Origin of the sequence: Streptomyces sp. cmx-18-6, assembly GCF_046548915.1 — a bacterium.
Taxonomy (GTDB): Bacteria; Actinomycetota; Actinomycetes; order Streptomycetales; family Streptomycetaceae; genus Streptomyces.
This window is the reverse complement of sequence record NZ_JAEBEP010000014.1, coordinates 56,548-112,145: the sequence shown is the minus strand read 5'-3', so window position 1 is coordinate 112,145 and position 55,598 is coordinate 56,548. Positions and strand designations below refer to the sequence as shown.

The following is a 55,598-nucleotide window of genomic DNA, read 5'->3' as shown; positions in this document are numbered from 1 at the left end:
GGAGATCGACACGAGGTCGGTGGAGGAGTTCAGCGGTCCGAGCTGACTGCTCGTGACGTCTCCGGTACGGGCTCCGGAGCAGGCGGTGAAGGCGAACGAGGAGGGGGAGTTGGCGGCGGCCCAGAGCCTGGGGTAGGCACGGGTGCTGCGCTTGCAGTCGCCGCTGGAGCTGTCGTAGCTGCCGGCTCCGACGCCGGAGGAGTACGAGTCACCGAGGGCGACGTAGTCGACGGCCTGGGCGGAGGAGTCGGCGTTCGCGGTCCCCGCGCCGGTCAGGGCGAGGGCGGCGCCGAGCAGGAGAGAGGACGAGAACGCCACGAGTCTGGACATTTTCATGGGACCTCCTTGAGCAGGGGGTATCTGCCTACTCCGTAGTAGCAGCGCCCTCGCCGAACCGGAAGTGTTCATGCCAAAAATAGGCGCCGAGTGCTTCCACCCGCCCCCTGGAGTTCAACGGCGGTTCCTTGACCCACCGGTGGCGGTACGTCACCCCGGCGCGCTCCGGCGCAGTGGCCCCCCACACCGTCGTCCGCCCCTTCGTCCGCCCCTTGAGGGGGCGTGAGCACCGTCGTACGCCCCGGGACAGAGGGCACGAGCTGGTGAAACCTGGGTGCGCGGGGTGCCCCCGTGCCGGATCATGGGCGCCATGTCTGCCTCCCCCGAATCCGCTCTGCCGATCCGGCTCACCGTGGACGACAGCGACTCACCCTCCGACGTCGTCGACGCGCTCTTCCTCGGCCGCTTCGCGACGGGCGAGCAGCCGTACTCCCACAGCTCCTCCCTCGACCGGGTCAGGGCCGGCGCGACCCTGCTGCCCCCGCACGCCACGGTGTTGCGGGCCGCCCGGGACGACGACCGCAGCGCCACGCTCGCCGAGGGGGAGGGCTGGACGCTGCTGGTCTCCCGCTGGAACCGGGGCGCGGACGTCACGGTCACCGCGACCAGCGCCGAGCTGGCGGAGAAGGTCCTCGGGCAGGCGACGGACGGGGCCCAGGACGAACCCGAACCGCAGCCCGACAACGTGACCATGGGCTTCTGGTACGTCTCCCCGCGCCGCGGCCCGTACCGCACCACCCGGCGGATCGCCGCCGGGAGCTGGGACGAGGTCCGCCCCAACTACACCGCACCGGTGGCCGATGCCATGGACCGGCTGATGAAGGTCACCCCGGACGACATCGCGGGCCGGCTGCTCCTGCTGCACGGGCCGCCCGGCACCGGCAAGACGTCCGCGCTGCGCACCCTGGCCCGGTCCTGGCGCGACTGGTGCCAGGTCGACTGCGTACTGGATCCGGAGCGGCTCTTCAACGACGTCGGCTATCTGATGGACATCGCGATCGGTGAGGACGACGGCACGGCCAAGGGCCGGTGGCGGCTGCTGCTCCTGGAGGACTGCGACGAGCTGATCCGCGGCGAGGCCAGGCACACCGCGGGCCAGGCCCTGTCCCGGCTGCTGAACCTGACGGACGGTCTGCTCGGCCAGGGCCGGAACGTGCTGGTGGGGGTCACCACCAACGAGGACCTGGAGCGGCTGCATCCGGCGGTCGTCCGGCCGGGCCGCTGCCTGGCCCGCATCGAGGTCGGCCCGCTGACCCGCCAGGAGTCGGTGGCGTGGCTGGGCACGGAGGAGGGCGTGAGCCGGGACGGCAGCTCGCTCGCCGAGCTGTACGCGCTGCGCCGGGGCATCGGCCCCGCGTCGGTGCCGAAGCAGGACGCGGGGGCGGACGCGGGGCTGTACTTGTAGTCGGTACGGGGGTGGGTGCGGGGTCCGGGGAGCTCGGCGCACGGGGGCGCGCGAGGCGGCGGGTCAGCTCAGCGCGCGTACGCGGCGTACGTCAAGGGGGTGGGTGGTCCGGCGGGGCCAACGGTCTGCGTTCGTCAGCGGGCGTACGCCGCCCGTACCGCGTCCTGTACGAGCGACAGCGCCCGGTCCCGGGGCAGTCCGAGCCGCTGGGCGGTCTCGGCGTACTGCTGTGCGGCGGCCGCGGCCCGCTGCTCGGCCGCTCCCCCGGCGGCCGCGACGAAGGTCCCGTTGCGCCCCCGGGTCTCGATCACACCGTCCGCCTCCAGCGCGCGGTACGCCTTGGCCACGGTGTTGGCGGCGAGGCCCAGCTCCTCGGCGAAGCCGCGTACGGTCGGGAGCCGGTGGCCGACCGGGAGCGCGCCGGAACGGGCCAGCTCGGAGAGCCGGGTGCGCAGTTGCTCGTACGGGGCGATGCCGGAGTCCGGGTCCAGGACGATCTTCTCAGTCATGGGCTTCTCAGTCACGGGCCGATTGTCCCCGACCGGCGGAAAAAGGGGAGGCGATCGCGGCGGGGCCCCGCGTAACGTCCCCCGCATGACGGTGATGGTGCGTGACTTCCGACCGCTCGACGCTCACGCGTGGACGCTGGCCCGGCGGGCCTCGGTCCCCTATCTGCTCTCCACCCCCGAGCAGGTCGCGCACGATCTGGCCCATTCCCATCCGGACCGGCACTACCGGCTGCTGGTGGCCGAGCAGGACGGCGAGATCATCGGCACGGCGCAGGCGGGCATCGCGCACGACAGCTCGGAGGCGGGGCAGGGGTATGTCACCCCGCACGTCGTTCCGGGCCGCACCGGTCGCGGCGCGGGCTCACTGCTGCTGAGCACGGCGGAGGAGCACCTGGCCCAGGCCGGGGCCACGGTCGTCCACGCCTGGGTGCTGGACACGCCGCAGAACCTGGAGTTCGCCGGCAGCCGGGGCTACCGGCCCGGCCGCTCCGCCCATTTCCAGCACCTGGATCTGGCGGGCGGTTCCCTGCCGCCGCTCCAGGAGGTCCCGGCGGGCGTCGAGTTGAGGACGGCGGCCGACTTCGCCGACGACCCCCGGCCGCTGTTCGAGGCGGACGCGCAGGCGTCGTCGGACGAACCGAGCGACATCTCCACGGAGTTGGACGACTACGAGGACTGGCTGACGAACGTCTGGCGTCACCCGACCCTGGACCTCGCGCTGTCCTCGGTGGTCTTGGTGGACGGCGAGGTAGCGGCGTTCAGCGCCGCCGGCACCGACGGGAACCGCACGTACTCCAGCAACATGACCGGCACCCTGCGGACGTTCCGGGGGCGGGGCCTGGCGAAGCTGGCGAAGAACGACTCGCTGCACCGGGCGCGGGCGGCCGGTTACACGGACGCCTACACCTCGAACGACACGGGCAACGGCCCGATGCTGGCCGTCAACAAGTGGTTCGGCTACACCGTCTGCGCCACGGAGGTCCGTCATGTCCGCAGCCTCGGCTGAGCCGCGCGCGGCCCGCGCGCCCCGGTCCAAGGGCCTGGTCGTCGCCCTGACCAAGGCGGGCCGCACGAAGATCCGGTATCCGGCGGAGCTGGTCCGCGACGACGGCGCCCGCGTCACCGTACGGGCTCCGTGGGCCGCGCCGGGGGTGCGGGACTTCGGGTTCGTCCGGTTCGAGCCGGGCGACGTCTTCACCGAGCACTACTGGCGGGACCGGTGGTTCGCGGTGAAGGAGGTCCGCACCGGCGGCGGGGAACTCAAGGGGTGGTACTGCGACATCACCCGGCCCGCCGTCCTGGCGAACGGGGTGCTGAGCGTGGAGGACCTGGACCTGGACCTGTGGGTGTCGGCGGACGGGACCTTCGTACTGCGGCTGGACGAGGACGAGTTCGGGGCGAGCGGCCTGGCCGAGCGCGACCCCGAGGCGGCCGGCTCGGCGTCCCGCGCCCTGGACGAGCTGGAACGCCTGGCCCGGACCGAAGGGCTGACGGACCTGCTGGCCTGACCGTCACGACCGTCGCGCAAGGGACTTCAGGGGCGGGGCGACGACGGCGGCTCCGCGACGGCCAGCGCCACGGCCCTTCGCGCGCCGTCCGGCCGGTGGGCGATCGGGTCGCCGTCCTCGTGCCAGTGGATCATGAAGCGCTCACCCGCCCGGTAACCGTCCAGGCCCGCACGGCAGTACGCGACCATGTCGTCCGGCAGGGCGTCCAGCGGGAACCAGTCCAGCTCGGAGCACTTCTCCGGCTCCGCGTTGCGCGGCGGGTGCTCCGCGTCGTACTCCGCGACGAAGAACCAGCCCATGCGCGCCCCGCCGCCGGGCCCCCGGTGCTGCATCACGAGGGCGACGCCCAGCGCCTCGGGGTCCAGCTCGACGCCGATCTCCTCGGCGGCCTCCCGGATCATCGCCTCACGGACGTCCTCGCCGTCCTCCGCGTGGCCGGAGGGCATGTGCAGCAGGCCGTCCGCGTACCCCGTATCGGCGCGGCGGGCGAGCAGGACGTCCGGGCCGCGACGCAGGATCAGGTGGACGTCGACGACTTCGGTGTGCCGATGCGGCGGCTCCGCGCGGGCCACCAACGCGTACCGCTCGTCGTCGACCTCCTTGCCCCACAGGCGCGGGTCGCCGGCCAGGTCCTCGTGGTGGACGCGCTCGGTGTGCGGGGCGAGCAGGGCGGTGACCCGGGCCGCGGAGAGCCCGACCCCGCCCCACACCCCCTCGACCAACACCAGCCGCCCGCCCGGCTTCAGCAGACCGAACCAGTGCGCGAGGGCCGCCGCCGGGTCGGGCAGCAACCAGACGACGTGCCGGGCCACGATCACGTCGAACACCCGCTCCCCCACGGGCGGCCTGGCGGCGTCCCCGACCAGCACCTCCGCCCCGGTCCCGGCGAGCTTGGCCCGGGCCTGCTCGGCCATCCGGGGCGACCGGTCGACGGCGGTGACCCGATGCCCCTGCCCTGCGGCCAGCAGCGAGAGACTTCCGGTGCCGCACCCCAGGTCCAGCACGTCACTGCGGGTGCCGGGCAGCCAGCTCTCCAGCCGGCCGGCCCAGGCGTCGCGCACGGTGGGGTCGAGAAGCCCGTGGTCGGGCTCCCGGTCGAAGGAGTCGGCCGCCGCGTCCCAGTCGATCGTCGTCATGATCCCGATGCTCTCAGCCACCACTGACAACGCCGGTTCTCCCGGCCGCTTCCCGGTCGCCCCACCGTCGTACGACGTACAGAAACGGCCGGGCCCCGGGCAGGTGGGCAGACCGGCCCGCAAACCTTGATCACTGCCGACTCCCCTGATTGGCTGGTCGGCATGACTCACCTCGAACACGTCACCTGGCCGCCCGAGCCGATCCGGACCGGGAGGCTCGTGCTCCGTGAGTCCGAGGCCCGGGACCGTGCGACGTTCATCGAGCTGCTGGCCTCGCCGGAGGTGCACACCTACCTGGGCGGCCCCCGACGCCGTGACGATCTCGAACGCGAGATGCCCGAGGCGCCGGAGCGGTGGCCCGGCAGTTTCGTCGTCGAGCTCGACGGGGCGATGATCGGCCACATCCTCCTCAGAAGGACACCGGCGGACCGCCGCCCGGCCGCCGCCGGAAAGGCCGATCTCGGCTACCTGTTTCTGCCGCGTGCGTGGGGGTCCGGGTACGCCGCCGAGGCGTGCGCGGCGGCACTCGACTGGCTCGACGACGCCCTTCCCGGCGAACCGGTGGTGCTCACCACGCAGACCGCCAACACCGGCTCGATGCGCCTCGCGGCGAAGCTGGGGTTCACCGAGGTGGAGCGGTTCCACGCCTGGGACGCGGAACAGTGGCTCGGCCTGCGTTCCCCGGGTGAGCATCGAGACGTGCGGCGCTGAGGAACGGAGCTGCCGGCGGCCGCCCTTCGACGGCGCACTCCTGCTCCCCGTCACGACCAACAACGCAAAGAGGCCCCCACCGACTGGTGAGAACCCCTTTGCATTGCTGGATGGCTAGACCGCAGTGGTCTTGACGTACTCCACCAGACCGACCCACGCGGCGCGCGAGACCGTCAGGGATGGGCCTGCGGGGACCTTGCTGTCACGGACGGGGACGATGCCGGTCCCAGCAGCCACAGAAGGGCACCACTCCACGCAGTTGCCACCGTCCTGGTTGCTGTACGAACTCTTGACCCACTCAGTGGTCACAGTGCCTCCATGGTGCTTCTGATCATCCGGGCAGACGCGTCACGCGAGAGAGCTGATGCGGTGAGCAAATCGTAAGACCTCTCCAGCGCGCGAACTTCCCCCGGCTCTTCAATGATTGAGCCTGATCGGATGCCCTCTGTGTAGGCAACCACCAGCCGATCATGGGTTGTCACGACGGACAGAGAGCCATCCATGAGGCGGTGGGGGTACTCCGCGCCCAGAGACAGAACTTGGAGGATCGTCGTCCGCCGCGATGCGATGTTCAACAGAGCCTTCAACTGGCCACGCATAACCTCCGGCCCGCCGACCATGCGCCGAACCACGGACTCACAGATCACGACGGACAGATCCGGGGGCGTGGGTCCCCTGAGTAATTCCTGTCGACTCAAACGCTGCTGAACCTTGCGTTGCACCTCTGCCTCGGTTGCCCTTGGCATGCCCTCTTGAAGCAACGCATGGGCGTACCCCGCAGTCTGGAGCAGCCCCGGAACGACAGTGGGCGACCACTCGACGATGGCGGATGCCTTGGGCTCCAACTCAATCCGCTTGCGTGAGTAGGCGGAGAAGCCCTCTGCCTCGATCTGCTCGTAGAGACGTTGAAATGTTCCGTCAGTAGCAAAAACTTGATCGAGGAGGGCTGGAATCTCCGGCGGGATCCGCCCCGCCGTAGCCTCCAGGCGGCTGATAGTACTTTTTGAAGTCTTGCACCTTATGGCCAACTCTGTCTGAGTCATCCCCTTTTCACCGTACAGCTCACGATGACTCTTCAGCTCCGCCCCGAACTGCCGCCGGGCGTCAACATCGTCAGACATTCCAACCTCCTCTGACCCACACCCCTGAAAAGGCAGATGACCTGCCGCATTCCTCCTGGTCAACGGGTCGGGCATATGCCTTGCTGACCAACATGCAGGTTGGGCACCTGAGAACTTCACAGCGTAGTCAGGCAAGTGCACTCTGGAAGCAGATCGAGCGGAGATCCCCCACCAGGAGTACTCACATGACGAGCTTCCCGCTGCCCTATGTGCCACCAGACCCCAATGAGCCCACGGAGAAAGAGGCATCCGCTACAGCTGTTCGCCTTGTCCGTGCGTTGCGCGGTTATGGCGTCTTCCTGGAGCAGGTTGCTCCCGAAGCCGTGAGCGGGCGGCTCGTGGTAACCGTCCGCGGACGCATGAGCGTGAGAACGGCCGAACGCCTTGCGGCTGGGCTGGAGAGCCTGGCGTATCGGCCGGCGAAGCCGCTCGAAGAGCTGCGCCCGGAAGGCACCTTGCCTCTGGAGGTAAGGCCCGATGGGGTCAGGGTCGGTGACCACCTTCCTCTCGACGGCACCTGCTACCGCATCCGCAACATGAGAGGGGCAACCGGGAGCAGCCGGATCCTGGAGTTGGAGGGCCGACGACTGCCCTGGATCATGACTAGCCCTCGTACGGTCTTCCGGCCGGCGGATCAGTTCCAGTTCCCCCTGCCCACGTGAAACTCAACCGGATCATGGGGCCCTGCTGGCTCGGATGCGGCCGGGAGTGCGTATCCGTCAAGTGGTTCGGGCCCATCCGCACCAGGGACGGCGACGGCGACATGTTCGCTTGCGACGACTGTCTGGCGAGGGTCGAGCGGATGGTCTTTGAGCAACTGGCCCGCCGAGACGCGGACGACCTGCGGGCTCGCAGCACCACACACCGGGCGTACCTGTAACCGATCTGGTGACGCGGCGATACCCACGAGCAAGACTATTCCGGTTTCGCCGCCGTCGACCGGTCTCGGATATCAGCACCACGAGGTTCGTGACGCACCTGGGTAGACCACGTTCACTATCCCTGGCCAACGCCTGCCGCTGGTTTTGCATGAAGTCACACCGAGAGGACGCGGCGAAGGGTTGCCCCCTCAGATGTGAAAACTCCTCACGCTGGAAACCCCACGACGAAAGGCTGACCATGACAGAGAATTGCTGCGAGAACAAGGGCAGGCTTTCCTTGAATGTCGGCGATGACGTCGGTCCGGAATATTTTGACGATACGGATCGCGTTGAATCCGTTTCGGCCGGAGTTCGACTGGTCAATGCCTTGCGAAGGTTCGGTGTCGACTTCGACGGCATCGGCATCTCGCAGGTCTGCCACACCTGCACTGTTGTCAAGGATCCCTACTTGGTGGTCCTGGGCAACCTGCGGCCGGCGGAGGCCGTGAACATGGCGAAGAAGATCGACGAGTACGCGGTCGAGTTCCAGCGCATGAGCAAGGAGATCAAAGCCCTCTCCCAGCCCAAGCCCAAGAAGGCGGAGGTGGGACAGCTCGATTCGACTGACTAGCTCCACCGCTTCCCCTCCCCTACCTGAAAAGGTTCTCGTGCAGCAGAAGTTTCATCCAATCGGCCCGGAATATTTCGATGACCAGGATCGCGACTATGCAATAGAGGCTGGTGTTGAACTGGTCAACGCCTTGCGGAAGCTGGGAGTTGACCTGGAAGGGATCGGAGTGTCGGCCCCGTGTGACCGGTGTTCCTCAGTGGGATACGTTCTCGATCTGGGACCGGTCGAGCCCGATCAGGCGCTGAAGATGGCCGCCACGATCAACAATTACGCCGAAGAATCCAAGCGGCTCCGCGAGCCGCCGGCGACCCCGCCCTCGCCCAAGAGGAAGCGTAAGCAAAGAGCGAAGAATCTGAACGCCACCCTGTGAACACCGCCCCCTGCCACACGACGCGCTCTGCGGCAGGGAGCGGATCCATACAGCAGTGGTGAACTGGCCCGTTGGACCCTCATCCGGCCGCTCCGCCCTCCCTCACGAAGAAGGTAGACGAGCGGCCGGACGGGTTGATCCCGCGGACACTTCCTCAGCATTTCCTGCCTCCATCTTCGATCTGCAAGCGTCTGTGTGATGCCACTCCCTTTTGCCGGTCGCGATACGCCAAAGCGTTCCTATAGTGCTGACGCGCTGGGGAAGGGGCCCCACGGTGAGCTTGCCCTCCGTGATCACGGCAGCCAGGCGTTCGGCCATGGACTGCGGTCGGCATGCTCCCCGTGCTGCACCGCTCGGCATCGCCCGCCGGGCACCAGCTCTGCGGCTCCCCGCTCTTGGAGAGCGAGAAACGCCCGTAGCGCGAAACCTCGTGATACGCCGTGGTCGTGCATGATCTCCGCCGACTGAAGTTCGGCCGTTCCGTTGTCAGCCTCGATCCGGGCCCGGAATGCCTCCGCGGTCTTCAGGTAGGCCCCGAGAGGGCTGGCCTGCGACACGCACCTCCTCCCCCTCCTCGTAGGCGTCTCACGCCTGTCATGCACCCCCCTGGCAAGGCTCCAACGTCCTCCCCCCGTCAGGGCTACACGGTATCTCTGAGCAGGTGAAGCCCTGCCCTTGCACCTGCTCAAGGGAGCAGCTTCCGACAGAGTCCTCTCAACTGTCTTAGAGGCCATCTCATTTGGATAGCTCGGTGGTCTGCCGGTCATAGTGGGGGTGTTCCAACGGGTGCACCGGAGGCGCTGTCGCGTCTTCAGGGCGGTGGGCGTTGGCGGGGTCAGGAGTTGCCGTGGGCCTTGCCGCGGTCCTCGGTGCTGTGGTGTGTCCTGTGCTCGTGTTGCTTCAGTGCCAGGTGGAAGCCCTTGCCGCCGAGGTAGGAGGCGAGGCGGGATCTGGGCTGCCAATGGGGGCTGTTGGGCAGGCTCCAGCCGCGGCGCAGCGCCACCAGGCGGAAAAGCAGGCCGACGGTGATGCCGAGCACCATGCCGGTGAAGGGCTGGTGGGCGTACGAACAGTCGACCATGATCCCAGCCGATACCGCAGCAACAGTGGCGTACATCGCGTTGCCGCCGAAGACGGCGGGTACGCGTCCCAGGACGATGTCGCGGAGAGCGCCGCCGCCGACGGCGCTGAGTGTGCCGAGCAGGAGGGCGGGCAGCCAGCCGAGTCCTGCGGCGAGGGTCTTCTGCGCCCCGGTGATCGCCCAGAACCCCAGTGCCGCCGCGTCGAGCACTACGAACGCCCGGTTCCATCCGTCCTCGCTGATCTTCACCAGGAAGGCGATGAGCGCGCCGGTGGCGGCGGTGGGGACGTAGGCGTAGTCGGTCAGCGCGACCGGCGTGCAGCGTCTTCGGATCACACCCGAGACAGGGTGGCGACCGACGTGGTCGTTGCTCCGGGCGGGAGATTGGGGGTCGGGAACCGCCTGGGTACAGGGAGTCGTCGATTATGGCGGTGAGCTTATCCGACATCGAGCAGGGCGGTGCCGTCACATGAATGACGACTCGAGCGACACCACGGACACAGGCTCCGAGCCGGAGAGTACGGACACGCCATCCGCGGCGACCGCGCCGCCACGGATGGGGAAAGGACCGGCGTTTGTCATGGTGCTCGCCCTTGCTGCACTGTTCGGCACGATCCTGTGGGTATGGCCCGGCGCGGACGTACGGGAGCTGATCGAGGGGGAACCCGCGGTTGTCACCTCTGCCGGAGGTTGCGTCGAGGGAGGCATCAACACAGGGACGGCAAGTTACTGCAGCGCCGACTGGCGGTTCGCTGACGGCAGCACAGGCTCCGGACGTATCGGTTTCTCCTCTGCCCATGCGGGCGAGAGTATCTACGCCGGTGAGGACTGGGCTGCCGGCTCGAAAGGGGGACTGATCGCGCATATCACTCTCAAGAGCCTTATCGTCCTCGCCGGAGTCATACCGTTTGCGATCGAGTGGGTGGGCAATATCCGATCCAGCCGACGGGAGCGCGGAAAGCCGCAGAGCGGTCCTGATGATTAGAAGTCATCCCATTGGGCGAGTCTGCGGTAGCAGATGAGAGTGCAGGCGATGCTGGTGAAGGCGAGGAAGTGGTCGGCTTTGCGTTCGTAGCGTCGGTGGAGGCGGCGGCAGCCAGCGAGCCAGGCCATGGTGCGTTCGATGGTCCAGCGGTGGCGGCCTAGCCGTTGCGAACAGTCGACTCCCTTGCGGGCGATGCGGTGGGTGATGCCTCTTTCGTGTAGCCATCGCCGCAGGTGGGCGTAGTCGTAGCCTTTGTCGGCGTGGAGTTTGCCGGGCCTGCGCCGCCGACGTCCACGGCGCGAGCGGATCGGCGGGATACCCTTCACGAGCGGGATCAGGGGCTGGCTGTCGTGCAGGTTCGCAGCCGAGATCCCGACGGAAATGGGCAGACCCGACCGTTCCGTGATCAGGTGGATCTTCGAGCCGTACTTGCCCCGGTCGACAGGATTCGGACCTGTCAGGTCCCCCTTTTCATCGCGCGCATGTTCACCGAGTCGATCGCGCACCGCGACCAGTCCAACTCGGCACGGGCACCGAGTTCGTCGAGGACCAGGCGGTGGAGCTTGGCCCACACCCTGGCCTTCGACCACTCCGAGAACCGCCGGTGGGCAGTTGCTCCGGACGGACCGAACGACGCCGAAGGCAGCTGCTGCCAGGTGCAACCCGACGTGGCCACGAAGACGATCGCGGCCAGCACCTCCCGGTCGCCGTGCCGACGCCGACCACCACCCTGCGGCCGCGACGGCGCCTCCGGCACCACCCGCTGGAACAACCCCCACAACTCGCCCGGCACCAACCGCTCAACGATCCCCACCATGACTCACAGAATACCGAGCTATCCAAATGAGATGGCTTCTTAGTGAGCCTCTACCGTGGCTACATGACACTGACGCACGACAACCCTGCGACCCGTCTCAGAGACGTGCTCCTAGCTGTGCACCGAGCTTTCCCGAACAGCCGAGCACAGGAGTCGATTTCCTCCTGGCAGGCTTTCGCACAGGTTCTGGAAGTTGAGCAATACACCTCTGCAGGACTCCACGCCATCGCGGGCATCGCCCACTTGCCCGATCTCGTGGTCGAGAGCATCCGCGCCCTGAACGAGGAGCCCGAGGAAGAAGCGCACCTGCTACTTCACCTAGATGGTTTGCAAGCTGCTATGGCTGGCCTGGTCGCCCGTAGGGAACTGTACAAGGTCTTCACAGCCTTCGCGCCGGGCGGAGAAGTTCCCAGGAGTGCAGCGCTGCACAGCCTGGCAAGCGCCGCGCGTGTTCTTCACAAGGCGGACCCGCTGCATGCGATGTCGAACGAGGACGTTGCTCGCCTCGAAGTGCTGATAGTCGACCTGATGGACGAGGTCAACGCAGCAAAGCTTCCCCTCAGCACAAGCCTTCTCATGCTGCGTCACCTGCATGCCCTGTTGCAGGCTGTGCACATGATGCGCGTTTCCGGGCGCGGCGGAGTGGAAGGCGCGTTCGACGCCTTTCTGGGTGCCGTTGTACGCCGACCCGAAACTGCAGAGCCCCTCCACGAGGCCAACCTTCTGGATCGGTTCAGGGAGTGGGTTTCGACAGTCAACGGAATCATCAGTGTTGGCACCGGTGCCGCCGGTCTCGGCCAACAAGTGATGAGGATGCTGGGGCCGTGAACATAGCGGGCAAGCCGATCGAGCGGCGGCCCTTCAAGTAAGCCCTTTCCGCCTCTCGTCTAACGGCGGCGACTGGTCGAGAGTGCACTCAGGTGGACGGCCATGGACAGTGAAGCGCTCTGGCATGGGCTCCCCCCTCAGCAGCCTCCCACCTGAGCGCCCTCTTAGCCCTTCCTTAAAGCGACCATAAGGATCCCCTCCACCCCGTCCCAGCAGGCTTTTTGGCCCTTCCGAGCGGCTAGCTTGCTGAGCGCCGGGAGGAACTCCGCACCGGCGCCCCACCGTTGTGCCGCTTTGAAGGAGAACCCTCCATGACCGCTCGTCGCAAGGCCGCCGGGATCGTCGCCCTCGGTTTCGCACCGTTCGCGCTGGCCGGACTCGCCGCCACCCCGGCGCTCGCCCACGGGTCGCTCACCGACCCGGTGAGCCGGGTGTCCGCGTGCTTCGCGGAGGGGCCGGAGAGCCCGGTGTCGGCGGCGTGCAAGGCGGCGGTCGCGGCGGGCGGTACGCAGGCGCTGTACGACTGGAACGGCGTCAACATCGCCAACGCGGCCGGCAAGCACCGTGAGTTGATTCCGGACGGCAAGCTGTGCAGCGCGGCCAACGACAAGTTCAAGGGGCTCGACCTGCCGCGCGCCGACTGGCCGGCCTCCCCCGTGGCGGCGGGCAAGCACACCTTCAAGTTCCGTGCCACGGCCCCGCACCGGGGCTCCTTCGAGCTGTACCTCACCAAGCCCGGCTACGACCCGACGAAGCCGCTCGCCTGGTCGGACCTGGAGGCCAAGCCCTTCGCCCAGTCCACCGACCCGGCGCTGGTGGACGGTTCGTACGTCTTCGACGGGACCATCCCCGAGCGGGCCGGGCGGCAGCTGATCTACACGGTGTGGCAGCGCTCCGACTCCCCCGAGGCGTTCTACGCCTGCTCCGACGTGGTCTTCGGCGGCGGGTCGGCGAGCACGGGCGGTGCGGGCGGCGGCGGTGCGCCGGAGGAGAAGCCTGCGGGTGAGGCGCCGAAGCCGCAGGAGAGTGCTCCCGCGCCGGCCCCCTCCGCCCCCTCCGAGGACGCGATCACCGAGGGCTCCGAGAAGTCCTCCGTCGAGCACAACGGGCACGGCGACGACGACGCGAACACCGGCGCGAAGGTCAACTCGGCCGCCCCCGCCGCCCCGGCCGCCGAGCCCGAGGCCAAGGCCGATGCCGGCGAGGGCAACGCGCCCCAGGCCAACGCGGCCGGCCAGAAGGACGTGCTGGCCGAGACCGGCGGTTCGTCCACCAGCACCTACCTCGCGATCGGCGGGGCCGCCGCGCTCGCCGCCGGCGCGGCCGTGCTGTTCTCCTCGCAGCGGCGCCGGGCCACCGCCTCCACCGGTCGCCACAGCCGCTGACCCGCGTTCCGCTTCGCCCCGCCTTCCCGGGGCGGGGCGAAGCGGGGCATGACTCGGGCCGAGGTCGCCGTCCTCCCCCCACCGGACGGCGACCTCGGCCCGTCGCACGTCGTGCGCGTCGTGCGTCGTGCGCGTCGTGCGTCGTGCGCGTCGTGCGTCGTGCGCGTCGTGCGTCGTGCGCGTCGTGCGTCAGCCGATGACCGAGGAGCAGGTGGTCGGCCTGGCGCGCGCCGGGTCCAGGGCGTTCGCCACCTCGTGGAAGGCGATCCGGTCGATGGTCCCGATCGCCACGTGCTCGGACAGGTCGAGCGGGCACAGGTCCTGGAGCAGGACGTTGCGTACGTTCGGCCCGTCCAGGTACTGCGTGCGGTACGGGGTCACCACCTGGTCGTACTTGGTCGCGATGACGGTGTAGCGCACTCCGGGGACGGTGTCGCCGCCCGCCGTGAGCTTGGTGATGAACGGGGAACCCGCGACCTGGTCGGCGAGGCCGGGGGTCTTGTCGGTGATGAACTTCTCCACGCCGGGGAAATGCGGCAGCAGCTTGGTGAGGCCGAGCAGCGTGGTGCCGTGGTTGTCCGGGGCGAGGCCGATCAGGGCGTTGACCTTGGGGGCGCCGCCGAGGAACTTCAGGTAGTAGTTCGGCATCATGCCGCCCTGGGAGTGGCCGACGATGTCGGCCTTCTGCGTTCCGGTGGCGGCGAGCACCTTGTCGACGAAGACGTCGAGCTGTTCGGCGGACTTGTCGATGGGACCGAGGCCGTGGAAGAACGGCACGTTGGGGAGCTGGCCGTAGTCGAGGGAGAAGACGCAGTAGCCCCGGTTGACCAGGTAGGGGGCGAGGACCAGCCAGTTGTCGATCGAGTTCCCGAAGGTTCCGTGGACCAGGACGACGGGACGAGGGTGGGCGGCGGAGGGTTTGCAGGAGTAGTCGTTCCAGCCACGGGAGGTGGCCGTCGCGGCGGTGGGGGCAGCCGCGGTCGCGGTCGCCGCAGGGGCGACGAGGAGGGTGACGGCGAGGATCAGGGCGGCGAATACGCTGCGCGTGCGTGGGGTGCGCGCAGCACGGAACCAGGGCAGCATCGAGTGGTCTCCTTGCGGCTCAAGGGAGGTGCGATGGCGGTGCGCCCTGTGGCCCGGACCACAAGCTTTATGTGCTCATGCCAAATTACGCACGAGTAAGGTCGGGTGGGAAGTTACGCGTCGGTAAAAAATGACGCGGCCTCACCGTAGATCGAGTAGGGGCGTCACCCCCGCCTTTCAGGCCGCGAGTCCGGCCGGCTTCACCGCTCCGGGCCCGAACCTCTCCCGCAGCCGGTCCGCCACCTCCTCGATCCGGCGCGACCGCTCGTCCGCCGGGTCGAAGGTGAGCTGGCGGGAGGCCCGGCCGGCGTCGGCCAGCCCCTCCGCGCGCAGCGCGATCCCCCGCACCCGGGCCCGCTGGAGCCCGAACGACTCGTGGATCCGGTAGGCGAGCGCGGTGAGCGCGGCCGAGTGCGCGGTGGGCTCCCCCAGCGTCCGGCTCCGGGTCAGCGTCGCGTAACCCGTCCGGTCCGCGTACCGCACCGAGACCGCCAGCGACCGGCACACCTGCCCCTCGCCCCGCAGCCGCGCCCCCAGCTCCTCGGTGAGCGAGAGGAGGGCGCGGCGGTGCTGCTCGGGGGCCAGTTCGTCGCGCGGGAAGGAGCGTTCGGCGGCGATCGAACGGGCGGCCGCGTTGGGGACGACCCGCGTACGGTCGACGCCCCGCGCCCGTTCCCACACCTCGCGCCCGGTCCGTACGCCGGTGATGCGCTGGAGCGTGGCCAGGGGTGCGGCGGCGATCCGGCCGACGGAGTCGAGCCCGTATCCGCACAGGGTGCGCGCCGTGGCGGTCCCGACGCCGTCCAGGGCGGCGGCCGGGAGCGGGGCGAGGAAGGCCGCCTCCTCGCCCCGGCCCACCACGAAGGTGGTCCCGGGCGCGGCCCGCCGGGCGGCCATCCGGGCCACCATGGGGTTGCTCCCCGCCCCGATCGCGCAGTCCACGCCGTGCAGGGCGAGCGCCCGGACCCGGATCAGCGAGGCCAGGCCCCCCACATCGCGCCCGAAGTAGCGCAGCGCGCCGCCCACATGGGCGAGCGCGGCGTCGGGCGGTGCGGCCTCGACGACCGGGGTGAACGCGCCGAGCAGGGCGAGCAGTCCGGTGTACGCGGCGCTGTCGGGCGGCCCGCCGGCGGTCCTGCGGAATCGCAGGCACAGGACTTCTCCCGGGTCTTCCGTCATCCCGCGCTCCCCTGCGACCGGTGCCACAACTTCCTTCCGGTGGGCGTCCCTTCACCGGGTGGCTGAAGGTCGGCCCAGGGGTTCATCTCGTAACCGGTCTCCATCCGTATACGACGCCCGGGCCCGGACGCCTCCTCATCCGCCCCCTCCTCCGGCTCCTCCTCCGCGAGCCGCGCCGCCACCGCGTCGAGCCCTCCGGTGCGCCGCAGTTCGGCGAGCTCCGCGAGGTTCCAGGCGGCCGCGCCCACCACGCTCAGACTGCGCGCGCCACGCCGCTGCACCACTCCGCGCACCAGCAGCAGCCAGGAGTGGAAGACGGTGTGCGCGCAGGCGGCGTGACTGTCCTCGAAGAACGCCAGGTCGACCAGGCCGCTGCCGTCGTCCAGGGTGGTGAAGACGACCCGGCGGCCGGAACGCATCGGCGGCGTCTGGGTGGCCACCTTGGCCCCCGCGACCAGCACGGTCTCGCCGTGCCGCGCCTCGCGCAGCCGCTTGGCGGAGACCACGCCGAGCTCCTCCAGGAAAGTCTGGTGATCTCCCATCAGATGGCGTGAGACATCCATGCTCAGCACTCCGAGTTCGGCGCTCAGCCGCTCCGCCTCGTTGAGGTCGGGCAGCCCGATGGAGCCCGTACGGTGTCCGTCGCCCAGCGGAAGCTGGGCCCCCCGGCCGCCGGAACCGGAGCTCCGGTGGGCGCGGTGGAGCTCGGAGAGGTGCAGCAGAAGATCGCGGCGATTGGCGCCGAAGGCGTCCAACGCGCCTACCTGGGCCAGCCGTTCGGCGACCGGGCGGCCCGGGCGGGCGCGCTGCCAGAAGTCCAGCAGCGAGGTGTACGGCTGCCCCTCCTCGATCCGGGCGGCCTCGGCCTCGCTGATCCCGTGGACGTCCGAGAGCGCGAGCCGCAGCCCCCAGACACCTTCCCCTTCCTCACCAGACACCAGTTCGATTCGGTGGGCGACCGCCGACCGGTTCACATCCAGCGGCAGCACCGGCACCCCGCGCCGCCGGGCGTCCGCGAGCAGCAGCCGTTTTGGGTACATCCCGGGGTCGTGCGTGAGCAGACCGGCGTAGAAGGCGGCCGGGTGGTGCGCCTTGAGCCAGGCCGACTGGTACGTGGGTACGGCGAACGCGACGGCGTGCGCCTTGGAGAAGCCATAGCTGCCGAACGCCTCGATGATCTTCCAGGTGCGCGCGATCACCTCCTCGTCGTACCCCATGGCCGCCGCTCGCCGGGGGAACCACTCCTTGATGAGCACCTGCGACTCGGGGTGGGAGAGTCCGCGCCGCACCCGGTCGGCCTCGCCCCGGCCGCAGCCGGTCATGATGTTGACGATCTCGATGATCTGCTCGTGGAAGACGACCACGCCGTAGGTGCCGCTCAGCGCTTCTTCCAGGTCACGGTGGGGGTAGTGGACCGGCGCGCGGCCGTGCCGGGCCTCGATGAACGGCCGCACCATGTCGGCGGCGACCGGCCCGGGCCGGAACAGCGAGATGTCGACGACCAGGTCGTGGAAGGCGGCGGGCTGGAGCCTGCCGACCAGGTCGCGCTGGCCGGGCGACTCGATCTGGAAGCAGCCCAGCGTCTCGGCGGTGCGGATCAGCCGGTACGTCTCCGGGTCGTCCGGCGGTACGGCGTCCAGGTCCACGTCCGCGCCCGAGGCGCGTTTCACCTCGGTGACGGCGTGCGCCATCGCCGACTGCATCCGTACGCCCAGCACATCGAGTTTGAGCAGCCCGAGGTCCTCCACGTCCTCCTTGTCGAACTGGGACATCGGGAAGCCCTCACCGCTGGTGGGCACCACCGGCGTGCGGTTCATCAGCCCGGCATCCGAGAGCAGCACCCCGCACGGGTGCATGGCGACGCCGCGCGGCAGCGCGTCGAGCCCCTCCACCAGCTCCCAGAGCCGCCCGTACTCGTCCTGGTTCCGCGCGACCTCCTTCAGCTCGGGCAGCTCCTCCATCGCGGCGCGGGCGTCGCGGGCCCGGATGTGCGGGAACGCCTTGGCGAGCCGGTCGGTCTCGGCCGGGTCCATGGAGAGCGCGGCCCCGACGTCCCGGATGGCGTGGCGCACCCGGTAGGTCTCGGGCATGGCGACGGTGGCGACGCGTTCAGGGCCGAAGCGTTCGATGATCCGGCGGTAGACGTCGAGCCGGCGGGCCGATTCGACGTCGATGTCGATGTCGGGCAGGACGAAGCGGCGCTTGGACAGGAAGCGCTCCATGAGCAGCCCGTGCTCGATGGGGTCGGCGTGGGCGATGCCGAGGAGATGGTTGACCAGGGAGCCCGCCCCGGAGCCGCGCGCGGTGACGCGGATGCCCATCTCCCGTACGTCTTCCACTACCTGAGCGACCGTCAGGAAGTACGAGGCGAAGCCGTGGTGGGCGATGATGTCCAGCTCCTCGTGCATCCGGTCCCAGTACGCGCGGTCGCGGTCATGGCCGCGCAGCACCATCCCGGCGGCGGCCCGGGAGGCGAGCACCCGGTGGGCGGTCCGGCGGCCGGCCCCGACCAGGTGCGGCTCCGGGAAGTGGATGCCGTTCAGGCCGAGGTCGGCGACGGGGTCCACCCGGCAGGCGTCGGCGGTGCGCCGGGTCTCCGCCAGCAGCCGGGCGGCCGCGCCCGGCCCGAGACCGGCGGCGGAGGCGATCCGCTCGGCGGTCTCCCGCATCGCGCCCTCGTCCTTGAGCCAGCGCTCACCGCTGTCCAGGGGCGAGCGGCGCGGGTCGAGGGGGACGAGCCTGCGGGCGGAGTCGAGTACGTCGGCGATGGGGCCCTGCCCCGGGTCGGCGTACCGGACGGCGTTGGTCAGCACGGCCCGTACGCCCTGTTCGGCGGCGAAGCCGAGGGTGCGGGCGGCCAGCCGCAGCGATCCGGGGCCGGTGCCCGCGCGGCCGTGGTGGACGGCTTCGAGGCGCAGGTCGTCGCCGTACATCTCCCGCCAGGGCGCGAGCAGCGCGGCGGCCCGGTCGGGGCGGCCCGAGGCGAGCGCCCGGCCCACCTCGGAGACGGGCCCGAGCAGCACGGTCAGCCCTTCGGCGGGCAGCGCGGCCCGGCCGACCAGGGGCGGTCCGGCCACGTCGGGCGGTCCGGCCACGTCGAGCGGCCGGGACCCGTCGAGCGGCCGGGACCCGTCGAGCGGCCGGGTCCCGGCGCCCCGGGTGTGGGCGGCGGTGACGAGCCGGCACAGCTCGGCCCAGCCCCGCGCGCCGTCCCGGGCGAGGAAGGTGACACGGGGTGCGGATTCATCGACGAAGGCGCCGCCTCGCGCGGGAGTGCGCGGGCGCACGGCGGCCCGGCCCGCCCCCTCCGCGAGCCCCGCCCCCTCCGCGTACGAGGCCACCGCAAGGTCCACGCCGAAGATCGGCCGGACCTCGATCCCCTTCCCTCGGCACGCCTTGGCGAACCGGACCGCCCCCGCGAGGGTGTCGCGGTCGGTCAGCGCGAGAGCGCCCATCCCCTGCTCGGCGGCACGCTCGGCGAGCCGTTCGGGGTGCGAGGCCCCGTACCGCAGGGAGAATCCCGAAACGGTGTGCAGATGCGTGAACCCGGACATCCGCACCTCCTGGACCGTTCCGATCGTTCCGTCACTCACCACCCCCTGTTCTCCACCATAGACCAGTTTCGAACATTCGTACGATATCCAGTGTGCACCCTCCTGAGTAGCTGACGCACCCGCACTGAGTACCCGGACCGGTGCGGCAGACGACGGGGTCGCCTTGGATCAAGGCATGGACACAACAGCGCCCCAGCCGGCGACTCCCCCGGCCGAGGAGCCCCCCGCCCCGGACCGCACGCGTTTCTGGTCCGGGCTGTGCGCCGGCCTCTTCGTGCCCGTCGCCCTGCTGGGGGGCCTGCTGACCCTCACCGGCGAGCGGGCGGGGCGCTGTATGACGTACGGGGAGCAGTGCGGCGACCAACTGCCCGGCCGGCTGTTCGGCTGGAGCCTCGCCCTGGCCGCCGTGGCGTGTGTCGTCGCCCTGGCCGCACCCGCCGCACGCGTGCGCCGAGTGGCGTTCGCCACGCAGCTCCTGGCGGAGTTCGTGGCGCTGACGGTGATCCTCAGCCACACCTGACCCGCGGCCGACGACAGCCCCCGCCGCTCTTGAGCCATTCGGCCCCGCCCCGCCTGCGCGAACACCGGCCCGCCCGGACGGTGGGGGCATGACTTTCGTCGACGAGGTGAAGAACGCCGTCACTCCACGGGCCGCCCTGCTCGTCATCGGCGTACTCGGACTGCAACTGCTGTTCATCGCGTCCTACGTCGGCGCGCTCCACAAGCCGAACCCGACCGATGTGGCCTTCGGGGTGGTGGCCCCGCAGCAGATGTCCCAGCAGCTCGTCACCCGACTCGACGGGCTTCCCGGCGGGCCGCTGGACCCCCGTACGGTGAGCGGCGAGGCCGAGGCGCGCAAGCAGATCATGAACCGCGACATCGACGGCGCTCTGATCGTGGCCCCTTCGGGGAGCACCGACACCCTGCTGGTCGCCTCCGGCGGCGGGACCGTCCTGTCCAGCGCCCTGGAGCGGATCCTCACCCAGGTCGAGGACTCCCAGCAGCGGACCGTACGGACCGTGGACGTGGCGCCGGCGTCGGCCGACGACTTCGACGGGCTCTCGTCCTTCTACCTGGTGGTCGGCTGGTGCGTGGGCGGCTACCTCTGCGCCTCGATCCTGGCGATCAGCGCCGGCGCCAAGCCCGTCAACCGGCAGCGCGCGGTGATCCGGACCGGGGTCATGGCGCTGTACGCGATCGCGGGCGGCATCGGCGGCGCGATCATCATCGGCCCGATCCTCGGCGCTCTGCCGGGCAGCGTCTGGGGCCTGGCCGGCCTCGGCGCCCTGGTCGTCTTCTCGGTGGGCATGATCACGCTCGCCCTGGAGGCCCTGACCGGCATCGTCGGCATCGGCCTGGCCGTCCTGATCATCGTCATCGCGGGCAACCCGAGCGCGGGCGGAGCCTTCCCGCTCCCGATGCTCCCCGACTTCTGGCGGGCGATCGGCCCGGCCCTCCCCCCGGGCGCGGGCACCTGGGCCGCCCGCTCGATCGCCTACTTCCGGGGCAACGCGATCACCGGCCCGCTGCTGGTGCTCTCGGCCTGGGCGGTCGTCGGCACGGCGCTGACCCTGCTGCTGTCGATGCGGCGCCGGCCGGGGACGGACCCGGCGGACACCAGGGCCACGGCCGCCCCGGCACCGGGCGCAGGCGGGTCGACAGCGGGTGCCGGCGGGTCGACAGCGGCCTGAGGTCCACAAGCGGGGCCGCCCCCCCCGGTTGCTCCATCCCCTTTCCTCAGCGTTGATCCGCCCGTGGGGCCGCCTTGATGGCGGCCCCGTCCGACGTCCACCCCAATTCCTGATGACAGGTCGGCGCAACGGCTAGGCATGACAGGTGCATGGCGACATCCTGGAGCGGCCTCGTACCACCCGACGAGGCGCACGGCCAGGACAACTCCTTTCACCCACAGGGAGGTTGCTGCTATGCGTCGTCGACTCACCGCCGCGCTCACCACGGTCGCCCTGTCGCTCCCGCTCTCCCTGATCACCGCCGCTTCCGCCTCGGCCGCCCCGTCCGACAAGCCCCAGGTGCTCAGCTCCTGGACCCAGACGAGCGCCTCCAGCTACAACGCCTGGAACTCCGCCCGCAACAACCAGGGCGCCTGGTCCGCGTACGGCTTCAACTGGACGACGGACTACTGCAGCAGCTCCCCGGACAACCCGTTCGGCTTCCCCTTCCAGACCGCCTGCGCCCGCCACGACTTCGGTTACCGGAACTACAAGGCCGCCGGCACGTTCACCGCCAACAAGGCCCGTATCGACTCCGCCTTCTACGAGGACCTCAAGCGCGTGTGCGCCGCCTACACCGGCGCGAAGCGGACGTCGTGCAACAGCACGGCGTGGACCTACTACCAGGCCGTGGACATCTTCGGCGTCGCCCCGGCCAAGGCCGAATCCGGCCGCTTGGCCCAGGCCGCCTGACCACGCCACGCGAGAGGCCCCCGGCGCGAAACCGGGGGCCTCTCCTTGGTGCGGTGGTGCGGTGGTGCGGTGTGATGCGGTGGTGTGATGCGGTGTTACGTCAGCCGATCTCGGCCCCGTAGGCGGCGAGCGCCTCAGGGACCGGCTGGAAGAAGGTCGTGCCGCCCGAGGAGCAGTTGCCGCTGCCGCCCGAGGTCAGGCCGAGCGCGGTGTCGCCCGCGAAGAGGGCGCCGCCGCTGTCGCCCGGTTCGGCGCAGACCGTCGTCTGGATGAGGCCGTTGACGATGTCGCCGTTGCCGTAGTTGACGGTGGCGTTCAGCGCGGTGACCTCGCCGTCGTGCACCTGGGTGGTGGAGCCGCTGCGGGTGACCGACTGGCCGACCGTGGCGTCGCCCGCCTTGCTGATCGCCTGGGTCGACCCGTTGTAGAGGTTCACCTCGCTCGGGTGCGCGATGTCCGAGGTGTACTTGACCAGCCCGTAGTCGTTCTCGGGGAAGCTGGAGCCCTCGTTCGTGCCGATCGCCGAGCCGCCCTGGGTGTCGGACCAGCTGGTGACCGACTCGGTGCAGTGACCGGCGGTGAGGAAGTACGGTTCGCCGTCCTTGACCACGTTGAAGCCGAGCGAGCACCGGGAGCCGGAGCCCCAGATCGCGTCGCCGCCCGCGATGAGTGGGGTGAACTCGCCCTCGGTCTTGTTCAGTTCGGCCTTGCCGCCGAGTCCCTGGACCACGGCGGAGAGCTTCTTCCAGGCCGCGCCGTCGACCGTGCTGTCGGCGGTGACGACCACCTTGTTGCTCACCGGGTCGACGGCCCAGGAGGTGCCCGGGATCGTCGCCTTGTCGGTGAGGGTCTGCCGGGCCGACTTCAGCTCGGCGAGGGAGTGCTCCACGACTCTGGCCTTGCCGCCCGCCTGACGGACCTGCTCGGCGGCGGCCTCGTCGACGACGTTCACGACGAGGGCCTTCGTCTTCGTGTCGTAGTACGAACCGGCCGCGTCCGCGCCCAGGTCCCGGTCCAGGGTGGCGCCGAGCTTTCCGGCCGCGTCCGCGCTGAGCGTCTTGACCGTGAACTGCGGCACGTCGTCACTGGCGTTCGCGGACTGGAACGTGAATCCCGCCGCGACCAGGGCGAGAGCGGCCGATCCGGCCACCGTCGCGCGCTTGGTGGACATACGTCGATGCTTCAACTTCGACCTCCTGTGGGGCCGTGCACGGAGCAAGTGGGGTGCTCGTACACGGAGGATGGGGCGCTCACTATTCCGAGACGGCGAAACGCACACAAGGTCGACTTCCAGACGTGCACACGACAGCAACGCTTCGCACGCGGCATGTTCACTTACTCCGGGTCACGCCACGTCGGTTCCGTTCGCGAACACCCCGTGCGACCGGAGGCGGCCCCTCGGTGAGGACTAGTCCTGTCCGGTATTAGCCCCCGCCGGTCCGGATGCTGTCCCCACCCGTCCGGATGACGCCGGAAATCGTCCGCCGCGAACACCTCGGGACCTTCACAGTTCCTGCCGCCGAGGGCCCCCCGTAACGCCTCTGATGGGTCATCATCGAATCGGCGGCACACGCCCGGGCGCACCGCGCCCGGGCCGGCCGGGGGGAACCGAGCTGAGGAGGCGCGGGTGCGCAACCGGGTGCGCGCGGCGGACGGGCGGCATCTGATGGTGGAGCGGCGGGGGGACCCCCGGGGCAGACCGGTGTTCCTGCTCCACGGGACGCCGGGCAGCCGGCTCGGTCCGGCCCCTCGCGGCATGGTCCTCTATCAGCGCCGTACACAACTGATCACCTACGACCGGCCGGGGTACGGCGGCAGCGACCGGCACGAGGGCCGCCGGATCAGCGATGTCGTCGAGGACGTCCGGGCGGTGGCCGACTCGCTGGGGCTGGAGCGGTTCGCCGTGGTCGGCCGTTCCGGCGGGGCCCCGCACGCGCTGGCGTGCGCGGCGCTGCTGCCGGAGCGGGTGACCAGGACCGCCGCCCTGGTCACCCTGGCACCCTGGGGCGCGGCCGGCCTGGACTGGTTCGACGGGATGGCCGCGTCCAACGTGCTCGCGTACTCCACGGCAGCCGCCGACCCGGACTCCCTCGCGGAGTCCTTCATCGTCCGCTCGGCGCAGATCCGGCAGGACCCGGCCCGGCTGCTGGACGATCTGCGCCGGGAGCTGACCGACTCCGACCGGATGGTGGTCAACGACGCCGGTATCCGGTCCATGCTGCTGCGCAACTACAGCGAGGGGCTGCGCACTTCGGCGTACGGGTGGATCGACGACGCCATCGCGTTCTGCAGCCCCTGGGGGTTCGATCCGGCCCGGATCACCGGCCGGGTGCTGCTCTGGCACGGGGTGAAGGACGTGTTCTCGCCCGTGGGCCATTCCCGCTGGCTCGCGGGGCAGATCCCGGGCGCCACCGCCGTACTGGAACCGGCGGCGGCGCACTTCGACGCGCTGTCCGTGCTCCCGGGCATCCTCAACTGGCTGCTGGACGAGCGGGAGGACCCGGACCGTCCGCTGCCCGCGGGGCTGCCGACGGGCTGAGCGGGCCGGGGAGCGCCGAGCGGCCGGGCCCCGTGGCGGCGGGCCCGGCCGGTCTTCTCACACCGCCAGCGGTTCCAGTTCGCGCCGGAAGCGCTCCTCGTCCCGGACCGTCCGGGTGAGCGGGTGCTCGTCGCCGAGCTGCCGGGAGAGTTCGGCCAGCAGTTCGGCCCGCAGCCGCACCGCCTCCTCCTCCCGCCCCAGCGCCCGCAGCGTCACCGCCAGGTTCGAGGTCAGCGCCAGGGTCTCGGGGTGGTGGGCCCCCAGCGCGACCCGCATCTGCGCCGTCAGCCGCTGCTCCGTCTCCAGCACCAGGGGGAGATCGCCCCGGTCCGCCGTCGCGTTGGCCAGGTTCATGACGCAGAAGAGCGTGTTCGGGTGGTCGCGGCCGAACCTCTCCCGCATCGAGGCCACCACCAGCTTCAGGATCTTCTCCGCCCGCTCCGTCTCCCCGGTCTCCGAGAGGTAGACGCCCAGGTTGTTCTGGGCGGCCAGGGTGTACGGGTGTTTCTCGCCCGGCACCTTCATGTACTGGTCGACGACCTCCTGGGCGGTGTCCCTGGCCTCGGCCACCTCCCCGGCGGCGAACAGGTCGGCCGCCAGGTTGAGGTCGCAGGCCAGCGAGTCGGGGTTGGCGGAGGTGTACTTCGCCTTGTAGCGGGCGCGGGTGGCGACCGTCAGCCGGCGGGCGTCCTCCAGCCGGCCGGCCCGCCGCAGCGACACCGCCAGGCTCTTGGCCGCGCTCAGCGTCGTCGGGTAAGTGCGGCCCAGCGTCTCCTTGAAGCTCTCGTAGGTGCGGCTGAGGAGGCCCACGGAGTCCTCGTACCGCCCGACCTCCCGCAGGTCGCGGGCCAGGTTCATGGCGGAGGACAGGGAGTAGGGGTGCTGGGCCCCGAGCACCTCGGTGCGCCGGTCGTAGACGTCCTGGTCGATCTCGCGGGCCCGCGCGTACTGGCCGATGCTGCGCAGGTTCAGGGCCAGGTTGTTGGCGGCCGCCAGGGTCCTGGGGTGCGAGTCGTGGAAGATCTGGCTGAAGCCGTCGTGCGCCTCGGTGGCCAGCTCGATCGCCCGGCCGTAGTCGCCGAGCAGGCCCAGGTCGATCGCCAGGCTGCTGGTGGTCATGTACGTGTGCGGGTGCTCGGGTCCGAGCACCTCCCGCTGCCGGCGCAGGGTGAACTCGTCGAGCTCCTTGGCCTCCACGTACCGCCCGCGGGTGCGCAGGATGTTGGAGAGGTGGAAGCAGAGGTAGAGGTACTGGAGGTCGTGTTCGCCCAGCATCTCCAGCCAGGTCAGCCGCAGTTCCTCGCCCAGGGCCCCCGCCGTCCTGACGTCCCCGCGCTTCCACAGGTAGCGCACCCGGTCGATCAGGAGCCTGCGGGTCTCCGGCTCCTTGCAGTGGCGGGCGTCGCAGGGTCCCAGGTGCGGCCAGATCGCGGCGAAGCGCGGCCAGGTCTCCGGGTTGTCTATCGGCTCGTCGTCGTCGGGCCGGGCCCCGGCCAGGATGCGGTGGACGACGTGCCGTGCCTCGCGCTGCTCCTCCTCGCTGAGCTGGGCCTTGATCACCGCCTGGACGAGGCGGTGCACCTGGATGGAGTTGGAGACCTGGTCGACCTTGGCGAGGGCGAACCGGCCGATCTCCCGGATGACCCGGCCCAGCACCAGCTTCTCCTGGAGCGAGGAGTCGTACGGCTTCAGCGCCTCGATCATCTCCTTGCTGTAGAGGAGGTTCGCGGAGATCGGCTCGGGGGCGAAGAACGCGCAGAGCTGGAGGAGGCGCACCGCGGCGGGCGAGCGCTCCTTGAGCCGGGCGATGGAGATGTTCCAGGTGGCGGCGACCGGTTCCGGGTAGCCGGCGGGCTGGTTGAGGGCGAGCACCTGGGGGGCCTGCCGGGAGAGCTGTTCGAGATAGGCGTCGATGGGGGTGGCGGTCTCCGCGATCCAGGCCGCCGCCTGCTCGACGGCGAGCGGCAGGTCGCCCACGGCGGTGGCCACCTGGTCGGCGTCCTCGTCGCTCAGCCCGGGGGCGCGGCGCTGGAGGTGCTCGACGGACTCCTCCCGCAGGAAGACGTCGACGGGCAGCGCGTCCCCGTGCTGGGACCAGCTCTGGTTGCGGGAGGTGACCAGGATGTGGCCGGAGCCGCCCTGCGGGAAGTGGCGGCGCAGCGTCTCGGGGTCGTCGGCGTTGTCGAAGACCAGCAGCCAGCGGTCCGAGGGCACGCCGCGCCGCAGCAGGTCGACGGCTTCCTGGGAGGCGGCCGCCATGTCGTCGCCGCCCTGCGCGCCGAGCCGGACGGCGAGTTCGGCGAGGGAGGCGACCACGTCGTCGCCCTGCTCGGACGATATCCACCAGACCAGGTCGTAGTCGGCCATGAAGCGGTGCACGTACTCCAGGGCGACCTGGGTCTTGCCGACGCCGCCGAGTCCGTACAGCGTCTGGGGCTGCGGCAGGACCACGGCCATGCCGCCGCCGAGCTGGTCGCGCATCCGCTCCAGGACGAGGGAGCGGCCGGTGAACCCGGGGTTGCGGGGCGGTACGTTCCAGATCCGGGGCACGGTGCCGGGGAAGCGCGGTCCGGGCGAGACCCCGTCGGCCGGCTGTACCGGGCGGTCCAGCGCGCGCATCAGGGCGGTGGTGGCGTGGACCTCGTCCAGCCGGTAGAGGTCGACCGGGTTGCGGTCGATGTACGGGGCGCTCAGGCGTACGTCCCCGACCCTCAGCGGCAGCAGCTGACGCCGGCCGCCGCCCGGGTCCTCGGCGACCGCCCGCTCCCACATCTCCACCGCGCGCGGCGACTTGAGGTAGGCGCTGGAGAGCAGCACCACGGTGCGGGCGGCGTGCTCCGGGGTGAGCGCCGCCCGTTCCTCCGGGGGCCGCTCGGCGGAGACGTCGCGCGGCACGACCCTGAACCCGGCCCGGGTCAGGGCCGATTCGACCCAGTCGGCCCACATCCGGTTCTCCGCCACATAGCTGAGGAAGAGGTCGGCGGGCAGGGCGGGCCTGCGCCGGGTGAAGGCGTCCCGGATGCGCAGCCGCACCTCTTCGCCGACCGGGGGCATCGAGGTGATCTCCCGGCCGGTGATGACGGCGGTGAGCCGTTCGAAGGCGGAGAGAAGGGAGTTGGTGAGCCCGGACTCGTCGCCGAAGGTGGCGAGCGTCTCCTCATAGGCGTAGTACGGGCGGTAGGGGATCTCCACCGCGCCCCAGTAGGCGGTGAGTTCGTCGCCGGACAGATCGCGGGGCAGCCGGTCGAACTTGAGCCGGGCCAGCGCCCGTCCGGCGTCCGCCTTCTCCTTCTCGCCCTCGTCGATGCGCATCGGGACGGGGAAGATGGAGATGGGGCGGCCGGTGTAGCGCTCGGAGATCTGGCGGGCGACGGAGGCCGCACCGTCGATGGACTGGTCGCTGAGGGTGAAGCAGTCGACGAGCACGTCCGGGAGGTGGACGGTGCAGATGTCGGCGATGTCGCTGAGACCGGTCCGGCTGTCGATGAGGACGTAGTCGTAGTTGGCCTTCATGTCCTCGCGCAGCGCGTCGAAGAAGTGCCCGCCGCCCAGCCGGTCGTAGAAGTTGTCCCAGTCGAAGGTGGAGACGGTGGCCGAGTACTCGCGGTTCTGCCGTCCGGCGGAGACGAAGTCGAGCGTGCCGCCCCGGGGGAACTCCCAGCCGAGCGATTCGGGGGTCAGCGAGACGGCGTGCGGCTGGATGCGGGCGTAGTCGCGGTGCCAGTCGTCCGCGCGCCGGGCGGGGTTGGTCGCGGCCCAGGCGTACTCGGTGATCAGGTCGATCACGCCGGTGGTGGCGCCGAGGGTGGCGGGTTCGAGGAAGGGGTGGAAGAACCGGTGGAGACCGGGCGCCTCCAGGTCCCAGTCGACGGCCAGCACCCGTTTGCCGTTGGCGGCGAGGATCCAGGCGGTGTTGGCCAGGGCCATGGTGCGCCCCGTGCCGCCCTTGTACGAGTAGAAGGTGACGATGCGCCCGTCACGACCGGCACTCATAGGTCCTCCGCTTCCGTCGCAGGGTCGTGCGGGTCGGGTGTGTAGCTGGTGTGGCCCATGGGGCCCGTCAGCCGGGTCCGTTCGCCGTATCCGCCGCCGGGGCCCGGCGGGTAGGCCGTCGCGTGCCTCAGGTACTGCTGGGCGGCCACCTCGACGACCTGGGGCAGGATCTGGCCGAACGCCTCCATGGTGGGCACTCCTCTGGCGGCGGCGCGGCAGAAGGTGCGTCCGTGGCGCATCTTGGCCGGCATGGTCGCTTCGAGTTTCTGGGTCAGCTCGGCCTCCGCCGCCCGGCTCTGGTGGTCCTCGCGGCTCCACGGCACGACCATGGTGACCCAGGGCCGGTTCTCGGCGTCGAAGGCGGCGAGCCTGCGCCTGCGGTCCTCGTCCTGGAGGGCCCAGCGGTCGACGAGGAGGATCTCGGGGGTGCTGGGCGGCGCCTTGCCCTCGTGCCGGCCCGACTCCTCGTCGAACGAGGTGATGTGGGCCTGGTAGTTGAGCGACCGCACCAGCTCCTCGGCGACATAGGCCAGGGGGCGGGCGGCGGCCGGGTGGTAGGGGTTCCAGTCCTGCGGGTGGTCGCCGTAGTAGTCGCCGTCGCGTCCTTCGGGCAGGTCGTGGCGGGTGGGGGCGGCGATGGTGATCCGCATCGGCCGGGGCGCGCCGACCCCGCTGGTCGGGGAGCCGAAGGCGCTGGGCGCGAGGCGGTAGTCGACGGGTCTGCCGGTGTCGATGCGGACGGTGTCGGCGACGCGGACGATGCGTTTGGCCAGTTCGTAGACGGCCCGTTCGTATTCCTCGGCGAAGAGTCTGAGCTTGATCAGGCCGTAGAGGCCGTCGGTGACGTACCGTTCCCCGAAGTCGCGGTGGTTGAACTGTAACCGCTCGGCGGATCCGGGTAGTTGGTCGAGCGGCACCGGGACCCAGAGGGCCGGGACGATCGCCTCGGCGGGCTGGTTGCGGCGGGCCCGGTGGTGGATGGCGCGCTGCTCGAAGGCGTGCCACTCCTTGCCGCACATCTCACTGGCGAAGTAGCGCGGCGAGAACAGCGGGACGAAGACCCGGCAGGTGGCGAGGACTTCGCCCAGCCGTTCCGACCAGCCTTCGCCGGAGCGTATCTCGCGGTCCATGAAGCCCGCGGACGCGCCCGCGGGAAGGTCGGTCATGGCCATCACATGACCGCAGAGGTCCCGGAAGAGGCGCTCGACCCACATGTCGGGGTCCGTACCGCTGGCGACCCCCGGTGTGTGGGCGTAACTCAGAAAGAAGTACGGCCGATGGTCCGCCGCTCGCTGCTGCGTCGATGCGTGCACACGACCCCCGTCCTGTGTGAGCACTCGCTCCCGGGGAGTGGGAAGGGAATGCGAGCGAATTCATCATTCCGGAGCGGATGCGCTCCACCCCCCTGCCGTTCGGTCATTGAACGCTGCTTTTCAGTCAACCGTGACCATGTTCACCGGACTGCGGCGCCATCGGCATCGGTCTTGCGACCGTTCCTCCCGGATGTCCCCTGTGTACCGTTGATCTCTTTGCGCATCCGGGCGAGCAATTGTTTTCCGTCCACGGTCACTTCGGCCGCTTCTTCGATCATGTCGAGCGCTTGCGCGATTCCCGTGAGGAACCGTGGTGCGAGGAGACCGAGTCCCACCCGTTCATAGGTCTCCGAGAACAGCCGGGAGAACGGAACGGGCTCTTCCTCCAGCCAGGGCATCCGATGTTCCCAGGAACCGTCCGAGGCGTACAGATCCGTGACCTCGGCCAGCGCCCGCAGTTTCGCCCGGCGGAACCCCCCGAGCAGCCCGAGCGCGAGCTCCCGCACACCGCCGCCGGCCGCGAGGCCGAGCGCCCCGTACCCGTGCCGCCCCACCTGGACGGGCGCACCCGCGGCGAGCGGGGTGAGCGTGGTGAGCACGGTCGCCGCCTCGGCCGCCTGCTCGGGGACGGTCTCCGCGAGCAGGGCCCGGGCCCGGGCGAGGGAGGCGGCCCAGGCGTCGACGGCGGGCCGGTCGAGCCGGTCGGCGGCGGGCGCGTCGAAGCAGGCGCGGTACGGATCGAGATCGTCGAGTACGTATACGGGTACGGGCCCGGGCCCGCCGGCCGCGTACCCGGGTTCGCGCTCACCGGCCGCCCCGAGGGCGCGTACGGGCTGCCAGTGCGGGCCCTCCACCGCGCCGAGCGCGATGTGGCGCGCGCCCCCTTCGGCGTGGACGGCGAACCCGTCGCCCTCCGCCCGCACCAGGGCCGTGCCCCGCTCCCCCGGCCCGCCGACCCGGACCACGCCGAGAGTAGGCAGGAAGAGGCGGCCGTCGCGGTGGGCCACCGGGACGGCCAGGTCGAGCCGGGCGTGCACGGCGGCGGCGGCGACCGACGCGGCGAGCCGCTCCACCGCCGGGCCCTGAACCGGCCGCCCCTCCCGCAGCGTCTCCAGCGTGTCGAGCAGCCAGGTGCGGGTGTAGGGGTGGGCGAGGACCCGGGCCAGCGCCGCCTCCCCGGCCGGGCCGCTCTCGACCTCCGCGGCCAGCGCCCACGCCGTCTCCCAAACCTCCCCGCCCCTGCCGTCGAGGCTGCCGTGGAGGACGGCGAGCAGGGTGCGGGTCAGATCCTGCTGGGCGGAGAGCAGTTCGCCGGGTTCCCGGACGGCGGGCGACTCGCAGCCGGCGGCGGTCCGGTCCTCGATGCCCCGGATCAGGGCCGCCAGGTCGGCGCAGTAGACGGACGGGTTGTCGAAGCCGCCCGGTGAGCTGTAGCGGTGCGTGTAGAGCCCGCCGCCGCACGAGCGTACGACGGGGCAGCGGCGGCAGGTCTCGCTGACACCGGCCAGGCCGAGCTGGCGCGCCCGTACGCCGGGGTGGGCGGCGACCTCGTCGAGGCTGTGGGTGAAGACGTCGAACCCGGTGGCGGCGGCGCCCTCGTAGGCGCTCTTGAGGGAGTCCACCTGCTCCAGCTGCCCGTCCGTCTCGACGACGACCAGATCCGTGGGGGCGAGCCCCAGGGACTCGGTGAGGCTGGGGCCGCCGCTCAGCGTGGAGAGCACCGAGGAGAAGAGCCGGACCGGCACCGGCCGTCCCTGCTCCTGCCAGCGGTCGAAGACCGTCAGGAGCCAGTCGGCGTAGGCGGTGGGCGACCCGGCCGGGCGCGGCGGGGGCTCGTCCCAGGTGGCGTGCGGGAGGAGGAAGTCGATGAGCGGCGGTTCGAGTGCGGTGAGCGCGTCGAGGACGGCGACCGGGTCGTTGGCGATGTCGATCGTGCACAGGAGGCCGAGATCGAGATGGCGGTAGCGCTCCTGCCGGAGCAGCTCCACGGCCTTGAGGACCAGGGGATGGCTGCTGCGCCCGTCCGCGTAACGGCGGTGCCGGTCGTTGGCGGCGCGGTCGCCGTCGAGGGAGATGCCCACCTTGACGTCGAACTCGTCGAACAGGTCGAGATAGCGGGGGCTCAGCTGGAGGCCGTTGGTGTGGATGCGGAGATCCAGTTCGGCGACGCCCGCGAGGGCCGAGCCGAACTCCTCGCAGACGCGGCGCAGTCGGGCCGGTCCGGCGAGCAGTGGCTCCCCTCCGTGCAGGATCACTGACACGGAGGGCAGGGCGTGGGTCCTGGCGTGCTCGGCCAGGCGTTGAGCCGTCCGGGAAACAACATGGTCAGAGATCGTCTTCGGCCGGGTTCGCCAGCTCTGATCAGCATGTTCGTAGACATAACAATGGTCGCAGGCAAGATCACACCTGCTGTGAACCTTCAGAACGATTTCGCGGAATGGAACCGCGGGTCCTGTCATTCCACCAGTCTAGTCCAGTGCGAAGCACCGGGAATTCGACGATGCGAAGTCCTGCGACAGGCCCTAGAGAGCCGAGTTGAAGGTGGAAATCCGTGCGGGGCGGCCGGTCGCCGTGGGGATCACTCGCCCGAGCTTCCGGGCGGCGGAGCCACCGGAAATCTCGATCTTGGCGAGCGGCACACGGCTCTTCTTCGCATCAGCGAAGACAGGGGATGATTCGTAGGTCTTCACGGCCGTCCTAGGGGGGCTCGTTCCGGTCAGGGGGGCGATACCGGCAGGTGCACCATTGCAGTGCCCGGCGGCACGACTTTACCCTCATGGCCTAGGTGTGCAACTCGTGCCGCACTCTCGTAAGCCGAGTGACATACGGGACTGCTCCAAATGGTTCGGAATATTTCATTCCGACAACAGAGCCCCGACTACATGGGATACGGGAGCGAACATGACGGCGATTCCCGAACCTCTCCAGAGCATGGTTTTCAGGAACGCCGACCTGCCCGCCCTCTTCCACCGCACGGACGTCGTCGCCGTGTCGCGGCAGCGCGAGGCCGTGAACACCACCCGGATCCAGCTGGCGCTGCTCGTGGCGGGCACGGTCCCGGCGGCGCTCCCGTGGCACGACCGGGACGGGGCCGTCACCCAACTCCTCTATGCCGCAGCCGCGTTGGCGTATCTGGGTGTCCTGTTCACGACCTACCTCGCCTCGCGGCGCAAAGCGAAGTCGCATTGGCAACTCAACCGTTCGGCAGCGGAGTTCATCAAGTCCCTCTGCTGGCGCTACGCGGTCCACGGCTCGCCCTTCGACACCTCGACGCACCACCCGGAGGCGCTGTTCGCCAACCGGCTGGAGGAGGGGCTCCAGGAACTGCGCAAGGTGGGCTGGGCCGATCCGCGCGAGTCGATGACGGACGACGACGGCACGGTCATCACGGCGTCCATGCGCGCGTTACGGGGCAAGGCGTTCACCGTACGCAAGGAGACGTATGTACGGGACCGGCTCATCGAGCAGCGGCGGTGGTACCGCGGACGGCGGCTGACCTCCCGGCGCGGTGCGCTCGTCTGGTCCGGGGCCATCGTCGCGCTGACCCTTCCGGCGCTGGCGCTGAGCGTGCTCCAGGCCCTCGGCGTGGGCCGCTCCCTCGGGCTGACCGGGGTGCTGTCCGCGGCCGGAGCGGCCTGCCTCGCCTGGAACGAGCTGCGCCGCCATCACCCGTTGATCTCCGCGCACTCCCTGGTGGAGGACGACCTGGAGTCGATGCAGGCCGCGATGGAGACCACGCTCACCGAGCGGCAGTGGCCGGTCGCGGTGTACGAGACCGAGCGGATCGTGTCGCCGGAGCACACCGACTGGCTGGTCCGACACCGTACATGACGGGCCGTCAGGCAACTGGGCGCGGGTTCCGTCAGTCGCGTTCCACCCCGTCGCGCCAGATGACGGTGACCGGCCGGCCCAGCGTCCGGGCGTAGGTCACGATGTCGCCCGTGCCGCCGAGGCCCCGCGCCGGGCGGCCGTCCCAGACGGCCAGCAGCAGGTCGCAGTGGTCGGCGATGTAGGCGCCCGCCGCGAAGTACGCCTCGTCGGTGGAGTGCGGGAAGTCCAGCCGGATCTCCTGTGCGGCACGGGACCTGAGCATCCGGTAGCGGGCCAGGTCGACGGCGTCCTCGAAGGACGCCTCGTAGTCGCCGCTGGGGATCACCGCCGTCAGCTCGGCCCCGCAGCCGAGGGCGAGGCCGGCGAAGAGCTGGTCCGCGCCGACCGCCAGGCTGGAGAGCGCCTCCGTCGCACCGCCGGCGTCGCACAGGGCCGTCCGGAGACCGGCGAGCACATGGGCCCGGGCCCGGGCGGGGATGGAGCGGTGACCGGTCACTCCGATGCGATTCACGGGCCTAAAACCCCCTGGCGTCAGCGTTTCCCGTCCACCTGGTCGTGGCAACATCCTCTCAAGAGCCACGGGGCGAGGGGGAGCCCCCGCCCGGATCCCGGACGGGGGCTCATCAGTGCGGACGGTTCCAGGGGCGGCCTTCGGGTCGTCGGGTTGTCCCGCCGTCAGGCTGCCAGGCTGTCAGGCCGTTCAGACCCTGGCCCGCCAGGCCGCCGGACCTGGCGGGCCGGTCGGCCGGCCCCTTGAGTCTCTGCGGCCCGCCGGGCCTCAGAAGACGCTGACGCCGTACGCGCTCAGGGCCTCGGTGACCGGCTGGAAGAAGGTCGTACCGCCCGAGGAGCAGTTGCCGCTGCCGCCGGAGGTGAGGCCGATCGCCCGGGTGCCGGAGTAGAGCGGGCCGCCGGAGTCGCCGGGCTCGGCGCACACGTTGGTGCGGATCATGCCGTACACGACGTCGCCGCCGCCGTAGTTGACGGTGGCGTTGAGGCCGGTCACCGAGCCGCTGCGGGTGCCGGTGGTGGAGCCCCGGCGGGTGACGGACATCCCCACGGTGGCGTTGGCGGCGCTGGTGATGTCCTGGCCGCCGACCGTGCCGTCCTTGGGGATGGTGTTGTTCGTGTACCGCACGATGCCGTAGTCGTTGTTCGGGAAGCTGGAGCCGGAGGCCGTGCCGAGCACGGTGGTGCGGGCGGAGTTCGCCCACCAGGTGCCCGTCCCGTTGGTGCAGTGGCCGGCGGTCAGGAAGTAGTAGGTGTTGCCGCTGCGGACGTTGAAGCCCAGCGAACAGCGTCCGGTGTTGGAGTAGATCGCGTCGCCGCCGGAGATCAGCTTGTTGAACGTGCCGGGCGTGCGCTCGATGGTGAGGGCGGAGGCGTTGGCGCCCGCCGCCTTCTTGATCTGCGCGATCTCCGCCCGCGTGACCGTGCTGTCCACGGTGACCAGCAGGCGGTTGGTGCTCGGGTCGATGTTCCAGGCGGTGCCCGCGATGTCGGCGCCGAGCACGGCGTCGCTCGCGGAGGTGAGCTGGGCGGCGCTGAACGTGCCGGTGGGTTCGGCACTGGCGGTGGGAACGGTGAACGCCGCGACGGCGGCGAGTCCGGCGAAGACGGCCGTGGTACGGATGCGTCTCGCGTGGGTGCGGCGGGGGTTGGTGCGCTTGATCCTCACTTCGGGTTCCTCCGAGGGGAATCGGGGGCCCGCCTGTGGGGTGGCGGACCCGTGAGGCGCAGTCGGGGGCGGACGGTCCCGGTCCTAGAGTTGCCGTGCCCCTGACAATCGCTGACGGGAGTATCGAGGGGTCCGGACAGACGGCGCAAGAATGCCTTTCGGCCACGCGCGCACCACGCACCCCGCACCACGCACCCGGCCCCCGGCGGCCGTCGAGGCTGCCGGGGGCCGGGAGGGGCCGGGGAGGCGGGAAGGGTGCGCCGGTTCAGGCGTCCAGGCGGTTCCGCTCCCCCGCCGGGACCGGCACGGTGAGGGTGTTGCCCGGGGGCGGGAAGGGGCAGATGAAGTGATCGGCGAAGGCGCACGGCGGCAGCAGCGCGCGGTTGAAGTCGACGTTCACGCTGCCGTCCTCGGCCGGCGCGCCGGGCCGCAGGAAGCGGAAGCGGTAGCTGCCGTCTCCACTGGTGGCGTCGGCGAAGACGGCCCACAGCGCACCGTCCGGCTCGACCGCGACCTGGAGCGTGTGCTCGTCGCCGTCCACCGTGAAGGCGATCTGCCCGCCGAGCCCGAGACCCCGCTCGACCCCGTCCGCGTTGGGCACCCGTACGGCCCGCTCCTCGTCGTACGGGCGGAAGGTCCCCGGCAGCGCCCAGTCCGGGTCGTACGGGGTCGCGTCGATGGTCGAGAAGGCGCGCCGCGAGGGTGCGTCCGGGTCGAAGTCCCGTACCGCCCAGAGCCCTTCGCGGCGGAGCACCACCAGCCGCCGGTCCCCCTGCGCCACCCGGGAGTCGTCGACGGGCCCGCGGTCCGCCACGAGCCGGACCTCGCCGGTCAGCGGCTTGCCGTCGACAACGATGCCGTCCTCGGCGGCGGCGGTCAGCACCACCTCGTCGCCGTCCTCGCGCCACTGCCCGGGGACGGCCGGAATTCGCCCTTCCGGGTAGTCGGAGAGCCAGTGGGTCCCGGTCAGCGAGAGCGGGCCGTAGGGGGCGGCGACCGCGAAAACGCGCTCCTCGTGCCACCGCTGCCAGTCCCTCACGGCGTCCGGCTCCCCGGTCTGCTGGTGCTGCTGTGCGTCGGTGCTCATGCGGTCAACCTTTCCACACCGGCTCCGCGAGGCCGAGGTGCGACCGCAGCGTGGAGCCGGAGTACTCGGAGCGGAACGCTCCGCTTTCCTGGAGGAGCGGGACGACCCGGTCGACGAAGTCGTCCAGGCCGCCGGGGGTGAGATGCGGTACGAGGATGAAGCCGTCCGCCGCCCGCTCGTCGACGAACGCGGTCAGCTCCGCCGCGACGGTCCGCGGAGAGCCGATGAACGACTGCCGGGTGGTCGTCTCGATGACCGTCTGCCGCAGCGAGAGCCCCTTGGCCTCGGAGATCGCGCGCCAGCGGGCGGCGACCGCGAACGGGTCCCCGTGCAGGACCCGCCCCTTGACCAGGCCCGAGTCGACGACCGGGTCGACCTCGGGGAGCGGCCCGTCCGGGTCGTACGCGGAGAGGTCGGCGCCCCAGACCTGCTCGGCGGCGAGGATCGCGTTCTGCGGGGAGACCTGCTGCCGGCGGATCTCGTACGCGTGCTCCTGCGCCTCGGCGTCGGTGTCGCCGAGCACCACGGTGACCCCGGGCATGATCCTGAGGTCGTCGGGCGCCCGCCCGTACGCCGCGAGCCGGGCCTTGACGTCGGCGTAGAAGACGCGGCCCGCGTCCAGGGTGCCGTGCCGGGTGAAGATGACGTCGGCGGCGGACGCGGCGAACTCCCGGCCCTCGTCGGAGTCCCCGGCCTGGATCACCACGGGATGGCCCTGCGGGGAGCGCGGCACGGTGAACTCGCCGGAGATCGTGAACTGCTCCCCCTCGTGCGCGAAGGGGCGGGATGTGCCGTCCGGCGTCCAGGAGTCCCACAGCTCGCGGGCGGTGGCAACGAACTCGGCGGCCCGGGTGTAGCGGTCGGCCCGGTCCAGATAGCCGCCGCGGCGGAAGTTCTCCCCGGTGAAGGCGTCGGAGGAGGTCACCACGTTCCAGGCGGCGCGGCCCTCGCTGAGGTGATCGAGGGTGGCGAGGCGGCGGGCCAGCTCGTAGGGCTCGTTGAAGGTGGCGTTCACGGTGGCGGCGAGGCCGAGCCGTTCGGTGACGGCGGCCAGCGCGTTCAGGACGGTCAGCGACTCGGGCCGGCCGACGACGTCGAGGTCGTGGATGCGGCCGTTGTGCTCCCGCAGCCGCAGCCCCTCGGCGAGGAAGAAGAAGTCGAACTTCCCGCGCTCCGCCGTCCGGGCGAGGTGTTCGAAGGAGGAGAAGTCGATCTGGCTGCGGGAGCGGGGGTCGGCCCACACGGTGGTGGCGTTGACGCCCGGGAAGTGGGCGGCCAGATGCATGGTGCGGGGCACGGTCAGACCTCCTTCGAAGAGGCGGTCGCGTAGCGACTGGCGGGGCGGACGAGTCCCAGGTGTTCGCGCAGGGTCCCGCCGGGATAGAAGGTGCGGAAGAGGCTGCGGTGCTGGAGGAGGGCCACGGTGCCGTTGACGATCCTTTCGAGGTCGCGCTCCGGGGTGATGGGCGTGAGGTGGAAGCCGTCCGCCGCGCCCGCCCGGTGCCATTGGGCGATGAGGTCGGCGAGGTCGACCGGGCCGCCCCGGAAGTAGGTGCCCCGCCCGGCGAGTCGCGGCCCGCTCTCCAGCCCGGGTTCCTGCGCCGTCTCGGCGTCCCCGAGGTCGACCGTGAGCGCCACCAGGACCCGCAGGGCGTCGGGGTCGCGCCCGTGGGCGGCGGCCCCGCGGCGCAGTTCGTCCCGGACGGCGGCCGCCTGCTCGGGTGAGGTGGCCCGGGTGTGCACGACGTCCGCGTGCCGGGCCGCCGCCTCCCTGGCCGGGGCGGTGGTGGAGTCGAAGACGGTGACGGGCCTGCCCTGGGGCGGGCGCGGCACGATGGCGGGGCCCTTCACCGTGAAGGCGGAGCCCTCGAAGTCGACGTAGTGCAGCTTGTCCCGGTCGATGAAGCGGCCGGTGGCGGTGTCGCGGATCTCGGCGTCGTCCTCCCAGCTGTCCCACAGCCGCGCGGAGACGTCGGCCGCTTCCCCGGCCTCCTGCCACAGGGCGTCCGAAGGCGCGGCGGAGCGTCTGCCGAAGAGGCGGGCCTCCGCCTCGGTGGTGGAGACGTCGGCGTGCCAGCCGGCCCGGCCCTTGCTGACCCAGTCCAGGGAGGCGACGGCCGAGGAGACGTGGAAGGGCTCGGTGTGGGTGGTGGTGACGGTCGGGACGAGGCCGATGCGGTCGGTGGCGGGCGCGACGCGGGCGAGGACCGCGAGCGCGTCGAGCCCGGGGCGGGCGAAGGAGTCGCCGAGGGTGACGTAGTCGAGGGCGCCGCCTTCCGCGAGCCGGGCGAGGCGGAGGTAGTGCCCGGCGTCGTAGTGCGGCGGGCCGCCGATCTCGGCGGCCAGGTGGAGCGGTGTTCGGGCGGACATTGCGGGACCTCTCGGGTCGACGGTCGGGCGGGGGCCTCGCCCGGGGGTGTCCGGCTGATCAGGACGGACGCCCCCGGCGGTCATCGGCGGTGCGGGCCCCGTGGAGAGGACCTGCCGGGTCCCGCGGAAGCCGTTGCCGGTTCCGCGGGGCCCCGCGCGGTCAGCTCTTGGTCTTGGGCAGGCCGGGCGGGTTGATCTCCGACTTCTCCACGGCCTCGCCCCTCAGCCCCCAGCGCTCCAGGACCTTGCCGTACGAGCCGTCCTCGATGATGTGGTCGAGTGCGGCCGCGTACGCCTTGACCAGGCCGCTGTCCTTCTTGGTGGTGGCGGCGATCTTGCCCTGGAGCTTGCCGCCGGCGCCGGAGATCTGGCCGACGATCTCGCTCTGGCCCGCCGTCTCGACGTGGTAGGCGGCGGACGGGCTCGGGCTGAGATGGGCGTCGATGCGGCCCGACTGGAGGGGCAGGAAGTAGTCGTTCTCCTTCTGGAAGTACTTGATCTCCACGGGCTTGCGTCCGGCCTTGACGTTCTCCTCGCTCCACTCGACGAGGATCTTCTCCTGGTTGGTGCCGGAGGAGACCGAGATCGTCTTCCCGGCGACGTCGGCGGGGCCGTTCACCTTCCAGCCGGAGCCCTTCTTGGCCTCGAAGGCGATGTTGTCGAGCCGGTAGGTGGCGAAGTCGTACTTCTCCTTGCGCTCCTCGGTCACGGTGACGTTGGAGAGGACGGCGTCGAACTTGGAGCTGTCCAGGCCGACGAAGAGGTTCTCCCAGGAGACCTGCTCGAACTTCGGCTCCAGGCCGAGGGTGTCGGCGAGGAGGGTGGCGATGTCGATCTCGGAGCCGATCCGGGTCTTGTCGTCGGTGGCGTAGAAGCCCAGCGGCGGCACGGTGTCCGCGCTGGCGCCGATCCTCAGCGTGCCGCGCTCGCGGATCGCCTTGGGTACGAGGTCGGCGACGGCGTCCACCTTCTTGCCTCTGAGACGGTTCTGATCCGGTCCGATGTTGATACCGGTGTCCTTCTTGCCCTGGGGGGCCGCCACGTCGGTGGAGGCGTCGTCGGGGTTGCCGCAGGCGGTGAGCAGTCCGGTGGCGGTGAGCGTGGCGATGGCGAGGGTGATGCTGCGGCGGACGGACACTACGTACTCCTTGCGAGTGATGCGGATGAGAGGGACATGCGGGCGGTTCGCGAACCCATGACGGCGTTTCGCGGAACCATGGGGCGGTTCGGGGAACCTCAAAGCGGTTCAGAGAACCTTGGAGAGGAACGCGCGGGTGCGTTCCTGGGTCGGGCGGTCCAGTACGTCGGCGGGCGGGCCCTGCTCGACGATCCGGCCCTCGTCCATGAAGACGACGGTGTCGGCGACCTCACGGGCGAAGCCGATCTCATGGGTGACGACGATCATCGTGGTGCCGCCGTGCGCCAGGTCCTTGATGACGTCGAGGACCTCCCCGACGAGCTCGGGGTCCAGGGCGGAGGTCGGCTCGTCGAAGAGCAGCAGCTTGGGCTCCAGCGCCAGGGCGCGGGCGATGGCGACGCGCTGCTGCTGGCCGCCGGAGAGCTGCGCCGGATAGGCCGAGGACTTGTCGACGAGCCCGACCCGGGCGAGCAGCTTCTCCGCCGAGGCGACGGCCTCCTTGCGGGGGCGGCGCAGCGCGGAGACGGGGGCCTCGATGATGTTCTCCAGCACGGTGAGGTGCGGGAAGAGGTTGAAGTTCTGGAAGACGAACCCGATCTTGGTGCGCTGGCGCAGCACCTCGCGCTCGCGGAGCTCGTAGAGCTTGTTGCCGTCCCTGCGGTAGCCGACCAGGGTGCCGTCCACGCTGATCCAGCCCTGGTCGACCTTCTCCAGGTGGTTGATGGTGCGCAGCAGGGTGGACTTGCCGGAGCCGGAAGGGCCGAGGATGACGGTCACCTCGCTGGGCCGCACCGACAGGTCGACGCCGCGCAGCACCTCCAGGGAGCCGAAGTTCTTGTGCACGGACCGGATTTCGACCATGGCATCGCTGGGTGCGCTCATCGCACGGCCCCCTTGGCGTAGTGACGTTCGACGTAGTACTGGATGATCGAGAGGGCCGTGGTGAGGAGGATGTACCAGGCGGTGGCGACCATCAGCAGCGGGACGACCCGGCCGCTGCGGCCGTAGACGACCTGGACCTGGTAGAAGAGTTCGCCGATCGCCATGACGGAGACGATCGAGGTGCCCTTGAACAGCGAGATGATCTCGTTGGCGGCGTTGGGCAGGATCGAGCGCATCGCCTGCGGGAGCACGATCCGGCGCAGCTGCCGGAACTTGGGTATGCCGAGGGCCGCCGCCGCCTCCAACTGCCCGCCGCCGACCGCCAGTACACCGCCGCGCACGATCTCCGCCGCGTACGCCGCCTGGTGCAGCGCGAGGCCGAGGACGGCGGCGCTCACCGCGCCGACCAGGTTCATCGTGTCGAAGGTGAAGAAGCCGGGCCCGAACGGGATGCCGAACTGCAACTCCTTGTAGAGGTAGGCGAGGTTGAACCAGAACAGCAGCTGCACGATGAGCGGGATCGAGCGGAACGCCCAGATGTAGCCGTACGCGACCGTCCTCAGGAACGGGCTGGCCGACAGCCGCATGAACGCCAGCACGATGCCGAGCGCGAAGCCGAGGACCGTGCCGTAGAAGGTCAGTTGGAGGGTGAGCCAGACGGCTTGCAGGATGACCGGCGCGGCGAAGAACTGCGCGAAGACGTCCCACTCCCAACCGGGGTTGGTGATCAGCCCGTTCAGGAACTGGGCGACCAGGATCGCGGTCGCGGCGACGGCGACCCAGCGCCAGGGATGGCGGGCCGGTACGACGGTCAGCGCCCCGTAGTCGGCGCCGGGGTCGGCGGCCTTCTTCGCGAGCGGGCCGTCGGGGGTGCCGGCGGATGGGCCGATGGGTGGATCGCTGGTCAGCGACATGGCGGGGTCCTTGGGAGCGGTGGTGGCGGTGGTACGGAGGTGAGGTGCGGCGGGTACGGCGGCGTCAGGAGGCGAGCCGGCCGCTACAGGAGAGGTCGCGCAGGAAGCTGAGCGCGGCGCGGGCGGCGGCGTCGTTCTGCCGGAAGGCGGGTCCGCCGGTACGGGGGCGGGTGAAGGCCCCGCTGTTGCGGGCCGTGGTGAACGGGCCCAGGGCGAAGCGGCGCGGGTGCGGGCGGCCCTCGCGGTCCAGGACGCGGCTGTCGCCCGGGTCCACGGAGAGCAGCCCCGTGTCGGTGACGGCGGCCCCGTCCTCGTACAGGGTGCGCAGCAGCGGGCTGGCGGTGTGCCGCAGCGAGGGGTCCGGGAGGCGGGCCTCGACCAGGGCGCGGGCCTCGACCCGCTCGCCGGGGACGGTCGCGCCGCCGGCCCGGAAGACGCCGCGCTCCTCGTCGGCCTCGACGGTGACCGACGCGCCGAGGAAGCGCACGACGCCGGCCCGGGAGAGGGCGAGCAGCTGCTCCAGGCGGGGGCCGGGCGGGCCGGAGGCGAGGTAGCTGAAGAAGCCGTGCCACCAGTTGCCGATGTCGCCGAGCCGGATGAGCTGCGCGTAGGCGGAGAGCAGCCCGAGGAAGACCGCGAGATCCGTGCTGTGGTCAGGATCGTGACGGCGGGTCAGGTCGGCGGTGATGTAGTCGCGCAGCCCTTCCTGGAACGCTTCGGCGCTCGCGTACGTCACGCCGTCCAGCGGCCGGTCGAGCGCGTCCAGGTCGAGCCGGTCGGCGGGATCGGGCACGGCGTCGGCGACCAGGTCGGCCAGTTCGGGGCTGCCGGGGTCGGCGGCGGCGTACTTCGCGTCGAAGACCTCGGGGTCCAGGGCGGTGCGCTCGGGGTGGGCGGTGAACAGCCGGTGGTAGTGGGCGTGCCCGAGCTCCTTGGCGACCAGGGGCCACACATCGCGCCGGAAGTCGAGCGGCCCGGGGCGGCTCACCAGCGCGTCGGCCCATGCGGGGGTCAAGTGGCGTGGCAGGGGCGGGCGTTCACCGCTCCAGGGGTAGCCGATCTTCGAGTGGTACGGGACGCCGCGCCGCGATCCCACGTACAGCACGGGCTCACGCCCCGAGGGCAGGTAGACGCCGTTCTCGTGGCGTCCGCCGCGCCCCTCGGTGAGCAGGACCATCAGGTCGATGAAGGCGAGGCCGAAGCCCCGGACGATGACCGGTTCGCCGGCGGGCAGGGCGGTGAGGTCGGTGTCGGCGGTGAAGTCGGGCGGCAGGTGGATCAGCCCGTGCCGTGCCGCGAAGTCGCTCAACTCGTCCTGCTCCGGCTCCTGTTCGGCGTCCAGGTGGCCGACCGTCAGGACGACGAGGTCGGCGACGATCGGTTCGGCGCGGTCCGCGAGCCGCACGCGCTGGCGGGAGCCGCGCGGGCCGGTGACGGCGAGGGCGGTGGTGCGGTGCTCGTGGATGGTGACGCCGGGCGGCAGATCCGCCACGGCGCGCTCGAAGGTCCAGCGCAGATAGGCGCTCTGGAGCCGTCTGCTGGGGAAGTCCTGGCCCCTCAGGCCGTGTATCTCGGCCAGCACGGCGGGCTCCGCATCGGGGGTGACGCGTCCGGCGCGCACCTCCTTCGCCCAGGCGTCCAGGGCCGGGCCCGCCACGACGGGACCGGCCAGCTCCACCGTCTCGTCGGTGAACATGGTGACGTCCTCGGCCATGGAGTTCATCCACAGCAGCGGCGACTGGTCCGGCCGCCAGATCCGCCCGCCGCCCGCCGGGTGGGGGTCGACCAGATGGATGTCCAGGCGCAGATCCCCGTACAGCTCACGGGCGTTGGCGGCGATCCGCTCGATGACCCCGGTGCCGCGCGGTCCGCCGCCGATGACCACCAGGGTGGGCGCGGTGCTCATCGCGAACCCGCCGTGCCGCGTGCGTAGTAGCGCTCCACATAGCGCTGGCCGACGCTCAGCAGGGAGGTGACCGCGGCGTACCAGAGGGTGGCGACGAGCAGCAGCGGGATGACCTGGTAGGTGCGGTGGTAGACGAGCTGGACGGAGTAGAGCAGGTCCTGCACGGCGATGATGCTGACGATCGAGGTGCCCTTGAGGGTGCCGATCAGCATGTTCCCGGCCGGCGGCACGATGGAGCGCATCGCCTGCGGCAGCACGATGCGCCGGAAGCGCCGCCAGGGGCCGAGGCCCAGGGACTGGGCGGCCTCCACCTGGCCGCGTTCCACGGAGAGGATGCCGCCGCGCACGACCTCGGCGGCGTAGGCGGCCTCGTGCAGGGTCAGCCCGATGACGGCGATGGTGACCGGCCCGAGGAGGGTGACGGTGGAGACGCCGAAGATCTGCGGGTACAGGGCGCCGATGTTGAACCAGAACAGCAGCTGGACCAGGATCGGGGTGGACCGGAACAGCCAGACGTACCCCCAACTGACCGCCTGGAGAACGGGGTTGCCGGACAGCCGCAGCACGGCGAGCAGGGCTCCGAGCACGAAGCCGAGCACCATGACGACCGCGGTGAGCCACAGGGTGAGCCAGAGTCCGCGCAGGACGGAGGCGGTGGCGAAGTAGGAGCCGACGACGTCCCACTGGAAGGCTTCGTTGCGGACGACCGAGTTCAGCGCGAGCCCGAGGAGCACGAGAACGGCGACTGCCGCTGTCCAGCGGCCCGTCCGGCGGACGGGAACGATGCGGGGCACCGCACTGTCGTCGTAGGTGACGGGTGGCGGCGCGGAGGGCGAGGAAGGCAGCAGATCGGTCTGCGGGGGCATGCGAGGGCTCCGTGGATGCCGAGATCGAACACGGGGCGTACCTTCACACCGAAAACCACACGTGGACCGGGCCCCTCAGCGCCGGTCCGCCTCCGAGATAAGCGGTGAACACGGCGCGTTGTCAAGCCTGTCCACACTCTGAACCGTACGTCTCAAGTCGGTTGACGCGCACCCGGATGCCTGTTCCACTGGCCCCATGTATTCGCAGCAGTGGCTGGTCACCCGCTCCCACATCGACTTCGGTCGCGTGTGGTCCTCTTCCTGTTGAGCTGACCCTCTGCTGTCCGGTTTTCCCTGCTCACGCCCCTTCTTCGGCGTTCGAGCACCGTTCCTCGCGTGACTTCACCCGCACCGCACCGCACCACCCTCCCCTCGTACCGCCGCACCTTCGCGCACCGCCGAACCTCCGCCGCCGCTCCGCGCCCCCACCGGCCCGGGGCCGGTCGGCATACCTTGACGAACCCGGAGAAGACAGAGCCATGCCCAGATCGCGCCACAACGCCCTCTTCGCCCTGATCACCGTCGCCGCCCTGTCCCTCACCGGCTGCGCGGACCCGGCGGAGCCCGGGGCGGGCTCCGCCAAGGGCGAGGCCAAGGGGAAGACCCCGACCACGGACGTGGTGTCCGCGGTGAAGAAGGACGAGGCGGCGGCGAAGCTGCTGCCCGAGGAGGTCCGCAAGGCGGGCACGCTGCGGATCGCGGCCTCCACCGGCGCCCCGCCCGGAGCCTTCTACGAGGAGGACGGCACCACGCTGGCCGGCGCGGACATCGACTTCGCGGACGCGGCGGCCAAGGTGCTGGGGGTGAAGCTGAAGCGCGAGGTGGCGTCCTTCGAGGCGATCCTCCCGGCGCTCGGCAGCGGGAAGTACGACCTGGGCACGGGGAACTTCGGCGTCACCGAGGAGCGCCTCAAGACCATCGACTTCGTGACGTACATCAACGACGGGCAGGGCTTCGCGGTCCGCGACGACAGCGAGTTGAAGGAGGTCACCGACCTCACCCAGCTGTGCGGCCTGACCGTGGGGACGACGGCGGGCACCACCTTCGAGGTGACGCTGGAGCAGAACCGGGGCCGGTGCGCCGAGGAGGGCAAGAAGCCCTACGAGGTGAAGACGTACGCGGACCAGGCGGCGGTCTGGCTCTCGCTCCAGCAGAAGCGCAGCGACGTGATCATGTCCACCATCAACGGACTGCGCTACGCCGTGAGCCAGCAGGAGGGCCTGCGCTTCGTCAACGAGTTCAAGCGCCTCGACGTCGGCTTCGCCTTCAAGAAGGGCACCCCGCTGGCGCCCGCCTTCCAGGCCGCGGTCAACCAGCTCAAGAAGGACGGGACCTACGACCGGATCCTGGAGAAGTGGGGCACCACCGGGTCCGCGATCGAGGAGTCGCAGATCTCGCCGCCGGAGCTGAAGGGACCCGACCCGAAGTAGCCCGACGCCGCCCGCCCGGGCCCGCCCGCCGGAACTCCGCGCGGGCGGGCCCCGCCGGTCCCGGTCCCGGCGGCCGTCCCTCCTGCGGGTTCAGCAGTCGCACCCGCAGGAGTCGCCGCAACAGCAGCAGCCCTCGCCGCACTGGCCGCAGCAGTTGCACGCCTCGCAGCAACCGCCGCAGTCGCACTGGGCGCACAGGCCGTCCCGCCGCTCCCGGCTCCAGGGGTCCTCGAAGCTCCCGCAGCACAGCTGGCAGGTGCAGGCGAGCCCCGCCCACACCAGGCACCCGGCGATCAGCCCGCGCCGGTCGCGCGGCGGCCGGGGCGGGGGCGGGCCGCCGGGGCCGCCGGGCGGGGGGCCGTACGGATTCCCGGGCGTGGGGGCGTACGGATGGCCGGGGGTCGGGCCGTACGGGTTCCCGGGCTGCGGCCCGAAGGAGCCCTCCGGCGTCAGCGGCCCCTGCCGGCCCGGGTACGAGTCGGGCGTCAGCGGCCCCTGGCGCCCCGGGTGCGAGTCGGGCGTCAGCAGTCCCTGGGGGCTCTGCCGCCCCTGGTGCGAGCAGGACGACGTGCCGAACGCCCGGTCGACCGAGCGCCGCAGTTCGTGGGCGAGCAGCACATGGACCAGCTTGCCGTCGCTGAACTCCGCCTCGCGGAGCGCGAGCCGTATGCCGTGCAGCGCGTCGTCGCACAGCCGGCGCGCCTCGGTCAGCGGCGTGCCGGTCACCGTGAGCGGGTTCCAGGCGCCCGACGCCGCGTCCGCCTCCCGGTCCTCCACCGCGTCCAGCAGATGCGCGAGCCGCCCGAAGAGGCGGCCGGCCTCCGCGAGCGGCGCGACGTTCTGCGGCTTTCCGGCGAGGACCGCGGTGTGGGCGAAGGCGGCGGCGGTGGCCGTCTCGGTGGGTTCGGTGACCGTCAGCAGCGGCGTGCCGGGCCCGGCGAGCGTCTCGATGCCGGTCTGCCGGTCGACCGCGTCGACCAGGAGGGCGGTGTCGAAGCCGAGGGCCGCCCCCGTGCGGGCGCCCGCCCGGTCCCAGCCCGCCGCCACCCGCCGGGCGGCCGCCGCGACCGGCCGGCGGGCCAACAGCCCGTCCCGGTCGGCCACGTGGTCGCGCACCTTGGCGGAGGCGAGGACGAGCGAGACGGCGGCGGCGAGCCTGGCCCCCTCGCCCCGGGCGACCGGTGCGGTGCGCATGGCGCGCAGCGGGCAGGGGCCCGCGGTGCGCCGCCCCGCCGGGGTGCGGCCGGCCTGAGCCTCCGTCAGGACCGAGACGATCAGACCGTCATAGTTCGTGACGATCCGGGCGAACTGTCCGTGATCCGCCCTCAGAGCCAGGCAGAGACCGCAGAGATGGGCCATCCACTCGGTTCTGAGTCCTTCGGAGAGCCGGTGGGTACAGGGCCTCACGATTCCGAACACGACGATCCCCCGCGAGCCGTATCGCCGGTGCGCGCCGCTCGCGCACCTGGGCGGCGTGCATCGTATCGAGTGATCCGTTCACCCGTACGTCCCCCATGTCACCCGTACGGACTGGAGCATCATATTTTCCTAAGAGAACCGCCCTTATACGGGAGGAACCCTGACGAACCGCCACATGTTCTGCACCAGTACCGTCACGAATCACCTGCTCGCCGACTATCCACTTGGCGCGGTATCCGCATCATGGACGACCATAGGGATACGTAAGAGATGCGGAACACCAAGGAACCGCGGTTGAGAGGAGGCGTCCATGGGATCGGTGCGCAAGGCGAGTGCGTGGCTGGGCCTCGTAGAGGACAACGACGAGCGGTACTACGACGACGAGTACGCCGAGGGTGCGGAGACCGGCACGGGCAACCAGGCGTGGGTCACCGACCCCCGGGTGCAGGTGGCCGCCGAGGCGGCGAAGGAGCAGGACCGCCGGATCGCCACGGTGACCCCGGACAGCTTCCGGGACGCACGGGCCATCGGTGAGCTGTTCCGGGACGGCGTCCCGGTGATCGTCAACCTCACGGCCATGGACCCCGCCGACGCCAAGCGCGTGGTGGACTTCGCCGCCGGGCTGATCTTCGGCCTGCGCGGTTCGATCGACCGCGTGGCCACCCGGGTCTTCCTGCTGTCCCCGGCCGACACCCAGGTGGTCGCCGGCGAAGCCGCCGGCCGCAAGGCCGACGGCTTCTTCAACCAGAGCTGAGCAGGGCGCTCGCCGGAAAGTTCCGGTCAGCGCGTCCGGCCGACGCGCCCCTTCGCCGGTGGCGCGGTCACCGGAAGGCGTCGAGACCGGTGAGCGCCTTGCCCAGCACCAGCTGGTGCATCTCCACGGTGCCCTCGTAGGTGAGCACCGACTCCAGGTTCGTGGCGTGCCGCATCACCGGGTACTCCAGCGAGATCCCGTTGGCCCCGAGGATCGTGCGCGAGGTGCGGCAGATCTCGATGGCTTCTCGTACGTTGTTGAGCTTGCCGAAGCTGACCTGCTCGGGGCGCAGTCGCCCCGCGTCCATCCGGCGGCCCAGATGGTGGGCGAGCAGGATGCCCTTGTGCAGTTCGAGGGCCATGTCCGCCAGCTTCGCCTGGGTGAGCTGGAAGCCCCCGATCGGCCGGCCGAACTGCTCCCGGGTCCGCGCGTAGTCGAGGGCCGACTCGAAGCTGGCCCGCGCCGCGCCCATGGCGCCCCAGACGATCCCGTACCGCGCGTGGCTCAGACAGCTGAGCGGGCCGCGCAGCCCGGTCGCGTCAGGGAGCACCGCGTCGGCGGGGAGCCGGACGCCGTCCATGACCAGCTCGCTGGTGACCGAGGCGCGCAGCGACCACTTGTGGTGGATCTCCGGCGCCGAGAAGCCGGGGGTGTCGGTCGGCACGACGAAGCCGCGGATGCCCCGGCCCCCGTCGCCCTCGTCGGTCTGCGCCCAGACGATCGCGACCCCGGCGACCGAGCCGTTGGTGATCCACATCTTGCGCCCGGTGAGCACCCAGTCCTCGCCGTCGCGCTTGGCGTACGTCCGCATCCCGGCCGGGTCCGAGCCGTGGTCCGGCTCGGTCAGCCCGAAGCAGCCGATGATCTCGCCGGCCGCCATACCGGGCAGCCACCGCTGCTTCTGCTCCTCGGAGCCGAAGCGGTGGATCGCGTACATCGCGAGAGAGCCCTGTACGGAGACGAGCGAGCGGATCCCGGAGTCGGCGGCCTCCAGCTCCAGGCAGGCCAGCCCGTACTGGACGGCGCTCGCCCCGGCGCAGCCGTAGCCGTCCAGCGACATGCCGAGCGCGCCGAGCGCACCGAGTTCCCGGGCCAGCTCCCGGATGCCGGGCAGCTCGCCCTTCTCGTACCACTCGGCGATGTGCGGCAGGACCCGGTCGGCGGCCCAGGTGCGGACGGTGTCGCGGATCGCGAGGTCGTCGGGGCCGAGCAGATCGTCGATGCCGAGGGGGTCGGCGGCGTCGAACGGCGGGAGCTTCGAGGGCTTCGCGGACTCGGTGCTGGACATGAGGGCGCCTCCGGCGGCTCGCACGGTGCTCGGAGGACCGGGGACGCCCACGGCCTCCGAAAACTAGCAGTGGTAGTCAGGGCGTCGGGGAGACGTTACGGCTCAGCGTGCCGCTCGTCCAGAGCCGGTGGCCTCGGCCGGTTCGCGCCGCGCGGGGAGGGCCAGGCGGCGGGCCGGGCGCTCCGGGGCGGCCGCCGGGACCTCGGGCCCGGACGCCGGGCGGCCGGCGGACTCGGCCGTCTCGCGCTCCCCCAGGAGACAGCGTTCCTTCGGCGGACAGTCCATCGCCTTCGGCAGCCGCAGGGCCGCGAGCGCCCCGAGCAGCAGCAGGCCGGCGCTGACGAAGAGCGTGATGTGCAGGCCGCCGATGAAGGCGTTCCGGGCCGTGGAGCGCAGCAGCTCCCCCATCGGGCCGCCGAGCTGCGCGGCCACCTGGTATGCCTCGCCCAGCGAGTGGGATGCCTCCGCGCCGGCGCGGGCGGGGACGCCCTGCTCGCGGAGGGGGGCGAGGCCGGGGGCGTACGCGGCGTTCATGACGCTGCCGAGCAGGGCGATGCCCAGGCCCGCGCCGAGCTGGTAGGAGGTCTCCCCTATCGCCGCGGCCCCGCCCGCCCGTTCGGCGGGGGCGTCGCTGAGCATCGACTCGTACGCGCCGAAGAGCGTCGACTGGAGTCCGAAGCCGAGCAGGACGAAACCGGCGGTCAGCAGGACGGGCCGGTCGCTCTGGCCCATCGAGGTGAGCAGCAGCACGGCGGAGGCGGTGAGGACGAAGCCGCAGCCCACCATCTTCCGGGGGCCGAAGCGGCGCAGGGTGTACGAGCCGGTGGCGCCGGCGGCCATCGCGGCGAACGTCAGCGGCAGCAGCCGCAGCCCGGTCTCCAGCGGGCTGAGGTCCAGCACCAGCTGGAGGTACTGGACGGCGATGAGCTGGAGGCCGACCAGGGCCAGCATGGCGAGGACGATGCAGCCGACCGCGGTGGAGAAGGCCGGGCGCGCGAACATGGAGATGTCGATCAACGGGTGCGTACGGCGCTTCTGCCGGCGTACGAAGAGGACCAGGAGCACCAGCCCGAGGGCCAGCGGGCCCAGTGAGACCGGGTCCAGGAGGCCCGCCCCGCCGCCCAGGCGCTTGACGCCGAGGACGACCCCGAGGACCCCGGCCGCGGCGGTCAGCGCGCCCAGCACGTCCCACGGGCCGTCCTGCGCGCCGCGCGACTCGGGCAGCAGCCAGCGGGCGAGCGGCAGGATGAGGGCCATCAGCGGGATGTTGATCAGGAAGACCGAGCCCCACCAGAAATGCTGGACCAAAAAGCCGCCGACGACCGGCCCGGTGGCGGCGCCGACCGCGGCGACCGCGGTCCACACCCCGATGGCGAGCGCCCGCTCGCGGCGGTCGGGGAAGACCTGGCGCAGGATCGACAGGGTGGCGGGCATGATCATCGCGCCGCCGACGCCGAGCAGGGCGCGGGCCGCGATCAGGACGGCCTGAGTGTCGGCCGTGGCGGCGAGCACGGAGGCGACGCCGAACAGCGCGTAACCGAGGAGCAGCACGCGCCGCCTGCCGACCCGGTCACCCAGAGTGCCGAAGAGGATGAGCAGCGAGGCGCAGACCAGGGGGTAGGCGTCGACGATCCACAGCAGTCCGGTGGCGGTCGGCCGCAGGTCCTCGGTGAGCGAGGGGACGGCGACATGAAGCACGGTCGCGTCCAGCGCGACCACCAGCAAGCTCAGGCAGAGGACGACGAGGACGACCCAGCGGTTGGCGTCGTCGGCGGCTCGACGCAGCCGGATTCCGGCCGTGGTCGTCCCGGACATCTACGTACCTCCCGATGAGTCCCTCGCGCTCGGCGGACCGACGGGGACGTGGTGTGCGCGCCCCCCGGGCCCGGCATCGACGGGCGAGTGAGCCGTCAGCGTACGCGAGTTCGGCGTGGTCACACGTGGTCCACCTCATAGCTCGGTCCGCTGGACAGTGTGGCCTACCCCACGCCGGGTCCGCCGGTGGGGGGCCTCCGCCGGGATGCCGGGGGCCGCCCGGGAGCGGGGCGCGAGGCGGTGCGCCTCCCCCGAACGGCGGGATCAATTCCTGCGGATTCCCGTTACCGAAATAGACCGGAAGATCAAACACGTTTACGAACGAAGCCCGGAATAAATACGCCGCGGGCTCCGGAAGATTCTCCGTGAGCGCCCGGAAATGACGCCGTCCTGAGACGAAGTCCACATCACATCGTCATCACAAAGAGACCGGATTGGCCTGCGCACTCACTCACTCGCTGTAACGTCGATTGGGTGCGTACCGACATCTTCGCCCGCCTGGACCGGGAGCCGGAACCGCCGAAGATAGAGCCACCGCGGATGAGCCGTCACCGCGCCGCCCTCTTCGGCGGGACGCTGGCGTTCTATCTCGCCATCGTCTTCGCCGTGCTCGTCACGTCCTGGCTGGTGACCCTGGACTGGAAGGTCATGCTGTTCCGGCCCTACCAGCAGTGGCCCGAACTGCACGCCTTCCTCGACTACTACGTCGTGCTCGGTCAGCGCGGCCCCACGGCCGTGATGGTCGCCTGCTGGCTGGGCTGGCGCTCATGGCGTCAGCACACGCTCCGGCCGCTGCTGGTCCTCGGCTGTTCCCTGCTGCTGCTCAATGTGACGGTCGGCGCGGTCAAGCTGGGCCTGGGGCGGCTCGGCCCGCACTACGCCACGCAGATCGGCTCGGCCGAGATGTTCGCCGGCGGCGATATATTTCCCTCCGGTCACACCGCGAACGCCGTTGTGACCTGGGGAATCCTCGCCTATCTGGCCACCACGCCACGGGCCAGGCGCTATCTGTCGGCGGTCTCCGCCACGGTCTCCCTGGGCGTCGGCCTCACCACCGTCTACATCGGCACGCACTGGCTCAGCGATGTGCTGCTGGGCTGGGCGGCGGGGCTGCTCATCCTGCTGGCCCTGCCGTGGTTCGAGCCGCTGATCGCCCGGACCGAGACCTATGTCTTCGCCGTGCGCGAGCAGTGGCGCGAGCGCCGCAGGGCCGGCCGTCCGGCACTCGCCCCCGAGGCCGTGCCGCAGCCGGTGCTGCTCCCCCAGTCGCTCGCCGCCGAGGGGCCGTCCCTGGCGGTCGTCCCGAGTGCTCCCGCCGGGCACCCGGCGCCCGGAGCGAGGGCCCGGGCCCACGGGACGCATCCGGTGCGGTCGGAGCGGCCGCCGACGACCGGGGCGGGCGCCCGCCGCCCCCCTGCCCACCTGGAACACGGCCCCCGGAGCGCCGCCGGCCCGGCCCGCCCGATGACGGGCTGCTGACCTGCCGACTCTTCGGTACGCACAGCCCGGCCCCCGCCCATGACGAAGGCCCCGACCGCGCGGTCGGGGCCTTCGTCATGGGCCTTCGGGTTTCCGGGGCGGGTGTCAGCCCACCCAGCAGCGCGTCACCGTGGCGTCCTCGACCTGGAAGTTGATGCGTCCGGCACGGAACTCCATGGTCAGGAAAGTCCCCGGAGGAACCGCCCGGACCGTGTCCCAGCCCCGGCTTCTCGCCTGCTGTTCGGCGGTGTCGGCGCCGAGGCCGACATACGAGTCGGGGGCGTCGTCCGGCTGGGCTGGAGGGGTCGGTAGAGAGGCCATACCCCTCACCGTAGGCGGCCGGGGACCGCGAGGGAAGGCCGGACCCGAAGGCCCTCCCCCGCATCCCCGTATGCCGTCGCGGTCACGCTTGTGTCACAGGATCCCCACACCCGCAAATCCCGGCCTATTCACCCGAACGGGCCGACCGGAAGCACCGGAGTGAAATAGCGGGGCCGCTCCCTGCGCATCTCGCGCCGAGGCCGCCGACCACTCACCGGAAACACCTGGGCGACCTGCCCCTTTCACCGTCCGCGGCCCCGACCGTCCGAATGGTCGGAACACCGGGATTTCATGCTCCCTTACCACTGGCTTATCTTTTCTTCACGTCGCTCTCACCGAGTGAAGCGCCCCGCCGGACAGCCCGGCCGGGAGCTCAAGAGCCGTCCGGCACCGGCTTCAGACGCACACAGAGGTCGTTGTCGTCGGTGTAGCAGGGCGCGGCGACCACGCCCTTCGCCGCCGGGCGGCCCGGGTAGACGAAGGACTTCTTGCGGGACCAGACGTCGTCGAGGATGCGGGAGATCCTGACCCCCTTCGCGCCCTCCGCCGGAATCAGCCACAGCTGCCAGAGCTGCTCCTCGCGCACCGGCTCCGCGGTCAGCGGGGCGTAGGGCAGGGTGAAGGCGAAGGCTCCGCCCGGCCCGCCGGACGAGGTGAGCGGGACCCGGTGCGCCCGCTCGGGCTCCCCGGGCAGCCGCGCCTCCACCTCGGCCCCCTCCCCCGCCTCGACGCCGTACAGCACTCCCTGGACCGTCAGGTGGGACGCGTCGAGGCCGACGTCCCCCGCCTCGGCGTGCGGGGCCCGGAGCCAGCAGCGCACCGCGAGGCGGCCGTCGAGCGTCGGGTAGGGCACCCGGGAGCCGATCCCGGACGGGCCGATGCCGGGAGCGCGGTCCACGAGGGCCCGCAGATCGCGCAGCCCCGGCAGGAGGGTCACGGTGTCCTCGGCCCCGGGCTCCTCCACGTACGCGTCCCAGCGCCCCTCGGGCAGCTCCGTGGTCGACGGCAGCACCGCCCGCAGCAGCCCGTCGCCGGACCGGCTCAGCGGGAGCCGCACCGTGCCGCCGGGGAGACGGCCCGCCGCGCCCCGGTTGCGCAGGAGCAGCACGGATTCCGGGGCGGCGTCGAGGGACAGGTCGAAGGTGAGTGCTCCGGCCGGATCGGCGGCGCAGTCGGCTCGTACGGTACGGCGGCTCATGCGGCCCTTCCCTTGCGGATCACGTCGGCGGCCTTGTAGCGCAGGGCGTACGCACCGTCGAGCACGGCGCCCCGGGCGCGGTGCACGGCGGTGCTCAGGGCGCCGTGGCCGCCGCCGCGGGCGCCGCCGGCGACGAGTTCGGTGAACAGGTTCTCGTGGCGCTCCGCGACCCGCGCCGGGTCGAAGCGCGCCGCCGCGGTGAGCGCGGCCTTGCCCATCCGGTGGCGCAGGTCGTCGTCCTCGATCAGCTGGAGCAGGGCGGCGGCGATGGAGTCGACGTCACCGACCGGGACCAGACGTCCGTCGACGCCGTCCTCGATGATCTCGGCGGGTCCGTACGGGCAGTCGGTGGCGACGACCGGCAGCCCGCCGCGCATCGCCTCGACGATCGTCATGCCGAAGGACTCGCGGTGCGAAGTGACGGCGGCGATCGACCCCTTGGGCCACTCGGCCTCCAGGGGGTTGACCGCACCCATCAGGAACACGCGGTTGTGCAGGCCGAGTTCCCCGACGAGGGTGCGCAGCGCCGCCAGCTCGTCGCCGCCGCCGTAGATCCGCAGCCGCCAGTCCGGGCGGACCGCCGTCACCCGGGCGAAGGCCCGTACCAGCAGGTCGTACCGTTTGACGCGGTGCATCCGGCCCGCCGCGATCACCCACTTCAGGTCACCGCCGGCGGGCGGACAGGCGGGCTCGGGAACGGCGTTGGGGATGGCGTCGATCCGCACGCCCGGCAGCTTCATCCGCTTGCGGTAGTCCAGGGCGTCGGAGCGGGTGACGGTGGTGAGGGCGTCGAGCAGCCGGTAGCGGTGGGCGATCTCGCGCCGCAGGCGGTAGCCGTGGTTGTCGAGCGTGAGGTGCTCCTGCCCGACGCGCACCGGACCCCGGCGGGTCTGGCGGCTGATGTGCACGTTCAGGCCGGGGCGGGTGCCGACGACGACATCGGCTTCCACCGCCTTCAGATGGGCGGCGATGCGGTCGTCGGAGAGCCTGCTGTACTGCTTGTGCCGGCTGTCGCCGCGCGGGAACACCGTCGCGGGCAGGGCGTGTTCGGCGGCGTCGCCGTCGTAGGTCGGGCTCTTCTTCCGCTGGTCGACGAGGTGGCGCAGCGTCACGCCCTCGGGTGCGCCGAGCGAGGGCACGTCCCGGTGGCGGAAGACCGACACGATCTCGACGTCATGCTGTTCGGCGAGCGTCTGGGCGAGCGTGAAGGTCGAGCGGATCGTTCCCCCGATGGCGTACGCGTTGTGCAGAAGAAATGAGATATGCATGTCGGTGCCGTTTCCCCCTGGTCGGGCCGGTCTGTTGCGACTGTACGTCCCGGCGGCTTCCCCGCCCGGAATGCACCCGGAATGCCGTGGATTCCCGGGCGGAATGCGCACCCCCCTCCGGCAGCCGGCGCCACTCCCCCGGAACCACCGCTGACCAGCGGCTTCTGGAAGCCCTGAATCCGGATGG

The 55,598-nt window shown here is 71.0% G+C and carries 49 protein-coding genes and 1 pseudogene (1 of these 50 running past the window's edge); 18 read left to right on the top strand and 32 right to left on the bottom strand.

All coding sequences use genetic code 11. The annotated features are described in order from the left end of the window. Positions 1 to 336: the 5' end (the start) of an SGNH/GDSL hydrolase family protein gene (locus ACLJPL_RS28070; protein ID WP_411083727.1), read on the bottom strand. Its footprint begins 474 nt before the window's first position; the window shows 336 of its 810 coding nt (coding positions 1-336); the start codon lies at positions 334 to 336; the stop codon falls past the left edge of the window. Between the two features lie 310 nt (positions 337 to 646). Between ACLJPL_RS28070 and ACLJPL_RS28065 the strand changes: the two genes are divergently transcribed. Further along, entirely contained in the window at positions 647 to 1,741 is a 1,095-nt protein-coding gene (locus ACLJPL_RS28065) for a DUF5925 domain-containing protein (RefSeq protein ID WP_411083726.1), read from the top strand. A 134-nt stretch (positions 1,742 to 1,875) separates the two neighbouring features. Here ACLJPL_RS28065 and ACLJPL_RS28060 read toward each other — a convergent pair whose 3' ends face one another. Continuing rightward, positions 1,876 to 2,250, bottom strand: a complete 375-nt coding sequence (locus tag ACLJPL_RS28060; RefSeq protein WP_411083800.1) for a GntR family transcriptional regulator — start codon at positions 2,248 to 2,250, stop codon at positions 1,876 to 1,878. 85 nt (positions 2,251 to 2,335) lie between these two features. Between ACLJPL_RS28060 and ACLJPL_RS28055 the strand changes: the two genes are divergently transcribed. After that, positions 2,336 to 3,256 (top strand): GNAT family N-acetyltransferase, encoded by a 921-nt coding sequence (locus ACLJPL_RS28055; RefSeq protein WP_411083725.1) that lies wholly within the window; start codon positions 2,336 to 2,338, stop codon positions 3,254 to 3,256. Next, positions 3,237 to 3,758 (top strand): DUF402 domain-containing protein, encoded by a 522-nt coding sequence (locus ACLJPL_RS28050; protein ID WP_411083724.1) that lies wholly within the window; start codon positions 3,237 to 3,239, stop codon positions 3,756 to 3,758. The genes ACLJPL_RS28055 and ACLJPL_RS28050 overlap by 20 nt, the downstream gene beginning before the upstream one ends. Before the next feature lie 53 nt (positions 3,759 to 3,811). Here the strand turns inward: ACLJPL_RS28050 and ACLJPL_RS28045 are convergent. Beyond that, positions 3,812 to 4,894 (bottom strand): annotated as a pseudogene (locus ACLJPL_RS28045) (methyltransferase domain-containing protein); the annotation flags it as partial. 162 nt (positions 4,895 to 5,056) lie between these two features. On the opposite strand from ACLJPL_RS28045, the gene ACLJPL_RS28040 reads away from it, so the two are divergent. Further along, positions 5,057 to 5,605, top strand: a complete 549-nt coding sequence (locus tag ACLJPL_RS28040) for a GNAT family N-acetyltransferase (protein ID WP_411083723.1) — start codon at positions 5,057 to 5,059, stop codon at positions 5,603 to 5,605. Positions 5,606 to 5,719: 114 nt separating this feature from the next. Here the strand turns inward: ACLJPL_RS28040 and ACLJPL_RS28035 are convergent, their stop codons facing one another. Beyond that, a complete protein-coding gene (locus ACLJPL_RS28035) occupies positions 5,720 to 5,914 on the bottom strand; it encodes a DUF397 domain-containing protein (protein WP_411083722.1) in 195 nt (64 codons plus the stop codon). Beyond that, positions 5,911 to 6,726: a helix-turn-helix domain-containing protein gene (locus ACLJPL_RS28030; protein ID WP_411083721.1), complete on the bottom strand. Its 816-nt coding sequence runs from the start codon at positions 6,724 to 6,726 to the stop codon at positions 5,911 to 5,913. The genes ACLJPL_RS28035 and ACLJPL_RS28030 overlap by 4 nt, the downstream gene beginning before the upstream one ends. A gap of 185 nt (positions 6,727 to 6,911) precedes the next feature. Here ACLJPL_RS28030 and ACLJPL_RS28025 point away from each other — a divergent pair, with 185 nt between their 5' ends. Then, positions 6,912 to 7,388, top strand: a complete 477-nt coding sequence (locus ACLJPL_RS28025) for a hypothetical protein (RefSeq protein WP_411083720.1) — start codon at positions 6,912 to 6,914, stop codon at positions 7,386 to 7,388. Between the two features lie 424 nt (positions 7,389 to 7,812). Here the strand turns inward: ACLJPL_RS28025 and ACLJPL_RS28020 are convergent, their stop codons facing one another. Beyond that, the gene (locus ACLJPL_RS28020) at positions 7,813 to 8,028 is read right to left on the bottom strand and encodes a hypothetical protein (RefSeq protein ID WP_411083719.1); all 216 of its coding nucleotides are present in this window, start codon (positions 8,026 to 8,028) and stop codon (positions 7,813 to 7,815) included. A 30-nt stretch (positions 8,029 to 8,058) separates the two neighbouring features. Here ACLJPL_RS28020 and ACLJPL_RS28015 point away from each other — a divergent pair, with 30 nt between their 5' ends. Together ACLJPL_RS28015 and ACLJPL_RS28010 are read left to right on the top strand one after the other, a co-directional pair. Beyond that, positions 8,059 to 8,217: a hypothetical protein gene (locus tag ACLJPL_RS28015; RefSeq protein WP_411083718.1), complete on the top strand. Its 159-nt coding sequence runs from the start codon at positions 8,059 to 8,061 to the stop codon at positions 8,215 to 8,217. Between the two features lie 37 nt (positions 8,218 to 8,254). Then, the gene (locus tag ACLJPL_RS28010; RefSeq protein ID WP_411083717.1) at positions 8,255 to 8,587 is read left to right on the top strand and encodes a hypothetical protein; all 333 of its coding nucleotides are present in this window, start codon (positions 8,255 to 8,257) and stop codon (positions 8,585 to 8,587) included. An 835-nt stretch (positions 8,588 to 9,422) separates the two neighbouring features. On the opposite strand, the gene ACLJPL_RS28005 is transcribed toward ACLJPL_RS28010, so the two are convergent. Beyond that, on the bottom strand, positions 9,423 to 10,004 hold the full coding sequence (locus tag ACLJPL_RS28005; protein ID WP_411083716.1) for a trimeric intracellular cation channel family protein: 582 nt from the start codon (positions 10,002 to 10,004) through the stop codon (positions 9,423 to 9,425). Between the two features lie 244 nt (positions 10,005 to 10,248). Here ACLJPL_RS28005 and ACLJPL_RS28000 point away from each other — a divergent pair, with 244 nt between their 5' ends. Continuing rightward, positions 10,249 to 10,653 carry a hypothetical protein gene (locus ACLJPL_RS28000; protein ID WP_411083715.1) on the top strand — a complete coding sequence of 135 codons (405 nt, stop codon included), beginning with the start codon at positions 10,249 to 10,251 and terminating at the stop codon, positions 10,651 to 10,653. On the opposite strand, the gene ACLJPL_RS27995 is transcribed toward ACLJPL_RS28000, so the two are convergent. Then, a protein-coding gene (locus ACLJPL_RS27995; RefSeq protein WP_411083714.1) for an IS5 family transposase occupies positions 10,650 to 11,470 on the bottom strand; the annotation gives its coding sequence in 2 pieces (ribosomal slippage) (positions 10,650 to 11,122 and positions 11,122 to 11,470; 822 coding nt in all). The genes ACLJPL_RS28000 and ACLJPL_RS27995 overlap by 4 nt on opposite strands. Before the next feature lie 63 nt (positions 11,471 to 11,533). On the opposite strand from ACLJPL_RS27995, the gene ACLJPL_RS27990 reads away from it, so the two are divergent. Further along, on the top strand, positions 11,534 to 12,298 hold the full coding sequence (locus ACLJPL_RS27990) for a hypothetical protein (protein ID WP_411083713.1): 765 nt from the start codon (positions 11,534 to 11,536) through the stop codon (positions 12,296 to 12,298). 311 nt (positions 12,299 to 12,609) lie between these two features. Then, a complete protein-coding gene (locus ACLJPL_RS27985; protein ID WP_411083712.1) occupies positions 12,610 to 13,683 on the top strand; it encodes a lytic polysaccharide monooxygenase in 1,074 nt (357 codons plus the stop codon). Positions 13,684 to 13,872: 189 nt separating this feature from the next. Here ACLJPL_RS27985 and ACLJPL_RS27980 read toward each other — a convergent pair whose 3' ends face one another. The 3 genes from ACLJPL_RS27980 to ACLJPL_RS27970 form a co-directional block, all read right to left on the bottom strand. Further along, complete coding sequence (locus tag ACLJPL_RS27980; protein ID WP_411083711.1) at positions 13,873 to 14,766, bottom strand: esterase/lipase family protein; 894 nt, start codon at positions 14,764 to 14,766, stop codon at positions 13,873 to 13,875. 177 nt (positions 14,767 to 14,943) lie between these two features. Further along, entirely contained in the window at positions 14,944 to 15,945 is a 1,002-nt protein-coding gene (locus tag ACLJPL_RS27975; protein WP_411083710.1) for a hypothetical protein, read from the bottom strand. Continuing rightward, positions 15,942 to 19,499: a DNA polymerase III subunit alpha gene (locus ACLJPL_RS27970; RefSeq protein ID WP_411083799.1), complete on the bottom strand. Its 3,558-nt coding sequence runs from the start codon at positions 19,497 to 19,499 to the stop codon at positions 15,942 to 15,944. Before ACLJPL_RS27970 ends, ACLJPL_RS27975 begins: the two co-directional genes overlap by 4 nt. A 175-nt stretch (positions 19,500 to 19,674) precedes the next feature. On the opposite strand from ACLJPL_RS27970, the gene ACLJPL_RS27965 reads away from it, so the two are divergent. The 3 genes from ACLJPL_RS27965 to ACLJPL_RS27955 all read left to right on the top strand — a co-directional run bounded on the left by ACLJPL_RS27965 (position 19,675) and on the right by ACLJPL_RS27955 (position 21,922). After that, complete coding sequence (locus tag ACLJPL_RS27965; RefSeq protein ID WP_411083709.1) at positions 19,675 to 20,019, top strand: hypothetical protein; 345 nt, start codon at positions 19,675 to 19,677, stop codon at positions 20,017 to 20,019. Positions 20,020 to 20,107: 88 nt separating this feature from the next. Continuing rightward, positions 20,108 to 21,190 (top strand): DUF3533 domain-containing protein, encoded by a 1,083-nt coding sequence (locus ACLJPL_RS27960; RefSeq protein WP_411083708.1) that lies wholly within the window; start codon positions 20,108 to 20,110, stop codon positions 21,188 to 21,190. 234 nt (positions 21,191 to 21,424) lie between these two features. Then, positions 21,425 to 21,922, top strand: coding sequence for a phospholipase (locus ACLJPL_RS27955; RefSeq protein ID WP_411083707.1), 498 nt, complete (start codon positions 21,425 to 21,427; stop codon positions 21,920 to 21,922). A gap of 100 nt (positions 21,923 to 22,022) precedes the next feature. On the opposite strand, the gene ACLJPL_RS27950 is transcribed toward ACLJPL_RS27955, so the two are convergent. Then, complete coding sequence (locus ACLJPL_RS27950; protein ID WP_411083706.1) at positions 22,023 to 23,201, bottom strand: S1 family peptidase; 1,179 nt, start codon at positions 23,199 to 23,201, stop codon at positions 22,023 to 22,025. Positions 23,202 to 23,549: 348 nt separating this feature from the next. Here ACLJPL_RS27950 and ACLJPL_RS27945 point away from each other — a divergent pair, with 348 nt between their 5' ends. After that, positions 23,550 to 24,461 (top strand): alpha/beta fold hydrolase, encoded by a 912-nt coding sequence (locus tag ACLJPL_RS27945; RefSeq protein WP_411083705.1) that lies wholly within the window; start codon positions 23,550 to 23,552, stop codon positions 24,459 to 24,461. Positions 24,462 to 24,518: 57 nt separating this feature from the next. Here the strand turns inward: ACLJPL_RS27945 and fxsT are convergent, their stop codons facing one another. The 4 genes from fxsT to fxsA all read right to left on the bottom strand — a co-directional run bounded on the left by fxsT (position 24,519) and on the right by fxsA (position 32,457). Beyond that, positions 24,519 to 28,454 carry an FxSxx-COOH system tetratricopeptide repeat protein gene (fxsT, locus tag ACLJPL_RS27940; RefSeq protein WP_411083704.1) on the bottom strand — a complete coding sequence of 1,312 codons (3,936 nt, stop codon included), beginning with the start codon at positions 28,452 to 28,454 and terminating at the stop codon, positions 24,519 to 24,521. Then, positions 28,451 to 29,767, bottom strand: a complete 1,317-nt coding sequence (gene fsxC, locus ACLJPL_RS27935; RefSeq protein WP_411083703.1) for an FxsC protein — start codon at positions 29,765 to 29,767, stop codon at positions 28,451 to 28,453. Before fsxC ends, fxsT begins: the two co-directional genes overlap by 4 nt. Before the next feature lie 140 nt (positions 29,768 to 29,907). Beyond that, positions 29,908 to 32,226, bottom strand: a complete 2,319-nt coding sequence (gene fxsBH, locus ACLJPL_RS27930) for a radical SAM/SPASM protein FxsBH, inactivated beta-hydroxylase extension form (protein ID WP_411083702.1) — start codon at positions 32,224 to 32,226, stop codon at positions 29,908 to 29,910. Positions 32,227 to 32,289: 63 nt separating this feature from the next. Then, a complete protein-coding gene (fxsA, locus tag ACLJPL_RS27925) occupies positions 32,290 to 32,457 on the bottom strand; it encodes an FxSxx-COOH cyclophane-containing RiPP peptide (protein WP_411083701.1) in 168 nt (55 codons plus the stop codon). Positions 32,458 to 32,668: 211 nt separating this feature from the next. Here fxsA and ACLJPL_RS27920 point away from each other — a divergent pair, with 211 nt between their 5' ends. Then, positions 32,669 to 33,598 (top strand): DUF4231 domain-containing protein, encoded by a 930-nt coding sequence (locus tag ACLJPL_RS27920; protein WP_411083700.1) that lies wholly within the window; start codon positions 32,669 to 32,671, stop codon positions 33,596 to 33,598. Positions 33,599 to 33,629: 31 nt separating this feature from the next. Here the strand turns inward: ACLJPL_RS27920 and ACLJPL_RS27915 are convergent, their stop codons facing one another. From ACLJPL_RS27915 to ACLJPL_RS27870, 10 genes are all read right to left on the bottom strand, one after another. Next, a complete protein-coding gene (locus ACLJPL_RS27915) occupies positions 33,630 to 34,109 on the bottom strand; it encodes a hypothetical protein (RefSeq protein WP_411083699.1) in 480 nt (159 codons plus the stop codon). A 267-nt stretch (positions 34,110 to 34,376) separates the two neighbouring features. Then, positions 34,377 to 35,276, bottom strand: a complete 900-nt coding sequence (locus tag ACLJPL_RS27910; protein WP_411083698.1) for a S1 family peptidase — start codon at positions 35,274 to 35,276, stop codon at positions 34,377 to 34,379. Between the two features lie 265 nt (positions 35,277 to 35,541). After that, on the bottom strand, positions 35,542 to 36,363 hold the full coding sequence (locus ACLJPL_RS27905; protein WP_411083697.1) for a DUF1684 domain-containing protein: 822 nt from the start codon (positions 36,361 to 36,363) through the stop codon (positions 35,542 to 35,544). A 4-nt stretch (positions 36,364 to 36,367) separates the two neighbouring features. Then, positions 36,368 to 37,648 (bottom strand): NtaA/DmoA family FMN-dependent monooxygenase, encoded by a 1,281-nt coding sequence (locus ACLJPL_RS27900; protein WP_411083798.1) that lies wholly within the window; start codon positions 37,646 to 37,648, stop codon positions 36,368 to 36,370. Positions 37,649 to 37,662: 14 nt separating this feature from the next. Then, entirely contained in the window at positions 37,663 to 38,733 is a 1,071-nt protein-coding gene (locus tag ACLJPL_RS27895) for an LLM class flavin-dependent oxidoreductase (RefSeq protein WP_411083696.1), read from the bottom strand. A gap of 160 nt (positions 38,734 to 38,893) precedes the next feature. Then, the gene (locus tag ACLJPL_RS27890) at positions 38,894 to 39,871 is read right to left on the bottom strand and encodes an ABC transporter substrate-binding protein (protein WP_411083695.1); all 978 of its coding nucleotides are present in this window, start codon (positions 39,869 to 39,871) and stop codon (positions 38,894 to 38,896) included. 108 nt (positions 39,872 to 39,979) lie between these two features. Further along, positions 39,980 to 40,732, bottom strand: coding sequence for an amino acid ABC transporter ATP-binding protein (locus ACLJPL_RS27885; protein ID WP_411083797.1), 753 nt, complete (start codon positions 40,730 to 40,732; stop codon positions 39,980 to 39,982). Positions 40,733 to 40,749: 17 nt separating this feature from the next. Next, entirely contained in the window at positions 40,750 to 41,667 is a 918-nt protein-coding gene (locus tag ACLJPL_RS27880) for an amino acid ABC transporter permease (RefSeq protein WP_411083694.1), read from the bottom strand. Between the two features lie 64 nt (positions 41,668 to 41,731). Continuing rightward, complete coding sequence (locus ACLJPL_RS27875; protein ID WP_411083693.1) at positions 41,732 to 43,573, bottom strand: FAD/NAD(P)-binding protein; 1,842 nt, start codon at positions 43,571 to 43,573, stop codon at positions 41,732 to 41,734. Continuing rightward, a complete protein-coding gene (locus ACLJPL_RS27870; RefSeq protein WP_411083692.1) occupies positions 43,570 to 44,439 on the bottom strand; it encodes an amino acid ABC transporter permease in 870 nt (289 codons plus the stop codon). The genes ACLJPL_RS27875 and ACLJPL_RS27870 overlap by 4 nt, the downstream gene beginning before the upstream one ends. Before the next feature lie 479 nt (positions 44,440 to 44,918). Here ACLJPL_RS27870 and ACLJPL_RS27865 point away from each other — a divergent pair, with 479 nt between their 5' ends. Then, positions 44,919 to 45,869 carry an ABC transporter substrate-binding protein gene (locus ACLJPL_RS27865; protein ID WP_411083691.1) on the top strand — a complete coding sequence of 317 codons (951 nt, stop codon included), beginning with the start codon at positions 44,919 to 44,921 and terminating at the stop codon, positions 45,867 to 45,869. Positions 45,870 to 45,959: 90 nt separating this feature from the next. Here ACLJPL_RS27865 and ACLJPL_RS27860 read toward each other — a convergent pair whose 3' ends face one another. Continuing rightward, positions 45,960 to 47,288: a DUF5685 family protein gene (locus tag ACLJPL_RS27860; RefSeq protein WP_411083690.1), complete on the bottom strand. Its 1,329-nt coding sequence runs from the start codon at positions 47,286 to 47,288 to the stop codon at positions 45,960 to 45,962. Positions 47,289 to 47,598: 310 nt separating this feature from the next. On the opposite strand from ACLJPL_RS27860, the gene ACLJPL_RS27855 reads away from it, so the two are divergent. After that, positions 47,599 to 48,042 (top strand): cell division protein SepF, encoded by a 444-nt coding sequence (locus ACLJPL_RS27855; RefSeq protein ID WP_411083689.1) that lies wholly within the window; start codon positions 47,599 to 47,601, stop codon positions 48,040 to 48,042. 67 nt (positions 48,043 to 48,109) lie between these two features. On the opposite strand, the gene ACLJPL_RS27850 is transcribed toward ACLJPL_RS27855, so the two are convergent. Then, positions 48,110 to 49,330, bottom strand: coding sequence for an acyl-CoA dehydrogenase family protein (locus ACLJPL_RS27850; protein ID WP_411083688.1), 1,221 nt, complete (start codon positions 49,328 to 49,330; stop codon positions 48,110 to 48,112). Between the two features lie 102 nt (positions 49,331 to 49,432). Then, entirely contained in the window at positions 49,433 to 51,145 is a 1,713-nt protein-coding gene (locus ACLJPL_RS27845) for an MFS transporter (protein ID WP_411083687.1), read from the bottom strand. 474 nt (positions 51,146 to 51,619) lie between these two features. On the opposite strand from ACLJPL_RS27845, the gene ACLJPL_RS27840 reads away from it, so the two are divergent. Next, a complete protein-coding gene (locus tag ACLJPL_RS27840; RefSeq protein WP_411083686.1) occupies positions 51,620 to 52,624 on the top strand; it encodes a phosphatase PAP2 family protein in 1,005 nt (334 codons plus the stop codon). Between the two features lie 105 nt (positions 52,625 to 52,729). On the opposite strand, the gene ACLJPL_RS27835 is transcribed toward ACLJPL_RS27840, so the two are convergent. From ACLJPL_RS27835 to ACLJPL_RS27825, 3 genes are all read right to left on the bottom strand, one after another. Continuing rightward, positions 52,730 to 52,945: an I78 family peptidase inhibitor gene (locus ACLJPL_RS27835; protein WP_411083685.1), complete on the bottom strand. Its 216-nt coding sequence runs from the start codon at positions 52,943 to 52,945 to the stop codon at positions 52,730 to 52,732. A 373-nt stretch (positions 52,946 to 53,318) separates the two neighbouring features. Next, positions 53,319 to 54,143 (bottom strand): transferase, encoded by an 825-nt coding sequence (locus ACLJPL_RS27830; protein ID WP_411083684.1) that lies wholly within the window; start codon positions 54,141 to 54,143, stop codon positions 53,319 to 53,321. Further along, on the bottom strand, positions 54,140 to 55,411 hold the full coding sequence (locus tag ACLJPL_RS27825; RefSeq protein ID WP_411083683.1) for a glycosyltransferase family 4 protein: 1,272 nt from the start codon (positions 55,409 to 55,411) through the stop codon (positions 54,140 to 54,142). The genes ACLJPL_RS27830 and ACLJPL_RS27825 overlap by 4 nt, the downstream gene beginning before the upstream one ends. Positions 55,412 to 55,598 lie beyond the last annotated feature (187 nt).

Bases quoted from the DNA above. Each gene is read 5' to 3' on its own strand.
- ACLJPL_RS28065 (WP_411083726.1), top strand. From the start codon at position 647: ATGTCTGCCTCCCCCGAATCCGCTCTGCCGATCCGGCTCACCGTGGAC.
- ACLJPL_RS28060 (WP_411083800.1), bottom strand. From the start codon at position 2,250: ATGACTGAGAAGATCGTCCTGGACCCGGACTCCGGCATCGCCCCGTAC.
- ACLJPL_RS28055 (WP_411083725.1), top strand. From the start codon at position 2,336: ATGACGGTGATGGTGCGTGACTTCCGACCGCTCGACGCTCACGCGTGG.
- ACLJPL_RS28050 (WP_411083724.1), top strand. From the start codon at position 3,237: ATGTCCGCAGCCTCGGCTGAGCCGCGCGCGGCCCGCGCGCCCCGGTCC.
- ACLJPL_RS28040 (WP_411083723.1), top strand. From the start codon at position 5,057: ATGACTCACCTCGAACACGTCACCTGGCCGCCCGAGCCGATCCGGACC.
- ACLJPL_RS28030 (WP_411083721.1), bottom strand. From the start codon at position 6,726: ATGTCTGACGATGTTGACGCCCGGCGGCAGTTCGGGGCGGAGCTGAAG.
- ACLJPL_RS28025 (WP_411083720.1), top strand. From the start codon at position 6,912: ATGACGAGCTTCCCGCTGCCCTATGTGCCACCAGACCCCAATGAGCCC.
- ACLJPL_RS28000 (WP_411083715.1), top strand. From the start codon at position 10,249: ATGGTGCTCGCCCTTGCTGCACTGTTCGGCACGATCCTGTGGGTATGG.
- ACLJPL_RS27990 (WP_411083713.1), top strand. From the start codon at position 11,534: ATGACACTGACGCACGACAACCCTGCGACCCGTCTCAGAGACGTGCTC.
- ACLJPL_RS27985 (WP_411083712.1), top strand. From the start codon at position 12,610: ATGACCGCTCGTCGCAAGGCCGCCGGGATCGTCGCCCTCGGTTTCGCA.
- ACLJPL_RS27980 (WP_411083711.1), bottom strand. From the start codon at position 14,766: ATGCTGCCCTGGTTCCGTGCTGCGCGCACCCCACGCACGCGCAGCGTA.
- ACLJPL_RS27975 (WP_411083710.1), bottom strand. From the start codon at position 15,945: ATGACGGAAGACCCGGGAGAAGTCCTGTGCCTGCGATTCCGCAGGACC.
- ACLJPL_RS27970 (WP_411083799.1), bottom strand. From the start codon at position 19,499: ATGTCCGGGTTCACGCATCTGCACACCGTTTCGGGATTCTCCCTGCGG.
- ACLJPL_RS27965 (WP_411083709.1), top strand. From the start codon at position 19,675: ATGGACACAACAGCGCCCCAGCCGGCGACTCCCCCGGCCGAGGAGCCC.
- ACLJPL_RS27960 (WP_411083708.1), top strand. From the start codon at position 20,108: ATGACTTTCGTCGACGAGGTGAAGAACGCCGTCACTCCACGGGCCGCC.
- ACLJPL_RS27955 (WP_411083707.1), top strand. From the start codon at position 21,425: ATGCGTCGTCGACTCACCGCCGCGCTCACCACGGTCGCCCTGTCGCTC.
- fxsT (WP_411083704.1), bottom strand. From the start codon at position 28,454: ATGAGTGCCGGTCGTGACGGGCGCATCGTCACCTTCTACTCGTACAAG.
- fxsBH (WP_411083702.1), bottom strand. From the start codon at position 32,226: ATGACAGGACCCGCGGTTCCATTCCGCGAAATCGTTCTGAAGGTTCAC.
- ACLJPL_RS27920 (WP_411083700.1), top strand. From the start codon at position 32,669: ATGACGGCGATTCCCGAACCTCTCCAGAGCATGGTTTTCAGGAACGCC.
- ACLJPL_RS27905 (WP_411083697.1), bottom strand. From the start codon at position 36,363: ATGAGCACCGACGCACAGCAGCACCAGCAGACCGGGGAGCCGGACGCC.
- ACLJPL_RS27900 (WP_411083798.1), bottom strand. From the start codon at position 37,648: ATGCATCTGGCCGCCCACTTCCCGGGCGTCAACGCCACCACCGTGTGG.
- ACLJPL_RS27895 (WP_411083696.1), bottom strand. From the start codon at position 38,733: ATGTCCGCCCGAACACCGCTCCACCTGGCCGCCGAGATCGGCGGCCCG.
- ACLJPL_RS27885 (WP_411083797.1), bottom strand. From the start codon at position 40,732: ATGGTCGAAATCCGGTCCGTGCACAAGAACTTCGGCTCCCTGGAGGTG.
- ACLJPL_RS27880 (WP_411083694.1), bottom strand. From the start codon at position 41,667: ATGTCGCTGACCAGCGATCCACCCATCGGCCCATCCGCCGGCACCCCC.
- ACLJPL_RS27875 (WP_411083693.1), bottom strand. From the start codon at position 43,573: ATGAGCACCGCGCCCACCCTGGTGGTCATCGGCGGCGGACCGCGCGGC.
- ACLJPL_RS27870 (WP_411083692.1), bottom strand. From the start codon at position 44,439: ATGCCCCCGCAGACCGATCTGCTGCCTTCCTCGCCCTCCGCGCCGCCA.
- ACLJPL_RS27865 (WP_411083691.1), top strand. From the start codon at position 44,919: ATGCCCAGATCGCGCCACAACGCCCTCTTCGCCCTGATCACCGTCGCC.
- ACLJPL_RS27855 (WP_411083689.1), top strand. From the start codon at position 47,599: ATGGGATCGGTGCGCAAGGCGAGTGCGTGGCTGGGCCTCGTAGAGGAC.
- ACLJPL_RS27850 (WP_411083688.1), bottom strand. From the start codon at position 49,330: ATGTCCAGCACCGAGTCCGCGAAGCCCTCGAAGCTCCCGCCGTTCGAC.
- ACLJPL_RS27845 (WP_411083687.1), bottom strand. From the start codon at position 51,145: ATGTCCGGGACGACCACGGCCGGAATCCGGCTGCGTCGAGCCGCCGAC.
- ACLJPL_RS27835 (WP_411083685.1), bottom strand. From the start codon at position 52,945: ATGGCCTCTCTACCGACCCCTCCAGCCCAGCCGGACGACGCCCCCGAC.
- ACLJPL_RS27830 (WP_411083684.1), bottom strand. From the start codon at position 54,143: ATGAGCCGCCGTACCGTACGAGCCGACTGCGCCGCCGATCCGGCCGGA.
- ACLJPL_RS27825 (WP_411083683.1), bottom strand. From the start codon at position 55,411: ATGCATATCTCATTTCTTCTGCACAACGCGTACGCCATCGGGGGAACG.